Raw genomic sequence first — 54349 nt, 5'->3', positions numbered from 1 at the left:
ACCGACTCCAGCGTGAACTGCGTGATCGAGAAGCCGGCGGCGAACATCGGCATGCCGGAGCCCTGCACGATGGGATACGTCTTGATGATCAGTTCGTCGATCTCGTCGAGCAGTTGACCGGCGATCTCCGCCCCGCCGCACAGGTAGACGCCGTACGCGCCGTCCTCCGCCTTCAGCGCGCGCACCCGGCCGGGCAGGTCGTCCGCGATGATCTCGACGTCGGGGTCGGGTGACTCCCCGAGCGTGCGGGAGGCGACGTATTGGCGCAGGTGGGCGTAGGGGCTGGTGACGCCCTCCTTCAGGGCCTCGTCGTAGCTGGCCCGGCCCTGGACGATCGTGTCGAACCGCTTGTTCGGCAGGTCGTCGATGTTCATCTGCCGGCGGCCGGGGGTCGGGATCGTCTCGGGGTACTCCGCCGCGAGGAACCCGAAGAACTCCTCGTCGACGAAGGCGAACATCGCCGACGCGTCACCCTGCGGGTCGCCGATGAACCCGTCGATGGAGCAGGCGATGTAGTACGTGAGCTTGCGCAACGCGGTCTCTTTCCGTGGACTGCCCTTCCGAACAACTCCATTTGTAGTACTCCAGCTGTAGTGGTGCAAGGGGATTCATCGGTCCGGGGGCAAGTGGGTGAGAGGGTTCCGCATAGTGGTGGCCCGGTGGTCAGGGCTTGTGGTGTGCGCGGCCCGTCGTCGCACGGCGGACCACACGGATGTGCCGTACGGCGATGACCAGGAACAGGACCACGATCAGAGCCGAAACCGTGACGATCACACCGAGGACGACGGCCGCCGCCGCTGCCGCGACGGACCGGCGACGGCCAGGGCGGCGACCGCGCCGCGGGCGCGGCGGGCAGCGGGCAGCGGGCCGTGCCGCAACTGCGCCCACTGCCGGGCCGCCTCCCGCCGCTCACCCGCGCGCCGCACGGCGGCGTCGGTCCACAGGGGCGCGGCGGCCGCGCCGCCCACGGTCACCACGGCCGCCGGCATCCGGGGCGGGCCCCGAAGGTCCCTGTTCCCGTCGTTCAGCCCGCCGCTCCGGGTACGGGCAGCACCGCCCTGGTGGCCCCCGCCGGCCACACGATCTCCACGGGGACACCTCGTGCGCGGGCGTAGGTCACCAGGTGGGCGGTGGCATCGCGGCCATTGGACGGGGAACCGTCCCAGACGGCCAGGAGGAGGCGGCTGGAGGCGACCAGCCGCTCGTCCGCGCCGATGCAGGAGTCGCGGTCCATCGGGTCATAGGCCAGCAGACGCACCCGGTCGGCGAGGGTCAGCAGCTCACCGGTCGCCCTCCGGTCCCGCGGCGGCGGCATGGCGGGCATCCCGGTACGCGTGGGAATCACCAGGGCCAGCGGCCATCCCGCCGCTCGCGCGGCCCGGCCGAACGCCAGGGGTGTTCCCGCGCCGGTCCGCACCATGGCCCTGACCGGGGCGAGCCATCGCGCCAGCCGGGTCCGCAGCGCGAACTCCACCAGCGGGAGCGTGTCCGGGGCCAGATCCGCGTGCCCCACCACGGCGATGTTTCCGCCGGTCCCGCTGTCGTCGTCCTCCGCTGTCCTCATACTCACCCGCCGGCCTCGTCGTCCGACACCCGCCGGGTCCCTCGATGCGGGCGACGGGCGCTACCGCGAGCCAGTGAACTCCGGGCGAGCGCCGCCTGGCAGGGCCGAAGGTCCCTTTCGGGGTCCCGGACCTCCGGCGGCCTGCCGGCCCGTCAGCCGGTGGTGCGGGGTTCGCGCCACATGGGCCACATGTGCGGGCCGTCCGGGAGGGCCAGCGGCTCACGGGCCGGCTCGAAGCCGAGGCGCCGGTACAGCCGGACGCTGCGCTCGCTGCTCGCCTCCAGATACGCCGCCAGCCCGTCCCGGTCGCAGCGGTCGAGGACGGAGCCGATCAGCGCGGTACCGAGCCCCTCACCCTGCCGGCCAGGTGCCACGCCGATCATCCACAGGTACTCGTGGGCCCGCCCCGCGGGGTGAACTCGCGCGGTGAGCCTGCCGATCAGCTCCACGCGCTCGTTCTCCGGATCGACGGTCCGGCGCATCTGCGCGAACTCGTCGCTCTCCGGCTGTTCCCCGCCGGGCGCCGGGTCGTCCGCCGGTACGGACAGCCACAGCGCGCACGCCGAGCCGTCCTCGGCGAGGTCGACCCGCCCCTCGGCGAGCACGACGTCGGTGAACGCGGCCATGAGCCGGTGGTGTGTCGTACGGCGGTACTCGTCGCCGGGGAACACCCAGCCGCTGACCGGGTCGTCCTGGAACGCCTCGTCCAGCAACCGGACGATCAGCTCCCGGTCCCCGTCCCCAGCCGTCCGGATCGCCACACCCATGTCCGCCCCTTCGCCTCAACCGTCGTCGAACGTGCGGACGTTGAGCCTAGGGCCTGTCCGGGGCCGGCTGGGAGACGGCGGGTCCCGCACATCGTGGGGAAGTGCGGGACCCGCCGGCCGGAGCCACGGGGACCGTGCGGAGTCAGGGGCCGCACGGCACACCGTGGTTCCGGGGCCGGGGAGACGGCCGGCGGGCCGTCAGGTACTGCGCCGGGTCACGAACTCGGCCAGGGCAAGGAGGCCGCCCGCCCGCTCCGGGTCGGGCACCGCGCGGGCCACCTCCTGCATCGCCCGGGCCATCCGGTCGGCCGCCTGGGTCTGCGCCCAGTCCCTGCCGCCCGCCCGCTCCACGGCCAGGGCCATCCGGTCCAGGTCCTCCCCCTGCTGACGCGGGACCGCGTACAGGGCGGCGAGTTCCGCGGCCTGAGGGGTGCCGGAGGTGAGCGCGGCGACGACCGGCAGCGACTTCTTGCGGGCGGCCAGGTCCGCGCCGGCCGGTTTGCCGGTGCGCCGGGGGTCACCCCATATGCCGATCACGTCGTCGATGAGCTGGAACGCCAGTCCCGCCTCCCGGCCGAACGCGTCCATCGCCGTCACGTCCGCGTCGCCGGCGTCCGCGTACAGCGCCCCGATCGCGCAGGCGCAGCCCAGCAGCGCGCCGGTCTTGGCCTCGGCCATGGCAAGGGTCTCGGCGAGGGTGACCTCGCCGGGGCCCCGCTGCTCCATGGCCGTGTCGGAGTGCTGCCCCGCGCACAGTTCGATGACGCAGTCGGCGAGCCGGGCGGCCGCCGCCGAGGCCGCCGGATGGGGGTCCTCGGCGAGCAGTCGCAGGGCCAGTGCCTGGAGGGCGTCCCCGGCGAGGATCGCGTCGGCGTCCCCGAACACCGTCCACGCGGTGGGACGGTGACGGCGGGTGGTGTCCCGGTCCATCACGTCGTCGTGCAACAGCGTGAAGTTGTGGACCAGTTCCACGGCGGCCGCCGCCCGGACCGCGGCCGCGCGGGCCGCGGGCCCGCCCAGGGCGGACGCCGCGGCGAGCACCAGGCCGGGACGGATCGCCTTGCCCGAACCGCCCCCGGCCGGAGTGCCGTCGGCCTGTTCCCAGCCGAAGTGGTAGAGCGCGACGCGGCGCAGCGGGGCGGGCAGCGAACCCATGGCGGCCCGCAGCACCGGGTCGACCGCGGCCCGTGCCCGCTCCAGCAGCATCGCCGCCTCGTGCCCGTCACCGGGCCGCTGCTCCGGTACCGCCGGTGTGCCGGCCGTGCCCTGCGTCGTAAGCCCCGTCTTCGGCTCCGTGATGGACTCCGTCATCGGCTTCCCCCTGGGACCGGCTCGCTGGAGGAGCGGAGGGATGGCGCTTCCGCACCCTTCGAGCGCGTACCCCCCTGATGTACCCGCCCTGACGGGCGGGGACACGGCGTGCGGTGCGGGAGCGGGCCGGGATTCACCGCCAACGGCCGATCTCGACGTTCTCCAGGACGCCGAGCGCGTCCGGGACCAGGACCGCGGCCGAGTGGTAGGCCGTGACCAGGTATTTGATGATGGCCTGTTCGTTGATGCCCATGAACCGCACGGACAGGCCCGGCTCGATCTCGTCGGGGATGCCGGCGGCCCGCAGCCCGATGACGCCCTGGTCCTCCTCTCCGGTACGCAGGGCGATGATGGAGGTCGTACGGGCCTCGGTCACCGGGATCTTGTTGCACGGGTAGAGGGGCACGCCCCGCCAGGTGGGGATGCGGTTGCCCCCCACGTCGATGGTCTCCGGAACGAGTCCCCGCCTGTTGAGCTCACGGCCGAACGCGGCGATCGCGCGGGGGTGGGCGAGCAGCATCCTGGTCCCGCGCCGCCTGCTGAGCAGTTCGTCCAGGTCGTCGGGGCTCGGTACGCCGGCGTGCGGCTGGATCCGCTGGTCGTACTCGCAGTTGTGCAGCAGGCCGAAGTCGCGGTTGTTGACGAGTTCGTGCTCCTGGCGCTCCCTCAGCGCCTCGACGGTCAGCCTGATCTGCTGTTCCGTCTGGTTCATGGGCTGGTTGTAGAGGTCGGCCACGCGGGTGTGGATGCGCAGCACGGTCTGGGCGACGCTGAGTTCGTACTCGCGGGGCCTGGCCTCGTAGTCGACGAAGGTGTGCGGGATGTCCGGCTCGCCGCTGTGGCCGGCGGCGAGGTCGATCTCCTTCTCGCCGAACTTGTTGGTGCGCTGCCCGGGGACGGTGAGCGGCCGGCGGAGGTGGTCGCGCAGGCTCTCCGACCGCTCGGCGACCTGCTGGACGGCGTCCCGCGGCAGCACCAGCACGGTGCAGGCGGTGAGGGTGCGGGCGGTGTACTCCCAGATGGCGTCGTCGCTCAGCAGCGCATGTTCGCCGAAGTAGGCGCCGCCGGCGAGGACTCCGAGGGACTCGTCCTCGCCGTAGGGGCCGGTGCCGACGCGCTCCACCCTGCCGTGCGCCAGCAGGTACACCTCGTCGGCCGGGCTGCCGAAGGAGGCGATGACCTGGCCGGCCTCGATCTCCCGCTGCCGGCAGCGGGCGGCCAGCTCGGTCAGCACCTCCTCGTCCTCGTAGGACCGCAGCGCCGGCAGCTCGCCCAGTTCCGCCGGGATGATCTCGACGCGGTCGCCGGTCTTGACGAACGTCATCCGGCCATCCCCGACGGCGTAGGTGAGCCGCCTGTTGACACGGTATGTACCGCCCTGTACGTCGACCCAGGGCAGCATGCGCAGCAGCCAGCGGGAACTGATCTCCTGCATCTGCGGCACGGACTTGGTCGTGGTGGCCAGGTTCCGCGCCGCCGCGGTGCCGAGGCTCTGCTGCTGCCTGGCCTGCTCCGCGCTGACCTCTTCGCCTACCGACATAGAGAATCGCCCTCCCCAATGGTGATCCCACTCCCGGCCGCGCCGGGGGTGGCCTTGCGCGATCAAGCCTTCCTCACGCAGCGTGCGCGCACCATTACACGATCGAGCGGGGTTGGATCTTGGGAGAGCTGGGCAGAGATGGGCGCTTGTCCCAACGGCGGCGTAGCGGACGAAGATTGTCCGGATCGGCTCGCACAGAAGACTGACAAGTAGTTGAGCCCGCTCCATTTAGGTATACGCCGGGGTAGCAGGCGGTTGCGAACGGCGGCCGCCGCCCGGCACGAAGGAGGGCGGTCATGGCCCCACCCATGTCCGCGAGCGCGTTCCTGCGCGCTCTCAAGGCGGAAGGACTCACCGTCGTCGAGGTCGGCGACTGGCGCGACCACAACCGCAACCACAAGGGCCCCTGGGGCCCGGTCCACGGCGTCATGATCCACCACACGGTGACCAAGGGCAGCGCGCGCACGGTCGACATCTGCCGCAAGGGCTACGAGGGGCTGCCCGGGCCCCTGTGCCACGGCGTCATCACCAAGGACGGCCGGGTCCACCTCGTCGGCTACGGCAGGGCCAACCACGCGGGGCTCGGCGACGACGACGTGCTCCGCGCGGTGATCGCCGAGAAGGGGCTGCCGACGGACAACGAGGCGAACACCGACGGCAACCGGCACTTCTACGGCTTCGAGTGCGAGAACCTGGGCGACGGCGACGACCCCTGGCCGGCGGCGCAGCTGGAGGCCATCGAGAAGGCGGCGGCGGCCGTGTGCCGGTACCACGGCTGGAACGAGCGGTCGGTGATCGGGCACAGGGAGTGGCAGCCGGGGAAGGTGGACCCGCGCGGATTCACGATGGGCTCGATGAGGAAACGCATCGGCGACCGGCTGAAGTGACGGGCGGGCGCACCGGCTGAAGTGACGGGCGGGCGCACCGGCTGAAGTGACGGGCGGGCGCACCGGCTGAGGTGACAGGCGGGCGCGACGCCGCACGGCCCGGGCGGCGACAACCCGTTGAAAACTGTCGCTCGCTCCCCTGGGGCCCCGGACGGCCCGCTCCTAGCGTGGTGAACCGTCCCGTCGGTCCCAGGAAAGGGCCTGTCATGCAATACGTCGCGCCGGTCGGCATCGGTCTCCTCTACGCCGTGCTGATGTCCCTCGTCCGCGAACCGCACCGGCGGCGCCTGAACGCGATCATGGTCGCCGGTGCGGGCGGCGCCTACCTCAGCGGCGGCGGACTGGGCGGCTGGGAGTTCGCCTTCACGGCGCTGGTCACCTATGTCGCCTTCCGCGGTCTGGACTCCTGGACGTTCATCGGCGTCGGCTGGCTGCTGCACACCGCGTGGGACGTCGTCCACCACCTCAAGGGCAACCCGATCATCCCGTTCGCCCACACCTCGTCCCTGGGCTGCGCGATCTGCGACCCGGTGATCGCGCTGTGGTGCCTGCGGGGCGGCCCCTCCCTGATCGGCATGGTGCGCGGCCGCCGCCGGGGCCGCGAGGAGGCACGGGCGACAATGGTCCTGTGACCGGCTCTGCCACCCCCGACCCCCGTGGCGCCCTCGCGGGCCTGCGTCCGCGGCTGCCGTCCGCGCTGCAGGAGGTCGTGGACGAGCGGTTCGAGCGGCGCGGGATACGGCTGCTGCTGAAGCGGGACGATCTGATCCACCCCGAGCTGGTCGGCAACAAGTGGCGCAAGCTCGCGCCGAACCTCGCCGGGGCGGCCGGGCGGACCGTGCTCACCTTCGGCGGCGCGTACTCCAACCATCTGCGGGCCACCGCCGCCGCCGGCCGCCTCCTCGGCCTGCGCACGGTCGGCGTGGTGCGCGGGCAGGAACTCGCCGGCCGCCCGCTCAACCCCTCGCTGGCCCGGTGCGCGGCCGACGGTATGCGGCTGTGCTTCGTCGACCGGTCGACGTACCGCCGCAAGAACGAGCCGGAGACCCTGGCGGCCGTGCTCCGCGCGGCGGACGCCGAGGACGCGTACGTCGTACCCGAGGGCGGCAGCAACCCCGCCGCCGTACGCGGCTGCCGGGCGCTCGGGGAGGAACTGGCCGACCGCGCCGACGTGGTGACGGTGGCCTGCGGCACCGGCGGCACGCTCGCCGGACTGGCCGCCGGGCTCGGCGACGGCACCCGCGCGCTGGGCGTACCCGTGCTCAAGGGCGGTTTCCTGGGCGAGGAGATACGGGCCCTGCAGACGGCGGCGTTCGGCGGCCCGCGCGGCGACTGGAGCCTCGACGACCGCTTCCACTTCGGCGGATACGCCCGTACCACCCCGGAACTCGACGCGTTCGCCGAGGACTTCGAACGCCGTCACGGCATCCCGCTCGAACGTCTCTATGTCGCCAAGTCGCTCTACGCCCTTGTCACCCTGGCGGAGGAGAACGCGTTTGCGCGCGGGAGCACGCTCGCCGCGGTGATCACCGGGCGGCCCTTCCCGTGAGCGGCTACGTCGCCTCCCGGTAGGCCGCCGCCTCCTCCAGGTCCAGGCGGCGCAGCAGGGTGCGGAGCATCTCGTCGTCGATGTAGCGGGCGTCGCGCAGCCGGACGAAGACCTCGCGCTCCGCGCTGATCATCTCCCGGGACAGCCGCCGGTAGGTGTCGTCCACCGACTCCCCCGTGACCGGGTTGACCTGCCCGAGCCGTTCCCAGACGGCGTTGCGGCGGCGTTCCAGGACGCTGCGCAGCCGCTCGGCGAGCGGTGCGGGCAGCGCGTTGCGCTCGTCGGCCAGGAGCTCGTCCAGACGCTCCTCGGCGGTCCGGGAGGCCTGCGCCTGGGCGTTGGCCTCGGCCAGCGTCTCGGCCCGTACGTCGCGTCCCGGGAGCTTCAGGATCCGGATCAGCGGGGGCAGTGTCAGGCCCTGCACGACCAGGGTGCCGATGACGGTGGTGAAGGTCAGGAAGAGCAGCAGGTTGCGCTGCGGGAAGTTCTCGCTCTCGGCGGTGACCGGGATGGAGAAGGCGATGGCCAGCGAGACCACGCCGCGCATGCCGGCCCACGCGATGACGAACGGCGCCTTCCAGCCGGGTCTCCCCTCGCGTTCCCGGATCCTCGCCGACAGCAGCGGCGGCAGCCAGGTCGCCGGGTACACCCAGACGAACCGGATGACGACGACCACCGCGAACACGGCGACCGCGTACCAGGCGGCGTCGACGCCCTCATACTCGCCGAGCCCCTTCAGGACCACGGGGAGCTGCAGTCCGATCAGCGCGAACACCGCGGACTCCAGGACGAACGCGACCATCTTCCACACCGCGTCCTCCTGGAGACGCGTGGCGAAGTCGACCTCCCACGCGCGGTGTCCCAGGTAGAGCGCGACGACCACGACGGCGATGACACCGGAGGCGTGCACCTGCTCGGCGGCGGCGTACGCGGCGAACGGGATCAGCAGGGAGAGCGTGTTCTGCAGCAGCGCCTCCTTCACGTGCACGCGCAGCCAGTGCAGCGGCGCCATCAGCACCAGGCCGACCGCGACACCGCCGACCGCCGCGAGCAGGAACTCGCCGACTCCCCCGGCCCAGGTGGCGCCCTCGCCGACCGCGGCCGCGACGGCGACCCGGAACGCGGTGATCGCGGTGGCGTCGTTCAGGAGGGACTCGCCCTGGAGGATGGTGGTGATCCGGGACGGCAGGCCGACCCTGCGCGCCACCGCCGTCGCCGCGACGGCGTCCGGCGGGGCCACCACGGCGCCGAAGACCAGCGCCGCGGTGAGCGGCAGGCCCGGGACGATCAGATACAGCACCCCGCCGACGGCGAACGTCGCGAACAGCACGTACCCCACCGACAGCAGCGCCACCGGACGCAGCTGGGCCCGCAGGTCGAGGTAGGAGCTGTCGGTGGCGGCCGTGTGCAGCAGCGGGGGCAGGATGAGCGGCAGGACGATGTGCGGATCGAGCGTGTACTCGGGCACGCCGGGGAGGTAGCTCACCGCCAGCCCGGCGGCGACGAGCAGCAGCGGGGGCGGCACCGGGGTGCGCCGCGCGGCCGCGGCGATCGCGGCGCTGCCCGCCACCAGCAACAGCAGGGGCATCACATCCATGTCGGGCCCACCCTCGTTTTTCCGCGCGACTCTCCGCGCGGGCGTCGTAATCTGGCAATCATGAAACAGTGCACGCACGCCGACGCGCTGCCGCACCCGGAACCCGTCCCGCTCGGTGAGACGTGTCCGGAGTGCCTGCGGGACGGCACGGATCCGGTGCAGCTGCGCCTCTGCCTCACCTGCGGTCACGTCGGGTGCTGCGACTCCTCGCCGAACCGGCACGCCACGGAGCACCACAGGGAAACCGGCCATCCCGTGATGCGGACCCATGAGCCCGGCGAGGACTGGCGCTGGTGCTTCGTGGACCACGTACTGGTGTGACCCGGCGTGACTCCGGTGCCGGACGGTTCGACCGTCTGACGTCTGGGTACGTCAATGCGGCGCGCGCTCTTCCCATTTGGGAGCCGCAGACCCCTAGCCACGGAGCGTATTCATAGTTTTACTATGAGTGACAGCCCGGCTCGGGGTCCCGGGGACAGGACCGTCAAGAGCGCGATAGCGTCACCGCTGAACCACGTAGCGCGTTACCCGGGGGCGAACCAGGCCCTGAAACGCTTGTACCACCTTGGAGGTGAGGGTGTCCCAGATCGCAGGCGAGCCCGCGACCCAGGACTTCGTGGAAGTCCGGCTGCCGGCCGCGGGGGCCTACCTGTCGGTGCTGCGTACGGCCACGGCCGGCCTCGCGGCCCGTTTGGACTTCACCCTCGACGAGATCGAGGACCTGCGCATCGCGGTCGACGAGGCCTGCGCGATCCTGCTCCAGCAGGCCGTGCCGGGTTCGGTGCTCAGCTGTGTCTTCCGGCTCGTCGACGACTCGCTCGAGGTGACCGTCTCGGCGCCGACCACGGACGGTCACGCACCGTCACGGGACACCTTCGCCTGGACCGTGCTGTCCGCGCTCGCGGGCAAGGTCTCCTCCGCCGTGGACGAGGACAAGACCGTGTCGATCAGCCTCTACAAACAGCGCGGCGCGGGACCCGGGCCGGCGTGAGGAGCGAGGACGGGCCGGTGCGGGACGAAGAACGCGGCACACGGGAGCTGCCGGCCGAGCGGATGCCGGACGGCATCGACGGCATCCCCGAGCAGGCCCGGCCGCATCCGGTGGACGACTCCGCGGAGGCCGTGCCGCCGGGCGGCGGGCAGTTCGGCGGTGCCGCGCGGAGCCTGCCCGCGGCCGGGCCGGCCGGGACCGCTCCCGGCCGAGGGGGCGCTCCCGCCGAGGCCAGGCCGGCGGCGGGGGACGAGGCGAGCGCTCGGGGAAGGGCGACGGGCGGGACGATGAGCGAGCACGAGCGACACGCCGAGGACGAGGCGCCGCGGGCGCCCGCCGCGCGGGGCGCGCGGAGCACCCCCGGTGCTCCCGGCGCCCAGGGCGGGCACGCGCACCACAACCCGCAGGACCGCAGCGGGGCGCGCGCCATGTTCATCGAGCTGCGCACGCTGCAGGACACCACTCCCGAGTACGCGGAGCTGCGCAATCGGCTGGTGCGCATGCATCTGCCGCTGGTGGAGCATCTCGCGCGCCGCTTCCGTAACCGCGGTGAGCCGCTGGACGACCTCACCCAGGTCGCCACCATCGGCCTGATCAAGTCGGTCGACCGGTTCGACCCCGACCGGGGCGTGGAGTTCTCGACGTACGCGACCCCGACGGTCGTCGGCGAGATCAAGCGGCACTTCCGCGACAAGGGCTGGGCGGTGCGCGTGCCGCGCCGTCTCCAGGAGCTGCGGCTGGCGCTGACCACGGCCACGGCGGAGCTGTCCCAGCTGCACGGCCGCTCGCCCACGGTGCACGAGCTGGCCGAGAAGCTGGCCATCTCCGAGGAGGAGGTCCTGGAGGGCCTGGAGTCCGCGAACGCGTACTCCACGCTGTCCCTGGACGTCCCCGACACCGACGACGAGTCGCCGGCGGTCGCCGACACCCTGGGCGCCGAGGACGAGGCGCTGGAGGGCGTGGAGTACCGGGAGTCGCTCAAGCCGCTGCTGGAGGACCTCCCGCCGCGCGAGAAGCGCATCCTGCTGCTGCGCTTCTTCGGCAACATGACCCAGTCGCAGATCGCCCAGGAGGTCGGCATCTCGCAGATGCACGTCTCCCGGCTGCTGGCCCGCACCCTTGCCCAGCTGCGGGAGAAGCTGCTCGTGGAGGAGTGAGCGGGCCGGGGCCGCTACTTCTCGGCGCGCCCGGGTCCCCGGATGCCGAGGGCCCGGGTCGTCTCGGAGTTGATCAGCAGCACGAGCGCGGTGACGGCGACGACGGCGAGGACGATCCCGGCGGGGATGGCCACGCTGTCGGAGCGGAGCAGGTTGTAGGCCACCGGCAGTGCGATGATCTGCGTGATGACGGCGGGGCCGCGGCTCCAGCTCCGCAGTCCGAACAGCCCGCGCGCGGCGAGCAGCGGGAGCAGGGCGAGGACGATCAGCGTCACCCCGCCGGTGACGGCCTGCTGCCGGTCGTCCGGTTCACCCGTGAGGCCGAGGACCGACATCCACACGCCTCCGGCCACGAGCGCGGCCCCCTCCAGGGCGGCCAGCGCGGCGGCGTACGTCAGCCGGCGCGGGCGGGGCCCGGTGGCGTCCGGTGTGGTGGTGGGGGTCTGCTCACTGCTCACCCCTGAAGGGTAGCCCTCGCCGCGGGCGCCGTCCGTGCCGAGGTTCACGCCCCGCGCCCCGGTCCGCACGGCCTCGGTCTGGGCCCGGTACCCCTGAGTAGGTACCCTGCACGTCATGCGTGCACTTCTCGTGGTCAACCCGGCGGCAACCACCACCAGTGCGCGCACGCGCGATGTGCTGATCCACGCGCTCGCCAGCGAGATGAAGCTGGAGGCGGTCACCACCGAGTACCGCGGCCACGGGCGCGACCTGGGCCGGCAGGCCGCGGAGAGCGACGACATAGACCTCGTGGTGGCGCTCGGCGGCGACGGCACGGTCAACGAGGTCGTCAACGGTCTGCTGCACGCGGGACCCGATCCGGAGCACCTGCCCGGTCTCGCCGTGGTCCCCGGCGGCTCCACCAACGTCTTCGCCCGCGCGCTGGGTCTGCCCAACCATCCCGTGGAGGCCACCGGCGTCCTGCTGGACGCGCTGCGCGAGAGCCGTGAGCGTACGGTCGGCCTGGGGCTGACCTCGGGCACGCCGGGCTCGGACGACGAGGCCGTACCGGCCCGCTGGTTCACCTTCAACGCGGGGCTGGGCTTCGACGCCGGTGTGGTCGGCCGGGTGGAGCAGCAGCGGGAGCGCGGCAGGAAGTCGACCCACGCGCTGTACATGCGCCAGGTCGTCCGTCAGCTGCTCGGCGACCCGCACCGCCGGCGCGGGGTGATCACCCTGGAGCACCCGGGCGACGAACCGGTCACCGATCTGGCGCTGTCCATAGTCTCGAACACGTCGCCGTGGACGTTTCTCGGCAATCGCCCGATCTACGCGTCGCCTAAGGCCTCGTTCGATACCGGCCTCGACCTCTTCGGTCTCAGCCGCATGTCCACCGGCGCGGTTGCCCGGTATGGCACGCAGTTGCTCACTTCGTCCCCGGAGCGCGGACCCCATGGCAGGCATGTGGTCTCCCGGCACGATCTGACACGCTTCACCTTGCATTCGAAGGTGCCGCTGCCCCTCCAGATGGACGGTGACCACCTGGGGCTGCGAACCAGCGTGACGTTCACAGGCGTACGCCGTGCACTGCGTGTGATTGTGTGAGCAGAAAGGGCCAAAGTCCTTGCAGTCGAACGTTTAGGCCAGGATCCACCCCATGGAAGTACGGCTGTGACCTAGTCGACACCGAAGAATCAAAAAAAACTTTCCGGAAGGGGTTGTATCCGCCGCCGAGGTTTGCGAGTCTCTTCTTGGCGATCGGGACGGCCCGCAAGACCGGCCTCCACAGATCACCGGAACCCCTCTTCAAATCCAAGGACCACGCCAGCGAACCTGGCGGTCGGCCCTTCCCTTGTTGAGGGATTCGTGAAAGCGTTCACATTCACAAGCAATCGCATTACATACCTAGGAGAGGTAGCAGCCATGGACTGGCGTCACAACGCCGTTTGCCGCGAGGAAGACCCCGAGCTCTTCTTCCCCATCGGCAACACCGGTCCTGCGCTGCTGCAGATCGAGGAAGCCAAGGCCGTCTGCCGTCGCTGCCCGGTGATCGAGAGCTGCCTTCAGTGGGCGCTCGAGTCCGGTCAGGACAGCGGCGTCTGGGGTGGTCTCAGCGAGGACGAGCGTCGCGCGATGAAGCGCCGTGCCGCCCGCAACCGGGCCCGTCAGGCCTCCGCCTGACAACCCACCCCTGCTGACAGCCTGAGCTTGGCGGCGCGTACAGCGCGTACGCATCTCCCGCCCCCGAGCCGCAGCGCGCAGTTGAGCAAGAGCCCCGGCCGCATTCAGCGGTCCGGGGCTCTTTGCCGTCTGCGCCGGCCACCGATCCGGGGCCGCCCGCTACTTGTCCGACTGCACCGGGATGTCCAGGATCACCCTGGTCCCCCGCTCCGGCGCCTTCACCATGTCGAACGTGCCGCCCAACTCGCCCTCCACCAGGGTCCGTACGATCTGCAGGCCCAGGTTGCCCGCGGTGTGCGGGTCGAACCCCTCGGGCAGCCCCACGCCGTCGTCCTGCACGGTGACCAGCAGACGGGACTCCTTCGAGGTGCCGCCGCGGACCGCCGACACCTCGACGGTACCGGTCTCACTCTCCGTGAAGCCGTGCTCCAGGGCGTTCTGCAGCACCTCGGTCAGCACCATCGACAGCGGAGTGGCGACCTCGGCGTCGAGTATCCCGAAGCGGCCCGAGCGCCGGCCGGTGACCTTGCCCGGCGAGATCTCCGCGACCATCGCGAGCACCCGGTCGGCGATCTCGTCGAACTCCACGCGCTCGTCCAGGTTCTGGGACAGCGTCTCGTGCACGATGGCGATGGACCCCACCCGGCGCACCGCCTCCTCCAGCGCGGCACGGCCGCGCTCGGACCCGATGCGCCGGGCCTGCAGCCGCAACAGCGCGGCCACCGTCTGGAGGTTGTTCTTCACCCGGTGGTGGATCTCCCGGATGGTCGCGTCCTTGGTGATCAACTCGCGCTCGCGGCGGCGGAGTTCCGTGACGTCACGGAGCAGCACCAGCGAACCGATGCGCGTCCCCTTCGGCTTCAGCGGGATCGCCCGGAACTGGATCACCCCGTCGCGCGCCTCGATCTCGAACTCGCGCGGCGCCCAGCCGCTGGCCACCTTGACCATCGCCTCGTCCACCGGCCCGCGGGACGGCGCCAGTTCGGCGGTCGTCTGCCCGAGGTGATGACCCACCAGGTCGGCCGCGAGACCCATCCGGTGGTACGCGGACAGGGCGTTCGGGGAGGCGTACTGGACGATGCCGTCGGCGTCGAGCCGGATCAGCCCGTCACCGACCCGGGGCGAGGCGTCCATCTCCAGCTGCTGGTTGGCGAACGGAAAGGAGCCGGCCGCGATCATCTGCGCGAGGTCGGAGGCGCTCTGCAGATAGGTGAGCTCCAGCCGGCTCGGGGTGCGCACGGTGAGCAGGTTGGTGTTGCGCGCGATCACCCCGAGGACACGCCCCTCACGCCGTACGGGGATGGACTCGACCCGTACCGGAACCTCCTCGCGCCACTCCGGGTCGCCCTCGCGCACGATCCGGCCCTCGTCCAGGGCCGCGTCCAGCATGGGACGGCGTCCGCGCGGTACGAGATGGCCGACCATGTCGTCCTGGTAGGAGGTCGGGCCGGTGTTGGGCCGCATCTGGGCGACGGAGACATAGCGGGTGCCGTCGCGGGTGGGGACCCACAGGACGAGGTCGGCGAAGGAGAGGTCGGAGAGCAGCTGCCACTCCGAGACCAGCAGATGGAGCCACTCGAGATCGGTGTCGTCGAGGGCGGTGTGCTGGCGTACGAGTTCGTTCATGGAGGGCACGTCAGCGAGCGTACCCGGGGGTCGGTGCCGCTCCCGAGAACACCCGCGGGCCGCGGCGCCTGAGAGGGACCCTCAACCCTCCTCGGCACCGCAGCCCGGAGCAACATCGGCCGTGGGGTGTGCGGTCCCGGTCGGCCGAGGGACGAGGAGCCGGGGCAGTCAGGGCAGAGAGCTCCGGTTCCTCGGTTCCGCCTTCCTGTGCGGGGAAGGCAGGCTTGTGTTTCGCCCTGCTACGCATTGTGGACTAGACCACTGTCCCTGTAAATGCGTGGAACGCCGTTCTTTGATGTCGCCCCGCCGTCCGTCCGGACGCGGGCGTCCGCCAGGCAGCCTAACCCGTACGGCCTCCGCACGGGACGGGCCGTCGCGCAATTCGGCCGCGCGGACCCCGCACCCCCTCTGTTAGATTGAGATTGGTCTAAACCACATTGCATCACCCGGACCCGCGGACCCGGGGTCCCGTCCCAGTCGAGTCCTCCTGAAGATCGGCAGGCCCACCGTGGAAGTTGTCATCGTTGCGGACGCCAAGGCGGGCGGCGAGCTCATCGCCGAGTCCATGGCGCGGCTGCTGCGGCGCAAGCCCGACGCCCTACTGGGTGTGGCCACCGGATCGACACCGCTGCCCGTGTACCAGTCGCTGGCCGCACGGATGCGCTCCGGTGCCGTGGACGCCTCGCGGGCCCGGATCGCCCAGCTCGACGAGTACGTCGGACTGCCCGCGGAGCACCCCGAGTCCTACCGCTCGGTGCTGCGGCGCGAGGTGCTGGAGCCCCTCGGGATCGGCATGGACGCCTTCATGGGTCCCGACGGCACCGCCGACGACGTCCAGGGCGCGTGCGAGACGTACGACAGGGAGCTGGCCGAGGCCGGCGGCGTGGATCTCCAGCTGCTCGGGATCGGCACGGACGGGCACATCGGGTTCAACGAGCCGTGCTCCTCCCTCGTCTCCCGTACCCGTATCAAGACGCTGACCGAGCAGACCCGGGTGGACAACGCCCGCTTCTTCGACGGTGACATCGACCAGGTCCCGCACCACGTCATCACCCAGGGCATCGGCACCATCCTGGAGGCCCGTCACCTGGTCCTGCTGGCCACCGGCGAGGGCAAGGCGGACGCGGTCGCCGCGACCGTCGAGGGACCGGTCGCGGCGGTGTGCCCCGCGTCCGCGCTGCAGTTGCACGCGCATGCCACGGTGGTCGTCGACGAGGCCGCCGCCTCCAAGCTGAAGCTCGCCGACTACTTCCGGCACACCTACGCCAACAAGCCGGAGTGGCAGGGGATCTGACCGCCGCCCGTGGTCTGGACCAGCCCCCGCCCCAGGGGTATACAAAGGGGATCACGGAGCGTGCGGGGCACACCCCCGCCCCGAGCCGTGCCACGATGTCAGCCGCGGCCGATGGGATGTCGGCCGCTTCGGCACCCGGAGCCGGGAAGGCAGAGCATGAGCACCGACGTCAGCAGTGCGGAGAACGAGGGCGGGACCACGGTCCGTACCGCGCGCGTGCCTAAGTACTACCGGCTGAAGAAGCATCTGCTCGACATGACGGAGACGGCCCCGCCCGGGACGCCGGTTCCGCCCGAGCGCACCCTGGCGGCGGAGTTCGACACCTCGCGCACCACCGTGCGCCAGGCGCTCCAGGAGCTGGTGGTCGAGGGGCGCCTGGAGCGCATCCAGGGCAAAGGCACCTTCGTGGCCAAGCCCAAGGTCTCCCAGGCGCTCCAGCTCACCTCGTACACCGAGGACATGCGCGCCCAGGGCCTGGAGCCCACCTCGCAGCTGCTGGACCTCGGCTACATCACGGCCGACGACCGGCTCGCCGGGCTGCTCGACATCACGGCCGGCGGACGCGTGCTGCGTATCGAGCGGCTGCGCATGGCCAACGGCGAGCCCATGGCCATCGAGACCACCCATCTGAGCGCGAAGCGCTTCCCCGCGCTGCGGCGCAGCCTGACGAAGTACACGTCGCTCTACACCGCCCTCGCCGAGGTGTACGACGTCCATCTCGCGGAGGCCGAGGAGACCATCGAGACGTCCCTGGCCACCCCGCGCGAGGCCGGTCTGCTCGGCACCGACGTCGGCCTGCCGATGCTGATGCTGTCCCGGCACTCGCGGGACCGCGGCGGACTGCCGGTGGAGTGGGTGCGGTCGGTGTACCGGGGCGACCGGTACAAGTTCGTCGCGCGCCTGAAGCGCCCCCAGGACTGACCCGGACCCGTCTCGCACTCACCTTCGACGTGTCCCGCAAAAGCGGCGAAAACGGGTGGTTGACAAGGTTTTCGTTGCTGTTGCCTCTCGGTTGCGCGGCGCCTGGGTACCGCTGTGCGGACGAGGGGTTACGGCCGGACGGTGCCCTGACCTACATTTCCGCGCACTACCGCCGGTGATCAGTGAGGGGACGGGAACCGTCTGATGTCACAAGCCCCAGAAACCAGAGAAGGGCCGGTGGTGACGCCCACCCGCGTCGTCATCGCCCTCTGTCTCGTCGCACCGTTCGTGGCCATGCTGTGGGTCGGGTCCTACGCGAAGACCGACCCGGTGTTCATCGGCATCCCGTTCTTCTACTGGTACCAGATGCTGTGGGTGCTGCTCTCCACCGTCCTGACGATGACCGCGTACAAGCTGTGGCAGCGTGACCAGCGCGCCCGCTCGGCCTCGAAGGGCGGTGCGTCGCGGTGAACGACGGCGTCAACGGCGTGGCACTCGCCGTCTTCATCTTCTTCTTCCTGCTGGTCACGGCGATGGGCTTCCTGGCCGCGCGCTGGCGCAAGGCCGAGAACGAGCACAGCCTCGACGAGTGGGGCCTGGGCGGCCGGTCGTTCGGCACCTGGGTGACCTGGTTCCTGCTCGGCGGCGACCTGTACACCGCGTACACCTTCGTGGCCGTACCGGCGGCGATCTACGCGGCGGGCGCGGCCGGCTTCTTCGCGGTGCCGTACACGATCCTGGTGTACCCGCTGATCTTCACCTTCCTGCCCCGGCTGTGGTCGGTCTCGCACAAGCACGGCTATGTGACGACGTCCGACTTCGTGCGCGGCCGGTTCGGCTCGAAGGGGCTGTCGCTGGCCGTCGCGGTCACCGGCATCCTGGCGACGATGCCGTACATCGCGCTCCAGCTGGTCGGCATCCAGGCCGTGCTCGACGTGATGGGTGTCGGCGGCGGCGAGAACACCAACTGGTTCGTCAAGGACCTGCCGCTGCTGATCGCCTTCGGTGTGCTGGCGGCGTACACGTACTCGTCGGGGCTGCGGGCCCCCGCGCTGATCGCGTTCGTCAAGGACACGCTGATCTACATCGTCATCGCGGTGGCGATCATCTACATCCCGATCAAGCTGGGCGGCTTCGACGAGATCTTCGCCCGGGCGAGCGAGGCGTACAGCCAGACCAACCCGGCCACGGGTGCGCCGCGCGGCGCGCTGGTACCGGGCGAGGCGGGTCAGTGGACGTACGCCACGCTGGCACTCGGCTCCGCGCTCGCGCTGTTCATGTACCCGCACTCGATCACGGCGACGCTGTCCTCGCGCAGCCGTGAGGTGATCCGCCGCAACACCACGATCCTGCCGCTGTACTCCCTGATGCTGGGTCTGCTGGCGCTGCTCGGCTTCATGGCGATCGCGGCCGGGGTCAAGGTCAGCAACGGCCAGCTGGCGATCCCTCAGCTGTTCGAGGACATGTTCCCGGACTGGTTCGCTGGCGTGGCCTTCGCGGCGATCGGCATCGGCGCGCTGGTGCCGGCGGCGATCATGTCGATCGCGGCGGCGAACCTGTTCACCCGCAACATCTACAAGGACTTCATCAAGCCGGACGCGACGCCGAAGCAGGAGACCCAGGTCTCCAAGATCGTGTCCCTGCTGGTGAAGGTGGGCGCGCTGGTCTTCGTGCTGACCATGGACAAGACGGTCGCGATCAACTTCCAGCTGCTCGGCGGGATCTGGATCCTGCAGACCTTCCCGGCGCTGGTGGGCGGCCTGTTCACCCGCTGGTTCCACCGCTGGGCGCTGATCGGCGGCTGGGCGGTCGGCATGATCTACGGCACCGTCGCCGCGTACGGGGTGGCCTCGCCGACGCAGAAGCACTTCGGCGGATCGTCCAAGGAGATCCCGGGCATCGGCGAGATCGGCTACATCGGTCTCACCGCGTTCGTGCTCAACGTCCTGGTCACGGTCGTCCTGACGTTCGTCTTCCGGGCCGTCAAGGCGCCCGAGGGCGTCGACGAGACCCGGCCGCAGGACTACACGGCGGACGCCGGTGACGCCGGTGTCCAGGTGGAGCTTCCGCCGGCCACGGCGGGCAGTTCGCACTGACGCCGTACGTTTCGGGCAGCGGGCCGCCGGAGGAAATCCGGCGGCCCGTCGCCGTACCCGTCCGGCACACTCGGCTCATGGACATCGTCATCCGGCCGGTGGAGTCCGGCGAGTACGGGGAACTGGCCGAGATCACCGCGCGGGCCTATCTCCTGGACGGGCTGCTCGACTTCGGGGAGGACGACGCGTACCTGGATGAGCTCAGAAACGTGGCGAAGCGGGCGGCGGCCGCCGAGGTGCTCGTCGCCGTGGCGGGCGGGGTGCTGCTGGGCGGGGTGACGTTCGTGCCGGGTCCCGGTCCGATGGCCGGCATGGCGGGGCCGGGCGAGGCGGAGATCCGGATGCTCGCGGTCGCCCACGCGGGCCGGGGGCGGGGTGCCGGGGAGGCCCTGGTGCGTGCCTGCGTCGACCGGGCACGGGCCACCGAGGGGTGCGTACGGGTCGTGCTGTCGACCCAGAGCACCATGCGCGCCGCCCACCGCGTCTACGAACGGCTGGGCTTCACCCGCACCCCGGAGCGCGACTGGAACCCCCTCCCGGAGCTGGACGACATCACCCTGCTCACCTACGAGCTGACACTCTGACACCGTCGCGACACAAGATATGGGGTTGCTGGCGACACCCGGCACAAGATGTATGCTCATGCTCGCTGTCGCCGCAGGGGAATCCGGTGTGAATCCGGAACTGTCCCGCAACGGTGTACCCATGCCCGCGTGGCCATGGGGGTCAGTCCGAGGACCTGCCGACAGTGCGCCCGGCCGTCCGGTCCGGGTGCCTGACGTCCGGGCCTCGCGGAATGGGCCGGTGGACGCGACGCCCTGTGCGTTCGTGTACCGCCCCCTGCGCTCTTCGAGGCCCCGTGCCGAGCGAGGGAGAGCCACACGTGACCATCGCGCCAGCCGATCCGGTTTCAGCGATCGGCGTGACCGAGGAGAGCGACGGCCCCGGTGCCGCGCTGCTGCGGATCCTGACCGAGCTGACCGCCGACCTGCCGGACGCCGACCCCGGACGGGTCGCCGCCGCCGCGCTGCGCGGCCGGTCCGCGGCCGCCGACCTGGCGGAGCTGCGGGAGCTGGCCACCGAGGCCGCGGCCGGGCTGATCTCCGAGGACCCGGCGTACTCCCGGCTCGCCGCCCGGCTGCTCACCCTCGGTATCCGTGCCGAGGCCGCCTCGCAGGGTGTCACGTCGTTCACCGGGTCCGTCGCGACCGGCCACCGCGAGGGTCTGATCGCCGACCGGACCGCCGCGTTCGTCGGGCTGCACGCCGCCCGCCTGGACACGCTGATCGACACGGGCGCCGACGACCGCTTCGGCTACTTCGGCCTGCGCACCCTGCACAGCCGCTATCTGCTGCGGCACCCGGTCACCCGCAAGGTCGTCGAGACGCCCCAGCACTTCCTGCTGCGGGTCGCCGCCGGTCTCGCCGAGGACGACTCCGCGCGGTCGGTGGACGAGGTCGCCGCGCTGTACGCGCTGATGAGCCGCCTGGACTACCTGCCCTCCTCGCCCACCCTGTTCAACTCCGGTACCCGGCACCCCCAGATGTCGTCCTGCTACCTCCTCGACTCCCCGCTGGACGAGCTGGACTCGATCTACGACCGCTACCACCAGGTCGCCCGGCTCTCCAAGCACGCCGGCGGCATCGGCCTGTCGTACTCCCGTATCCGCGCCCGGGGTTCGCTGATCCGCGGCACCAACGGGCACTCCAACGGCATCGTGCCGTTCCTGAAGACGCTCGACGCCTCCGTCGCCGCCGTGAACCAGGGCGGGCGGCGCAAGGGGGCCGCGGCCGTCTACCTGGAGACCTGGCACTCCGACATCGAGGAGTTCCTGGAACTGCGCGACAACACCGGTGAGGACGCCCGCCGTACGCACAATCTGAACCTCGCGCACTGGGTGCCGGACGAGTTCATGCGCCGGGTGAACGCCGACGCGCCCTGGTCGCTGTTCTCCCCGGCGGACGTGCCGGAACTCGTCGACCTGTGGGGCGGGGAGTTCGACGCGGCGTACCGGGCGGCCGAGGCGAAGGGGCTGGCACGGAAGACCCTCCCGGCCCGCGAACTGTACGGCCGTATGATGCGCACCCTCGCGCAGACCGGCAACGGCTGGATGACCTTCAAGGACGCCGCCAACCGCACGGCCAACCAGACGGCGACGCCGGGCCATGTCGTCCACTCCTCCAACCTGTGCACGGAGATCCTCGAGGTCACCGACGACGGGGAGACCGCGGTCTGCAACCTGGGCTCGGTCAACCTCGGTGCCTTCGTGACCGGCGGCGACATCGACTGGGAGCGCCTGGACGAGACCGTCCGCACGGCCGTCACCTTCCTCGACCGGGTGGTGGACATCAACTACTACCCGACCGAGCAGGCGGGCCGCTCCAACGCCCGCTGGCGCCCGGTGGGCCTGGGCGCGATGGGTCTCCAGGACGTCTTCTTCCAGCTGCGGCTGCCGTTCGACTCGCCCGAGGCGAAGGCGCTGTCCACGAGGATCGCCGAGCGGATCATGCTCGCCGCGTACGAGACCTCCGCGGATCTCGCCGAGCGGAGCGGCCCGCTGCCCGCCTGGGAGCAGACCCGTACCGCGCGGGGCGTGCTGCACCCCGACCACTACGACACGGACCTCGTCTGGCCGGAGCGCTGGGCGGCGCTGCGGACGCGGATCGCCGCCGTGGGGATGCGCAACGCGCTGCTCCTGGCGATCGCGCCCACCGCCACCATCGCGTCCATCGCGGGCGTGTACGAGTGCATCGAGCCGCAGGTGTCCAACCTGTTCAAGCGCGAGACGCTGTCCGGGGAGTTCCTCCAGGTCAACTCGTATCTGGTGGACGATCTGAAGCGGCTGGGCGTGTGGGACGCGCGGACGCGTGAGGCGCTGCGCGAGGCCAACGGCTCGGTGCAGGACTTCGCCTGGATCCCCGACGACGTACGGCGGCTGTACCGCACGGCGTGGGAGATCCCGCAGCGCGGTCTGATCGACATGGCCGCCGCCCGCACCCCCTTCCTGGACCAGGCGCAGTCGCTGAACCTGTTCCTGGAGACGCCGACCATCGGCAAGCTCTCCTCGATGTACGCGTACGCGTGGAAGCAGGGCCTGAAGACCACCTACTACCTGCGCTCCCGCCCCGCCACCCGGATCGCCCGCGCGGCGGCCCGGACCACCGTCCCCGTCCCGCAGCAGGCCGGCCCCGACGCGGTCGCCTGCTCCCTGGAAAACCCCGAGTCCTGCGAGGCCTGTCAGTGATGACCACCAAGAACCTGCTCGACCCCGGCTTCGAGCTGACTCTGCGCCCCATGCGCTATCCCGACTTCTACGAGCGCTACCGGGACGCCATCAAGAACACCTGGCACGTGGAGGAGGTCGACCTCCACTCGGACGTGACCGACCTCGCGAAGCTCACCCCCGAGGAGCAGCACCTGATCGGGCGGCTGGTCGCGTTCTTCGCGACGGGCGACTCGATCGTGGCGAACAACCTGGTGCTGACCCTGTACAAGCACATCAACTCCCCCGAGGCGCGGCTGTATCTGTCCCGGCAGCTGTTCGAGGAGGCCGTGCACGTCCAGTTCTATCTGACGCTCCTCGACACCTATCTGCCCGATCCGGACGACCGGGCGGCGGCCTTCGCGGCGGTGGAGAACATCCCGTCCATCCGGGAGAAGGCCGGGTTCTGCTTCAAGTGGATGGACTCGGTGGAGAAGATGGACCGGCTGGAGAGCAGGGCCGACCGGCGCCGCTTCCTGCTGAACCTGATCTGCTTCGCCGCGTGCATCGAGGGCCTGTTCTTCTACGGCGCCTTCGCCTACGTCTACTGGTTCCGCGGCCGGGGTCTGCTGCACGGTCTGGCGACCGGCACCAACTGGGTGTTCCGGGACGAGACGATGCACATGTCGTTCGCCTTCGACGTGGTCGACACCGTGCGCAAGGAGGAGCCGGAGCTGTTCGACGAGGAACTCGGGCAGCAGGTCACCGACATGCTGCGCGAGGCGGTCGAGGCGGAGCTGCAGTTCGCCCGTGACCTGTGCGGGGACGGTCTGCCGGGTATGAACACGGAGTCGATGCGGCAGTACCTGGAGTGCGTCGCCGACCAGCGGCTGGTGCGGCTGGGCTTCGCGCCGGTGTACGGCTCGGAGAACCCGTTCTCGTTCATGGAGCTGCAGGGCGTCCAGGAGCTGACGAACTTCTTCGAGCGGCGCCCGTCCGCGTACCAGGTCGCCGTGGAGGGCACGGTCGACCTGGACGAGGACTTCTAGGGGTTGTGCCGCCCCGCGTCACGCCGCGCGTGCGGTGCGGCACGGGGCGGCGCTCTTCGCCGGGCGCGGGGCCGCCGGCGTGTCGTGGCGTGCGGCCGCGGCGCGGGCGGCCTCGGCCCGTTCGATCTGCCGGTCGATGCGCCGCTCGCGTGCGATGCCGAGCAGGGCGGGCCAGGTCATGAAGACGAACAGGCCGAGAACGGCCACCAGCGTGGTCAGTGCGTGTATCTGCGTCGTTTCCATGACACCACTGTCGCGCCGGATGCTCCTTACGGGGAGTGGCAGGACTGCCGTGCACCCTCGATTTACTGCCAATCACGAGGCACACTGGGGTCATGCTCCAGAACGTGGCCGCCGTCCTCCTCCACGGTGTGAACCCCTTCGAACTCGGTGTCGTCTGCGAGGTGTTCGGCGCCGACCGCAGTGACGACGGGCTGCCCGTGTACGACTTCGCCGTCGCCTCGGCCGACGGTCCCAGCGTGCGCACCAACACCGGATTCTCCCTCCAGGTCGAGCACGACCTGCGGCGGCTGGAGACGGCGGACCTCATCACCGTGCCCGCCGGTTCCTCCTACGTCTCCCGGGAGTTCCCGCCCGAGCTGCTGGACGTCCTGCGGCGGGCGGTGGACCGGGGCGCCCGGGTGCTCAGCGTCTGTTCCGGGGTGTTCGTGCTCGCCGCCGCCGGACTGCTCGAGGGCCGGCGCGCCGCCGTCCACTGGAAGCACGCGGAGGAGCTGACCAGGCGGTACCCCCATCTGACGGTCGAACCGGACGTACTCTACGTCGACGAGGACCCGGTGATCACCTCCGCGGGGACCGCCGCCGGCATCGACGCCTGTCTGCATCTGGTGCGCAAGGAGCAGGGCCCGGACATCGCCAACAGGATCGCCCGGCGCATGGTGGTGCCCCCGCACCGCGACGGCGGGCAGGCCCAGTACATCGAGCGCCCGCTGCCGGAGCCCGGCGGTGACACCGTCTCCGAGGTGCTGGTGTGGATGGAGCGGCACCTCGACGAGGAGACCACCGTCGAACAGCTCGCCGCCCGCGCCCATATGTCGCCGCGTACCTTCGCCCGCCGCTTCCAGCAGGAGACCGGCACCACGCCCTACCGGTGGATCCTGCGCCAGCGGGTGCTGCTGGCGCAGCGGCTGCTGGAGGCCACGGACGAGACGGTGGACGCGATCGCGGGCCGTACCGGTTTCGGCAACGCGGCGGCGCTGCGCCACCACTTCGTACGGGCCGTAGGCACGACTCCGCAGGTCTACCGGCGCACGTTCAGGGGCCCGGAGGCCGCCTGAACGTGTGTGCCGCGCGCCCGGTCAGCGGGGCAGTGCCCGCAGCATCAGCCGGCGCGGCCGGAGCGTGATGCCGATCCGGGGCCGGGGGTCGGAGCCGCCCGCGTGCTCGAAGCGGTGGGCGGAGGCGATCACCGCGGTGAGGAGCGTGAGTTCGGCCATCGAGAAGTGGTCGCTGGGACACTTCCGGTTGCCCACGCTGAACGGGCTCATCGCGTACTTGGGCACGTCCCCCGAGCGTTCCGGAAGCCAGCGGTCGGGGTCGAACTCCTCGTGCCGCTCGTACGACCGGCCGTCGCGCTGGACCGCGTACGGACTGTAGATGAGGTCGGCCCCCTCGGGAATGCGGTATCCGCCGAGTTCCGTGTCCGTCACCGCACGGCGCGTCAATATCCATACGGCCGGATACAGCCGCAGGGTCTCCGTGACGACATTCGCGGTGTACGTCAGCTTGCGCACGTCGTCGAATGCGACCGGGCGGTCACCCACGACGGTTTTCACCTCGTCGCGGATCTTGTCGCCGAGTTCCGGATGCTCGGTGAGAACCAGGAGGAGCGACATGACCGTGGCCCCGACGGTTTCGCTGCCGGGGGTGAGTATGGCGATGACCTGGTCGTGGATCTCCTGTTCCCCGATGGGGGCGCCATTCTCGTCCTTCGCCTCCAGCAAAGCCGTCAGCAAATCGTCCGGTTTTTGACCGCTCGCGCGTCGGTCGGCGACGATCTCGTCGACCAGGACGTGCAAATCGGCCAGCGCCCGGTTGAATTCCCGGTTGGCCGGGATCGGCACCTTATAAAGGGGGCCGAGGGGCACCACCATGCGCTGGTACATGCCGCTGAACAGCGTGGCGAGGTCGGTGCAGATGCGGTCCGCGTGGGCGTCCATGTAGCCGCCGCGCATCAGACAGCGGGCGGCGATCCGGACGGCCACACGGAAGGACTCCACCGTCACGTCCAGGACCTTCCCCGAGCGCCAGCGCTCCACCAGCGCGTACGCCTCCTCCGCCATGATCGGCCCGTACGCGGGGATCGCGTCGAGCTTGAAGGCGGGCTGGATGGTGCGCCGCTGGCGCCGGTGCAGCGGGCCGTTCGCGGTGGCCACGCCCTCCTTTCCGAGGAGGCTCTCCAGGGACTCCCACAGCGGCCCTGCGATGATGTAGTCGGGGCTGAGTGCCACCGCCCCGGTGAGGGCGGGGGTGGTGACGGCGTACACCGTCTTGGGTCCGAGTTCGAGGCGTACGACGTCGCCGTGGTCGCGCAGTCGGCCCAGGAAGGCCAGCGGGTCGCGGACCAGTTTCCAGCCGTGGCCGAGGAGGGGGACCCCGCCGCCGGCCACCGGCGGCTCGCGCAGTGGGGTCTCCTCGGACGGGCCGGGCTTCACGGACTCGACGGTCATGACTCACCTGCCGCTTCGTTGTTGACGTACGGGGGCGTGGACCGGTCGTCCCAGCTGTCCACCCGGTACCGGCCGGACTCGTGGTGGAACCAGTAGACGGAGCTGAACCAGTTCCGCATATTGCCGACGCAGGCGCGTACGGCGGCACTCTTCTCCTTTCCTCCCACCGTGCCGTCGTCGAGGGTGTCGGCGAGACGCAACGCACACTGTTCGGCGTCCAGGAATTCGCTGATGCATTCCTCGACGCGACGCCTCACTTCGGCGATCGCCTCTTCGAGGGTCAGTTTCTCGTGGGTGATGAGACTGATGCCGAGATTGTGCACCTCACTGCCCGCCAATTCTTTCGGCAGTGAACACAGGTCGTTGTACCAGGCGGCGAATTCCTGACTGAACAGTGCCGCCTTCCGATAGGCGTGGTTCCGCCGGATCGCGTCCGGGAGTTCACTTCCCGCGCTCGGCTCCAGGAGATCGGTCCAGATCCAGTGCGCGAAGGTGAGCCGGCGTAGTTCCAGATATTCCTCTACGGTGGGGACGATCCCCTCCGCACGGTTGTGGAATTCACGGTCGTACGCCTCGATCACCTCGTGGAAATGCCGGGCGAACCGGGCGTTCCAGCTGCCCGGCAGGAAGGCGTAGAGCCGCTGCACGCTGTCCGCGAGGCCCGCCACCACCGGATCCTTGTGCCCTCTGTGGTCACCGGGGCTGTCGAGGGCCCTGTGCAGCCGCTCCCTGAGCCGTGACCAGGCGGCGGGCCGGTCGTGCACGATGTCGCGGTCGTGCCGGTCGTCCCAGACGAAGAACCAGGCGCTGTAGTCCGCGATCGCCTGCAGGACGTCCTCGGGGGCGCCTATGTAGTACCCCGCCATAAGGTCGGTGTAGCACAGGCCGTCGGCATATTCCTCCACCTTGTCCGGCGGCATCAGCCGCATTTCGAGCAGCCACGCCCTGGTCCTCTCCTGGAGCTTCGGCCAATACGGGTGGAGTTGCCGGGGAAACGCCGTCTCGATCACCGGAAGAGACAGCGCCGGTGGAACTGCGATGGTGGTCGGTGTCGATGTGGTGCCGTGTGACAAAGCATGCACGAACAATCCCCTCTCGCCGCCAGTCGGCGTGCTCCCACCCCCGTGCCGGGCGCACGCCGTGCGTATCCCACACCTCCATTCAGCACCACAACTGACCGCTAGGGGAACGGATTTGCTTCTTTCACTACCATTGGGGCCCACAGACGAACGGCGTCCGATCGAAGAAGTACTCGATCGAACGCCGTTCGTTGAGGAGACGCGGGGCTCCGGGAAGCCCGTCAGCCGTTGGCGACCACGGGGTACCGCGGCTCGTTCTCGGCCATCTGCCGCAGCGCGTCCTTGCGTTCACGCTTGGACAGCCGGTCGATGTAGAGGTAGCCGTACAGATGGTCGGTCTCGTGCTGCAAACACCGTGCGAAATAGCCCGTGCCGCGTACCCGGACGGGGTTGCCCCGCTCGTCCTGCCCGGTCACCTCGGCGTAGTCGGGGCGGGCCAGCGGCATGTAGGCGGTGGGCACGGACAGGCAGCCCTCGTTGCTGTCGTCCAGCCGGCGCTGCTCGGCGGGCAGTTCGACCAGCTTGGGGTTGCAGATCACACCGACGTGCCGGACGCCGTCGTCGTCGGGGCAGTCGTAGACGAAGACCTTCTTGCCCACGCCGATCTGGTTGGCGGCCAGGCCCACGCCCTCGGCGGTGCGCTGGCTCGTGAACATGTCGGCCACCAGCTGCTGGAACTCGTCGCCGAAGTCCGTGACGTCCTCGCACTCCTGGTGCAGCACGGGGTTGCCGACCACGGTGATCGGGCGCGAGGTGCCGCGCTCCCGCCACGCAGCCTCGCGCTCCTCGCAGTCCTCCGTGTCGATGACATACCCCTCGCCGTCGACGGGGAGCACCCCCGCGTGCTGCTGATCGGTGTCCTGCTGAGCCATGACCGACGTACGCCTTCCTGAGTAGGACCGGGGTTGTGATCTGACAAGGGTACGGGGAACCGTGCCCCGGAAGGGGCGCGGGACTCCACGGTCTCAGCACACCTCTTCGAGGTCCCGCCAGTCGCGGGACTCCGGGCTGTCCGCGACCCATCCGTCCAGCAGCCCCCGGACGAGGGAGGCGGGCGCGGCGACGCCGCATTCGCGTTCCGGTACCCACGACTGCCCGTCCGTACGATGCCCCAGCGGCCCCGGATGCCCGGGCTCACTGTGATCGTGCGGATCCAGATGCTCGCCCTCCCCCTCGTCCGACGGCATCCGGGACTCCGAGCACATCCGGCACAGCAGCCGTACGGACGACGACCAGTCCTCGGCCGCGAAGCCGGCGTCGGAGGCCAGCTGCTCCAGCGCGTCCCGGTCGGCCTCGGTCGCGGCCTCCAGGAGCACCACCCAGGTCGGCACCGGCGAGGGCGCCCACAACTCGATCTCGTCGAACACCGGGTAGGTGTGTCCGGCGGCGGTGCTCCGCTCGCCGTGCGGCACACCGTCGTGCAGGACGACCTCGCCCCAGCGGCGCCCGGAGGACGGCAGCGGAATGGACAGCACCTCGATCCGGGCGGGGTCGAGCCGCCGCCCCCACACCACCTCGGCCTCCCCCTCCGGGGAGAGCCGTACGGCCGCGCTGCCCAGGTCCATGCCGAGGGGCTCGCCGGAGTCGGTGGGCGGGCCGGGCACCTTGAGTCCGTAGGCCTGCCAGGCCCGCCGGGCCAGCGGCCAGTCCTGGAGGGCGGTGGCGGAGATGCCGACGTTCCACCAGTCGGGAGCCCCGGTGTCACGGTCGAGCAGGGCGACGGCGCGCAGTCCGGCCGCGCGCGCCTGCTCCCAGTCGTGCCGGAACTTGTGCAGCAGCGCCAGGTTGAACCAGGACTCCGACAGCCAGGGTTCCAGATCGGCGGCACGTGTCAGGAGCGCGCCCGCGTCCTCGTACCGGCCGTCGCCGATGAGCGTGAACGCGCGGTCCGTGGCCTGCCGCCAGGAGGCGGAGGGCCGGTGCCGTCCCTTGCCGAAGATCCTCACGATTCCCGCCTGCCGGTTCCGTCGGTGGGCTGGCTGTATCTGTCCGCGCCCCCGGACTCCCTCTCCTTCGCATCCAACCACGTACGGCCACAAGGGCGCTCATTACCCATGGGTTACCCAGCCCCGGCCGGGGTCAGACAGTCCCGTACGTGGTCCTCGCCACGCTCGGCCCTGGTGTTCACGCGTCCCCTCCGTGTTCCGTGACAACACCCGGGCCAGTGCCTCCACCACCTCCGGCGCGTACGCGCCGGAGGTGCCCAGGCGCAGTTCCTCCAGCGCGCTGAGCGGCCCGCCGGGCCCTCCTTCCCGCGACTTCTCCTCGTACGCGTTGACCACCCGGACGATCCGCGCGGCGAGCGGCTGCTCCCGGTGCGGGTCGGCCTGCCGTTCGACGATGGCGGCCACGCGCGGGTCCACGCCGGTCTGGCGTACGACGGCGCCGCCGAGGAGGGCGATCCGCCGCTGCTCCTCGGCGGGCAGGCCGGCGGTGGCGCCCGCGGGGACCGGGTCGACGAGGCTGAGCTGGCCGATGTCGTGCATCAGGGCGGCGTACTCCAGCACGGTCAGTTCGGGTTCGCTCAGCCCGAGGTCCCGGCCCACCGCCTGGCCGAGTGCGGCGACCCGGCGGGCGTGTCCGGCCGGGGTGCAGCCGGCGATCTCGGTGGCCCGCGCGAGGGAGGTGATGGTCTGCCGGTAGGTGGCGCGCACGGCGGCGTACCGCCGGTAGGACAGCTGGGCGAGCAGCAGCGGTACGGAGAAGACGGGCAGTGCCCACAGCCCTACGACCGCGACGCCGAGCGCCATCACCGCGCCCGTGGCGATGACGGCGGCCCCGATGCCGGGCAGGGCCCGCAGTTCGTCCCGCAGGGTCGGCAGGAAGGGCCATCCGGTGCGGGAGTGGGCGAGCGCGGCGGCGAGGACGGCGTCGCACAGGGCGGTGAGGGACAGCAGGGCGAGCAGCAGTACCGCGTGGGCGGGGCCGCCCCAGCCGTCGATGGTGCCCCGGTTGTACAGCGGCTGGAAGCACAGGGCGACGAACCCGACGCTCAGCACCCTGCGCGCCGACGGGTCGAGGGCGGGGCCGTCCCCGCGTCCGACGTACGGCACGCTGCCGAGCAGGGAGGCCGCGAGCACCACGGTGACGACCTGGGCCGCGCCGTGATGGGTGGGCCGCCCCGCGATCTCGCCGAGCAGCGCGTACGACAGTGAGCCGGCGGCGGCGAGCGGCGCGGCCTCCCGGATGCCGGTCCCGGTGCGCCGGCTGAGCTCGCCCACGGCGATGAGCACCCCGAAGGCGAGCGCGGCACCGCGCCCCTCGACTCCGTCGTACAGGGTCGCGCCGAGGGAGCCGACGGCGAGGACGGCGGCGCACACGTGCACGACGGTATGGAGCCGCGGCCTCATCGCCGGGCCCCGGGTGCGGCGGGCCCGGGCACGGAGGGCGTACCGCCGTCGGCCGGCCGCATGTCACCGTCGGCGCATCGGGTGCCGCCCGTGGTGGACCGTGTGCCTCCACCGGTCCACCCTGCGCCGTCGGCCGGGCCGGTGCCGCCCGCGGCGGTCGGGGGGTCGTCGGCGGTCACCGCCGGGTGCCAGCCGGAGTCGGTGACCGCCCGGACCAGTGCGGCCACCATCCGGGGGTCGAAGTGGGCGCCCGCGCAACGGCGCAGTTCGTCGAGTGCCACCTGCACGGGCCGGGCCCTGCTGTACGAGCGGTTGGAGGTCATCGCGTCGAAGGCGTCGGCGACGGCGACCACCCGTGCGGACTCCGGGATCTGACCGCCCGCCAGCCCGTAGGGGTAGCCGCTGCCGTCCAGCCGTTCGTGGTGGTGGAGTACCGCCGCGCGGGCCTCGCCGAGGAAGGAGATACCCCGCACCATCTCGTGCCCGTACTCGGGGTGCAGTTCGATCACCCGGCGCTCCTCGGGGGTCAGCGGGCCGTTCTTGGTGAGCAGCCGGGTGGGCACGCCGAGCTTGCCGACGTCGTGCAGGATGCCCGCGAAGCGGAGCAGTTCGACACGTTCGTCGTCCATGCCGAGCTCACGCGCGATCATCATGGACGCCCGTCCGACGCGTTCGCTGTGCCCGCGCGTGTAGCCGTCCTTGATGTCGACGGCCTGGACGAGGGCGCGGATCGTGGCCTGGTGGGCGGCCCGTTCCCGGTGGTACTGGGCGAACGCCCACCACGAGACGCCCATCGGCAGCAGCACGAGCAGCGCGGCGACGGGGCCGTAGGTGCTGCGCCACAGCAACGCCATCATGAGCCCGGCGAGGCCGTGCACGGTGAGGGGTGCCAGCGAGCCGAGAAACAGCCGCCACCAGGCGGCCGGCGCCGAAAGGCGCCTCCCGCGCGGGAGGGCGCCGGAGGTGAGGGCCAGGATGCCTCCCTCGAGCAGGGTGAGCACCAGGCAGAAGACCAGCACCGCCGCCCCGGCCGTGCCGAGCGCGCCCGGCACCGCGCAGTCCGCCACCGCGTCCCGGCCGCCGACGGCCAGATGGACGCGGCTCGCGGCCCATACGGCGAGCACCAGCCGTCCGGCCCGCCAGAGTCTGCGCGCCAGATACGGCCGTTGTTCCACGGGAAGCAGCAGCGCGCCGGGGAGCGCGATCAGCGCCGCGGCGGACGGTGGCAGCAGGAACGCCGCGGCGAGCAGGACGGGGTGGAAGATGCCGCCCGGGTGCGGGGCGGCGACCGTACGCGACCGGGCGAGGCGCTCGCAGCCGGCGTACAGCGCGGCGAGCAGGGCGACCGCCCACCACGAGATGTGGACACTGTCCGGCAGTGACACGGGGGCAGCGGGGATCAGGGGCAGCAGACAGAGCAGGGCCGCGACGGTGACGCAGACGACGTACGCGCGGGCCCGTGCCGGTAACGCCTCCATGGAGTCCCCTCCCCCGACCGTGCCCGCCGGCACTCGACCCCGCCACCATGCCTGGCTCCGGAGCCTAGGACGGCAAGGGGTGCCTCCACGGGCCGATAACCCGCGGATTAGCACGTTCGAGTGACATGGGGGCCGGGGGACGGCCCGGTGTCAGGACTCCTGGGGGGTCGCCGGGGAGGCGGCGACGTCCTGGTCGGGGACGGTCTGGCCGGAGCGAATCAGATCGATCCGCCCCATCACCTTGGAGCGGAGATCGCCCGGCACGTCGTCCTGCCCGCAGCAGCGTTTGACGAGCTTCTTCACGGCCTGCTCGAGCCCGTACTTCTCCAGGCAGGGCGAGCATTCCTCGAAGTGGTGCTCGAACTTCACACAGTCGGAATCCGGCATCTCACGGTCGAGGAACTCGTAGAGATGATCGAGGATTTCGCTGCAATCCGTCTCGTGCGGCTCTCCGCAGCTCATGACCCCGAGCCTTTCGCTTCGTTCGACTCTCCGGCGCCGGCCGGGACCAGTCCGCGCTCACGCGCGTAGTCCTCCAGCATGCCGCGCAGCTGACGGCGACCGCGGTGCAGCCGGGACATCACCGTACCGATGGGTGTCCCCATGATGTCCGCGATCTCCTTGTAGGCAAAGCCCTCTACATCGGCGAGATACACCGCGATGCGGAACTCCTCGGGAATCGCCTGCAGCGCTTCCTTGACGTCCGAGTCGGGCAGGTGGTCCAGCGCCTGCGACTCCGCGGAGCGCAGACCCGTGGACATGTGCGACTCGGCGCGCGCGAGCTGCCAGTCCTCGATCTCCTCGGCCGCGCTGCGCTGGGGTTCGCGCTGCTTCTTGCGGTACGAGTTGATGAAGGTGTTGGTGAGGATCCGGTACAGCCACGCCTTGAGGTTGGTGCCCTCACGGAACTGGTGGAAGGACGCGTACGCCTTGGCGTACGTCTCCTGGACCAGGTCCTCCGCGTCGGCCGGGTTGCGCGTCATGCGCAGGGCGGCCGAGTACATCTGGTCGAGGAACTCGAGCGCGTCCCGCTCGAAGCGCGCGCTGCGCTCCGTGGTCGACTCCGCGCCCGTGCTGCCCTGGCCCTCGGGCTGCTCCGCCTGGCCGTGTTCGGTCCCTGCGTCGGTACCGGGAACCTGACCCACCTCCTCCAGAGTTTTGATGAGACCGAGACCGGTCTCACCCGAATCGGAGGATAGACGACGATCCGGTCCGCCCGCCGCCCGAACAGGGACGGTCTTGGCCGCGTGCAGCACCGTCCAGTCCAAGGTGGCGCGGGCACTGCGACTCGGGCAGAAGGTCGAACCCATGCGGCGGACTTCCTCTCCTACGACGGTGATGCCGTTGACCGGCACATACGTCCGCCACAACAGCGGGAGCCGGTCCGGCATTCCCGGCGCCTCAGCCGAGTGGGCCGGCCCACCCCACGACCGCGTCCGTGACCAGCGCCACGGCCTCGTCCTGGGTGAGGCCGGCCCGTCTGGGGACGGCGAGGCCGTGGTCCGCGTGGGGCACCTCGACCAGTTCGTAGGGCCCCTCGGGGAATTCCCGCGGCCTGCCGAAGGGGTCGTTGCCGCCCTGGACGACGAGCGTGGGCACGCCGGCGCCGAGCAGTTCGCCCGCGCGGGACTTCTCCGGCCTGCCCGGCGGGTGCAGGGGGAAGCTGAGGGCGAGGACGGCACGGGCGCCGAGTTCCGTGGCGGTGCGGCAGGCGACGCGGGCACCGGCGCTGCGTCCTCCCGCGATCACCGGGAGGCCCGGCTTCGCCAGTGCCGGCCACACGCCCCGCCAGCCGACGTCGAGGGTCCTGGGCGCGGGGGCCACCTTCCTGCCGGCCACCCGCCAGGGCTGTTCGACCAGCGCGACGGTGACTCCGTGGGCGGGCAGCGTGGCGGCGAGCGCCCTCAGGTCCCGGGCGTCGATGCCGCCGCCCGCGCCGTGGCTCACCGCGAGGACGAGCCGGGCCCGGCCGGGTGCGCGGTGCCAGGTGACACGGGCGGGGCCCGCGTCCGTCTCGACGGTCTCGGTGGCGGCTGTCACGGCCGGGGTGTCGGGGGTCACGTCAGAAGAGTGTGCCCTCTTCGGGCCCTTCCAGCTCCTTCAGCAGCTCCGGTCCGTTGTTGCGGACGTTGCTGACGGCCGTGGCGACCGGGTAGGCGCGCATCAGGCCGGTGGGCGGCGGGGCGAGCAGTTCGCGCAGCTCGTCGACGTCGGTGCGGGCGGGGTCCAGCCAGGCGTCCCAGCGGTCCGGGGTGAGCATCAGCGGCATCCGCGGGTGGATCTCGGCGAGGGCGTGCGGGCCGTCCGCCGGGGACACGGCGAGGGGGCCGGTCTCGGCCTCGGTGGTGATGACGGAGCAGGTCACCCACCAGGCGCGGGGGTGGTCGTCCGGCAGCGTCTTGTCCCGCCAGAACTCGTACAGTCCCGCCATCGCGAACACCGAGCCGTCGGCGGGCGTGACGAAGTACGGCTGCTTGCGGGGCCGCTTCTTCTTCCCCTCGACCTCCAGGTCCCGCTCCTGCTGCCCGGTGACCCACTCGTAGTAGCCGTCGGCGGGCAGGATGCAGCGCCGGGAGGAGAAGGCACGGCGGTACGACGGCTTCTCGTGGACGGTCTCCGCGCGGGCGTTGATCATCCGGGCGGCGCCCTCGGGGGTCTTGGACCAGGAGGGGACCAGGCCCCACTTCAGCTTCCGCAGCTGCCGAACCGGACGCGGTTCCGTCACGTCTTTGAGGGCACGGTCGAGTACGGCGAAGACCTCCTTGGTCGGCGCCACGTTGTAGTCGGGCTCCAGGGTCTCCTCCGGCTCCCACTTCTCGATCTCAAAGATTCCCGCGAGATCCTCGGGCCTTCGACTCGCCGCATACCGTCCGCACATACGTGCAACACTGCCAGACTCCGTACGCGCAGAGGGAGCACCCGCACACAGATGGAAAGCATGGCCAGTACCGCGTCCGCCTCACTCGCCTCCCTCTGGGACGAGGTCTCCGGCACCCAGCCCGACCCGGACATGTGGGTGGTCGTCGCCACCCTGGTCGCCGCGGCCGCCGTCGTCGTACCGCAGGGGCCCTGGCGGCTGTCCCGGAACGCGATCACGATCGCCCACGAGGGCGGGCACGGACTGGTGGCGCTGCTCACCGGGCGCACGCTGACGGGGATACGTCTGCACTCCGACACCAGCGGCCTGACCGTCAGCCGCGGCAAACCGCACGGCATCGGCATGATCCTCACGGCCGCGTCCGGCTACACCGCTCCCCCGCTGCTGGGTCTGGGCGGCGCCGCGCTGCTCGGCGCCGGGCGCATCACCCTGCTGCTGTGGCTGGCGACGGGGCTGCTGGTGGCGATGCTGGTGATGATCCGCAACGCGTACGGGGCGATGTCGGTGCTGGTCACGGGCGCCACGTTCGTCCTGGTGTCCTGGCTGACCGGCCCCCAGGTGCAGGCGGCGTTCGCGTACGCCGTGGTGTGGTTCCTGCTGCTCGGCGGCGTACGCCCGGCCTTCGAACTCCAGGCCAAACGCTCCAGCGGCGGCGCCGGCGACTCGGACGCGGACCAGCTCTCCCGCCTGACCCACGTCCCACCGGGCCTGTGGCTGTTCCTGTTCCACGCGGTGTCGCTGTGCTCGCTGCTGGGTGGCGGCAGGTGGCTCCTGGGCCTGTAGCGGTCCACGACGCCCTTGTCTGTTCGTCGCACGTCGTGTCCCCGTGCTCGGCTCACGGGGCCGCAGGGGGTACACGGACTCTGTCAACGAGGGCAGCCCTCCAGGGTCGCTGGGCTGTGTCGCTGTGCGGCTCCGCCGCGCGGGCGCGACCAGCCACGACGAACCCGCGGCCGACAAGCGGGGCCCGCACACCCCCCTCCTTATAGAGTGGGCCCCATGGCCCGAAACCCCGCAGACACCGCCCTCTGGCCCGCCCCGCACGCGAGCGGAGCCGTCGATGCGACGGTCCACGTGCCCGGGTCGAAGTCCGTCACCAACCGCGCTCTCGTCCTCGCCGCGCTCGCCTCCGAGCCGGGCTGGCTGCGCCGCCCGCTGCGCTCGCGCGACACGCTGCTGATGGCCGGCGCACTGCGTGCGATGGGTGTGGAGATCGAGGAGGGCGTGGGCCCCGACGGCACCGGCGAGGCCTGGCGGGTGCTCCCCACGGGCCTGCGTGGCCAGGCCACCGTCGACGTCGGCAACGCCGGCACGGTGATGCGGTTCCTGCCCCCGGTCGCCACGCTGGCCGACGGCCCCGTCCGCTTCGACGGTGACCCGCGGTCGTACGAGCGTCCCCTGAACGGCGTCATCGACGCGCTGCGGGACCTGGGTGCCCGGATCGACGACGAGGACCGCGGCGCGCTGCCGATGACGGTGCACGGCGGCGGCGCCCTGGACGGCGGCACCGTGGAGGTCGACGCGTCGTCGTCCTCCCAGTTCGTCAGCGCCCTGCTGCTGTCCGCGCCGCGCTTCAACCAGGGCGTCGAGGTACGGCACACGGGCACGACGCTGCCGTCGCTGCCGCACATCCGGATGACCGTCGACATGCTCCGCGCGGTGGGCGCCCAGGTGGACACACCCGAGTCGGGCGGCGAGCCGAACGTCTGGCGGGTCACGCCGGGCGCCCTGCTGGGCCGGGACCTGACCATCGAGCCGGATCTGTCGAACGCCCAGCCGTTCCTGGCCGCGGCGCTGGTGACCGGCGGCAAGGTCGTGATCCCGGACTGGCCGGCCCGTACGACCCAGCCCGGTGACCGGTTGCGGGAGATCTTCACCGAGATGGGCGGCTCCTGCGAGCTGACCGAGTTCGGTCTGGTGTTCACCGGCTCCGGCTCGGTCCACGGCGTCGACGTGGACCTCGGCGAGGTCGGCGAGCTGACGCCCGGCATCGCGGCCGTGGCGGCGCTCGCGGACTCCCCGTCCACCCTGCGCGGCGTGGCCCATCTGCGGCTGCACGAGACGGACCGGCTGGCCGCGCTGACCAAGGAGATCAACGAGCTCGGCGGCGACGTCACCGAGACCGCCGACGGTCTGCACATCCGCCCGCGCCGGCTGCACGGCGGGGTGTTCCACACCTACGAGGACCACCGGATGGCCACCGCGGGCGCGCTCCTCGGCCTCGCGGTCGAGGGCGTGCAGATCGAGAACGTGGCGACGACGGCGAAGACCCTGCCGGACTTCCCCGACCTGTGGACCGGGATGCTCGGGGCATAGGGGTTCACCATGCGCCGCTACGGCAAGCACACCGACGAGGACGACATCCGCTCCCGCCCCAACCGCAAGGGCAACCGGCCGCGCACCCACATCCGGCCCAAGCACGAGGACGCCGCCGAGGGCCTGGTCCTCACCGTCGACCGGGGCCGGCTGACCTGCCTCGTCGACGACCGGACCGTGATGGCGATGAAGGCCCGTGAGCTGGGCCGCAAGGCGGCGGTGGTCGGTGACCGGGTGGCGATCGTGGGCGACCTGTCCGGGAAGAAGGACACGCTCGCGCGGATCGTGCGGATCGGGGAGCGCGCGTCGGTCCTGCGCCGTACCGCGGACGACGACGACCCCTACGAGCGGATCGTCGTCGCCAACGCCGACCAGCTCGCCGTCGTCACCGCCCTCGCCGATCCCGAACCCCGTCCGCGGCTGATCGACCGCTGTCTGGTCGCGGCGTACGACGGCGGCCTCGAACCGCTGCTGGTGCTGACCAAGTCGGACCTCGCGCCACCGGACAAGATGCTGGAGCTGTACGGCGACCTCGACATCCCGTACGTCGTGACCAGCCGTGCCGAGCTGGAGAGCGGCGAGGCGGCGGACCGGGTGCGGGAGCAGCTGGACGGCCGGATCACGGCGTTCGTGGGGCACTCCGGGGTCGGCAAGACGACACTGGTCAACGCGCTGGTGCCGGAGGAACGACGCCGTACGACCGGCCATGTCAACGCGGTGACGGGCCGGGGCCGGCACACCACGACGTCGGCGCTGGCGCTGCCCCTCGCGGGGGCGGAGGGCTGGGTGATCGACACCCCGGGGGTGCGGTCGTTCGGGCTCGCCCATGTCGATCCGTCCCGGGTGATCCACGCCTTTCCCGATCTGGAGCCGGGCACGGAAGGCTGTCCGCGCGCGTGCAGTCACGACGAGCCGGACTGCGCGCTGGACGCGTGGGTGGCCGAAGGCCACGCGGACCAGGCGCGGCTGTACTCGCTGCGGCGACTGCTGGCGACGCGGGAGCGCACGGAGGGCGACTGACCTTCGGGTTGTTTGTCATGGCCCGCGGACGGTAAGTGCATAATCGCACCGAGCCGGACCCGAACGTGGCGAAGCGGTCACCGAACTGGGCGATGCGGGAGGACGACACATGGCGTGGCTGCTGGTCGTGGTGGCCGGGGTTCTCGAGACCGGTTTCGCCGTGTGTCTGAAGCTGTCGCACGGCTTCACCCGGCTGTGGCCGACCGTTGCGTTCTGCGCGTTCGCGCTGGGCAGCTTCGGGCTGCTGACCATGTCGCTGAAGAAGCTCGACGTGGGGCCCGCGTACGCGGTGTGGACCGGTATCGGCGCGGCGGGGACGGCGATCTACGGGATGGTGTTCCTCGGGGACCTGGTGTCGACGCTGAAGATCGTGTCGATCACGTTCGTGATCGTCGGCGTGGTCGGACTGCAACTGTCGGGGTCCGCGCACTGAGGGAGTGCTACGGGACGGCGGTGTGCCGGTGCAGGGCGCCGCGCACCAGGTCGGTGACGCCGTCGCCGGGCGGGGGCGCGGCGACGCAGGACAGGGCGAGGCGGACCACGAGTTCACAGGACCGGGCCAGTTCGGCGGTCGCCTGCCCGGGGATGCCGGTGCCTGCCAGGACGGTGACGGCACGGTCCCGGACGAGGGCGACGAAGTCGGCGGGTGAGGGCAGCGGGCCGTCGGCGCGGCGCTGTGCCGGCACGGCGGAGCCCGACACCACGGCCGCGAGACCGGGGGCGGGCAGGTGCTCGCTCCAGAAGCCGGTGAGCAGGGCGCGCACCAGGGCGTTGCCGCGGGCGCTGGCGGTGATCCACTCGGCGGCCGCGGTCAGCCGCTCACGCGGGTCGGAGTGACTCGTGAGGGCGCGGTCGACGCCGGCGAGATAGCCGTCGGCCTCCCGGCGTACGAGGGCCCGGGCGAGCCCGTCCTTGCTGCCGAACTCGTTGTACAGCGTCTGGCGGGAGACACCGGCCGCGGCGGCCACGTCCACCATCCGCACCGCGGCCCACGGGCGGCGTGCCAGTGCCGTGCAGGCGGCGTCCAGCAGAGATTCCCTCGCTGCAGGCATCTTCGCCTCCCTCGGGGCGAGCGGCCGACCCTGCGGTTAGATTTGACGCGCCGCCGGGCACTGTCAAGGGTTCTCGGGCCCCGCCCCCGCTGGCCCCGCACCGACCTCGGCAGATACCGTTCGTCACATGCCCGACTACCTCGACGACCTGCGTCTCGCCCATGTCCTCGCGGACGCCGCCGACGCCGCGACGATGGAACGGTTCAAGGCTCTCGACCTCAAGGTGGAGACCAAACCGGACATGACGCCGGTGAGTGAGGCGGACAAGGCCGCCGAGGAGCTGATCCGCAATCATCTCAAGCGTGCCCGCCCGAGGGACGCGGTCCTGGGCGAGGAGTACGGCGTCGAGGGCACGGGGCCGCGGCGCTGGGTGATCGACCCGATCGACGGCACCAAGAACTATGTGCGGGGCGTCCCCGTGTGGGCGACGCTGATCTCCCTCATGGAGGCCGGTGAGGGCGGCTTCCAGCCGGTCGTCGGCGTGGTCTCGGCGCCCGCCCTCAGCCGCCGCTGGTGGGCCGCGCGGGGACACGGCGCCTTCGCCGGCCGCAGTCTGTCCTCGGCCTCCCGGCTGCACGTCTCGCGCGTCTCCAAGCTGTCCGACGCCTCCTTCACGTACTCCTCGCTCAGCGGCTGGGAGGAGCAGGGGCGTCTCGACGGCTTCCTCGACCTCACGCGCGAGGTGTGGCGCACCCGCGCGTACGGCGACTTCTGGCCGTACATGATGGTCGCCGAGGGGTCGGCCGACATGTGCGCCGAGCCCGAACTGTCGCTGTGGGACATGGCGGCCACCGCGATCGTCGTCACGGAGGCCGGGGGCGCCTTCACCGGGCTCGACGGCCGTCCCGGACCGCACAGCGGCAACGCGGCGGCGTCGAACGGGCTGCTGCACGACGAGCTGCTGGGGTACCTGAACCAGCGTTACTGAGCGGCACGGGGTGAGCGTGCGCGCCCCCGATCGGCCGCACGCGCCCCCTTGTTGACCCCCGCTTTGCCTGCCACTCTGGGAGTCCCCCCACTTGTGAATTTGTGAAACCGTGAACGAGCGGGCTTCCGCGCCCGTGACCACGCGGTTTCCGGTAGGAGGTGGCTCCATCCATGCTCGTCCGTGACGCCATGAGCACCGTGGTCCTCACCATCGGCCCCGCCCACTCTCTCCGCCAGGCCGCCGCCCTCATGTCCACCCGCCGGGTGGGCGCGGCCGTGGTCCTCGATCCCGACGGGACCGGCATCGGCATCCTCACCGAACGGGACGTCCTCAACTCCCTGGGGCTCGGCCAGGACCCCGACGCCGAGCGCGCCCACGCCCACACCACCACCGACGTCGTGTTCGCCGCCCCGTCCTGGACCCTGGAGGAGGCCGCCGCGGCCATGACCCACGGCGGTTTCCGCCATCTGATCGTCCTGGACCGGGGCGAGCCCGCGGGCATCGTCTCGGTCCGCGACATCATCCGCTGCTGGGCGCCCCAGCGGGCCCAGCAGGTACCGGCCTGACGCGAAACGGGCCGGACCCCCCAGGGGGTCCGGCCCGTTCACCGGCAAGCGGTCCAGCGCTGGGGTCAGCCTCGCAGAGCCTGGACGGCGGCCTCCAGCCGCTTGCCGAAGTCCTCGTCCGCCTGACGGAAGTTGTTGATCGCGCGGGCGGCGATCTCCTCACGCGTGACCCCGGAGATGGCGCCCGCCAGGTTGTTCACCAGGCGCTCCTTCTCCTCCTCCGTCATCAGCCGGTAGAGGTTGCCGGCCTGCACGAAGTCGTTGTCCTCGGCGTGCACGGGAGTGACCGTCTCGCCGGTGACCCCGGTGACCGCGACGGGCTGCCACGGCGAACGGTCCGTCTGGAACGGGCCGCCGAAGCTGTTCGGTTCGTAGTTCTTCGCGCCCTTGTGGCGGCCGTCGTACAGGTAGCCGTCACGGGAGTGGGTGCGCGCCTCGGTGGCGTGCGGGCGGTTCACCGGCAGGTGGTCGGCGTTGATGCCGACGCGGTAGCGGTGGGCGTCGCCGTACGCGAAGAGGCGGCCCTGGAGCATCTTGTCCGGGGAGGGACCGATGCCCGGCACGAAGTGGGCGGGGCTGAAGATGGACTGCTCGACCTCGGCGAAGATGTTCTCCGGGTTGCGGTTGAGCTCCAGCTTGCCGAACTCGATCAGCGGGTAGTCCGCGTGCGGCCAGACCTTGGTCAGGTCGAACGGGTTGAACCGGTACGTCGCCGCCTCGGCCGCCGGCATCACCTGGACGGAGACGGTCCAGGACGGGAAGTCGCCGCGCTCGATGGCCTCGCGCAGGTCCCGCTGGTGGGAGTCGGGGTCCTTGCCCGCGAGGACCTCGGCCTCCTCGGCGGTCAGGGTCTTGATGCCCTGGTCCGTCTTGAAGTGGTACTTGACCCAGAAGGCCTCGCCCGCCTCGTTGTTCCACTGGTAGGTGTGCGAGCCGAAACCGTCCATGTGGCGGTACGACGCCGGAATGCCGCGGTCGCCGAACAGCCAGGTCACCTGGTGCGTGGACTCGGGCGACAGACCCCAGAAGTCGAAGACGTTGTCCGCCTCCTGCGAGCCGGTGTACGGGTCGCGCTTCTGGGTGTGGATGAAGTCGGGGAACTTGATGGCGTCCCGGATGAAGAACACCGGGGTGTTGTTGCCGACGAGGTCGTAGTTGCCCTCCTCGGTGTAGAACTTCAGCGCGAAACCGCGCGGGTCGCGCACGGCGTCCGGGGCTCCCAGGTTGCCGGCCACCGTCGAGAAGCGCAGGAAGGTCTCCGTCTGCTTGCCGACCTCGGAGAGGAACTTGGCCCGTGTGTACTTCGTGACATCGGCGGTCACCGTGAAGGTTCCGTAGGCGCCGGCGCCGCGGGCGTGCACCACGCGCTCCGGGATGCGCTCACGGTTGAAATGGGCCAGCTTCTCCAGGAGGAGCTGGTCCTGGACGAGGACCGGGCCACCGACGCCCGCGGTCTCGCTGTTCTGGTTGTCGGCAACCGGAGCCCCGGCCTCCGTCGTAAGCGGTCCCTGCGTCACGTACGCCTCCTGCGTCATTTCCGACCAACCCTGTTCCTTGGCCAAAGCCGATCCCGATCCTACAATGGACAATGTCTAAGTCAAGTAAGGCTCCAAAGTCACACCCGTTCGGGACTCCGATCCCCCTGCTGTTAGGCTGGTTCCTATGAGTGACCTTCTGGAACGGCTCCGTGGACGTGGATGGCGGATGACCGCGCAGCGCCGTGTCGTGGCCGAGGTCCTCGACGGCGACCATGTCCACCTGACGGCCGACGAGGTACACGCCAGGGCCGTCGTCAAGCTGCCCGAGATCTCCCGGGCGACCGTCTACAACACCCTGGGCGAGCTGGTCTCGCTGGGTGAGGTGCTCGAGGTCGCCACGGACAAGCGGGCCAAGCGGTACGACCCGAACGCCCACCGTCCGCACCACCACCTGGTGTGTGCGCGCTGCGGCGCGATCCGCGATGTCCATCCGACCGGCAATCCGCTGGCGGACCTGCCCGACACGGAGCGTTTCGGTTTCGCGGTCTCCGACGTCGAGGTGACGTACCGCGGGGTCTGCCCGAACTGCGCGTCCGCGTAGCCGAAAGCCCCGGCGCCTCTGAGTGCCGGGATCGCAGATACGACCGAGGGCCGGAATCCATTCGGATTCCGGCCCTCGGCCTTCAGTAGCGGGGACAGGATTTGAACCTGCGACCTCTGGGTTATGAGCCCAGCGAGCTACCGAGCTGCTCCACCCCGCGTCGATGAATGAAACACTACGTCAACCCATCCGACAGAAGCAAATCCATGAACCGCGGGCACACCCGCCCCGTCAGTGCGGCTACCCGCGCCGCGCCACTGCGGGTGCCCGCGCCTCGTAACTGCGGGTGCCCGCGCCGCTCAACTGCGGCTGCCCGCGCCGCGTAACTGCGGGCAATCGTGCCGCTGGGGCGGCACGGGTGGGCGCAGCGGCACCCCGCAATCGCCGGGCTGCGCAACACCCCCGCCCAGCCGTCGCAACCTCACCCCGCACCACCCGGCGCAGCCTCACGATCCCGCACCACCCCGCGCAGCCTCACGCGGACAGCTCCTCCCGCAACGCGTCCCGCAGCCGCGTGGCCCGCTCGGCCACAGCCACCGGCCCCAGCCCCACCGCCCGCTCGGCCCACCGCTGCCCCTCCGCCAACTCCCCCCGCCGCGCATACACCAGCGCAAGCCGCAACGCCGCCCGCCCATGCCCCGCATCGGCCGCCCGCGTCCACCACACCGCCGCCTCCGGCTCACTCCCCTCCCGAGCCAACAGCAGCCCCAGATTGAACGCCCCGTTCCGCGACCCCGCCTCCGCCGCCTCCCGGTACCACCGCGCCGCCTCGACCACGTCCCCCCGCGCCGCCGCGAGCATCCCCACCCGCACCTGCGCCCGGCGATGCCCCTGCGAGGCGGCCCGCTCGTACCACTCCTCGCACTCGCTGCGCCGGTTCACCGGCTCCCCCAGCTCATGCTCGGGCTCCGGCGGCCGACGCGCGTCCAGCAGCGTCGCCAGCCGGTAGGCGGCCTCCGCGCTGCCACCCCCCGCCGCGCACCTCAGGAACCGCTCCGCCTCGCTCTCCTCACCCTCCCGCAGCCGCGCCATGCCGACCTGCAGCGCCGCCTCCATGTGCCCGGCGGCCGCCGCCCGCTCGTACCAGCGCAGCGCGGACCGCTCCTCCCCCCGGCCCGCGTGCAGGATGCCGAGGTTGAAGGCGGCGTCCACGCTGCCGGTCTCCGCCGCCTTGGAGAACCACGGCTCCGCGCCGGTCTCGTCGCCGGCCCGCAGGAGCAGGATCGCCAGCGCGTTCGCCGCCTCCCGGTGGCCGGCGTACGCGGCCCGGCGGTACCACTGCTCGGCCTGGCCGGTCCGGCCCTGGTCGGCGCAGAGCAGCCCGAGGTTGTACGCGCCGTTGATGTCACCCGCGTCCATCGCGGCCCGGTACCAGCGCTCGGCGGTCTGGGTCTCGCCGCGCTCGGCGTGCAGCGCGCCCAGCGCGTTGGCGGCGTTGCCGTCGCCGTCCTGGGCGGCCCGCAGCCACCACACGGCGGCGCTCTCGCTGTCCCCGGCGTCGCGCAGCAGGAAGCCGAGGGCGCAGGCGGCACGGGCCTCGCCGTCCTTGGCGGAGGTCAGATACCAGCGGCCGGCCTCCTTGAGGTCGCCGCGTCTTTCCAGGATCGTCCCGAGGTGCAGCGCGGCCCGGCGGTGTCCGCGCGCGGCGGCCTGCCGGTACCACTGCTCGGCCTCCCCGACCAGCGCCGTACCGTCGTCGTGGCTCTCCCGTACGGCCCTGCCCTCCAGCGCGCGGGCCAGCCGGTACGCCCCTTCCCGGTGCCCCCGTTCGGCGGCGGCCCGCATCCAGCGCTCGGCCCCCGCCGTGTCCCCGCGGTGTTCCAGCAGGTCGGCGAGGGCGTACGCGCCCAGGGTGTGGCCCTGCTCGGCGGACTGGCGCAGCCAGTACTCGGCGGCCGGTTCGTCCCCGCGCTCCCGGTGGTGGCGGCCCAGCGCGTGGGCGGCCGCGGTGGAGCCGGCGACGGCGGCGATGCGCCACCAGCCGGCGGCCTCGTCGGCGTAGCCCCGCTGGAGCAGCAGGACGCCCAGGTTGTTGGCGGCGGCGCGGTCGCCCGCGGCGGTGGCGGCGCGCAGATGGGGTTCGGCTCCGTCGAGATCACCGCGGCGCAGCATCATGGCGCCGAGGACACTCATCGCTTCCACATCGCCGGTCTCGGCGGCGAGCCGCCGGCGCAGCTCCTCCGCCGCCTCGTCGGCGGCCTCCCCCGCGTCGCGGGGTTCCTCCTGAACGGAGGACTTCACAGAACGCCCTGTCTCGAACAGAGTTGCCTTGTCCCCCATACCATCCATCGTCGCACCACCTGCAACCTGGGTACACCTGGCATACCGCGGTCAGTGAGGTCACTACAGCGTTTTGTCGACATGCCCACAGAGAGACAAGTCAAACACAGATCTGCCAACTCCCGTCGGCGGCACGGCCGTAGCCCGGCCAGGTACATGCGTTCGCCCATCACAAAGGCCCGGATTCCTTGAGGAATCCGGGCCTTTGAAGTCACCTGCCGGTGACGTGAGTAGCGGGGACAGGATTTGAACCTGCGACCTCTGGGTTATGAGCCCAGCGAGCTACCGAGCTGCTCCACCCCGCGCCGTTGTGCTGCAACCCTAGCACGGCGCGGGAGGGGCATTTGACCAGGCCGGTCGCTAACTGCTCGGGCTCGCGTCGGGACTGGGCTCGCTCTCCCCGCCCCCGGCTCCGCCACCCCCTTCGGAGGACTGGGCCGCCTCGGCCTTGCGCAGCGCGTCCTCCAGGTCCTTCTGTGCCTTGCCGTAGGCCTCCCAGTCGTTCTTCTTCAGGGCTTCCTGGCCGGCGTCGAAGGCCTTCTGGGCGTCGTTCAGCGCCTCCTGGACCGTCGGGTTGTCGGAAGCCGGCGGTGGCGTCGTGCCCTCGTCCTCACCGGCGCCCTCGTCCTCGCCCGGTGGTGGCTCGGTGGGCGTGCCCTCACCGGCGAAGACCTTGTTCAGGGCCTCGTCGAGGGTGTCCTCGAAGGCCGTCTGGCCTCCGTAGGTCACCAGCACCTTCCGCAGCAGCGGATACTTCAGCCCGCCACCGCGCACATAGACCGGCTCCACATAGAGCAGTCCCCCGTCGAGCGGGACGGCGAGCAGGTTGCCGTACTCGACCTCCGAGTCGCCGCCTCTCAGCAGCCTGATGGACTCGGCGATGTTCTGTTCGGAGTTGAACTGGCTCTGGACCTGTTTGGGTCCGGCGGCCGTGGTGCTGGTCGGCAGCTTCAGGACTCTGATCTTGCCGTAGTCGTCGGTGCCCGGATCGGCGTTCACCGCCATGAAGGCACTGAGGTTGTCACGGCCGTTCGGTGTGAACGTCGTGGTGAGCGAGAAGGTCTGCTCCGACTGGTCGGGCATCTTCATGCTCAGGTAGTACGGCGGAACCGCGTCGCCCGTCTTGTTGGTCGGGTCGTCCGGCACCTGCCACACCTCGCTGCCCGAGAGGAACGTGGTGGCGTCCTTCACGTGGTAGCGGGTCAGCAGTTCGCGCTGCACCTTGAACAGGTCCTGCGGATACCGCAGATGGGCCATCAGATCGCCGGAGATCTCGGTCTTCGGCTGCACCGTGTCCGGGAAGGCCTTCATCCAGGTCTTCAGGACCGGGTCCTGGGTGTCCCACTGGTAGAGCTTGACCTCGCCGCTGTACGCGTCGACGGTCGCCTTCACCGAGTTGCGGATGTAGTTGACCTGGTTCTGCTGGGCCACCACCGCGCGCTGGTCGTTGGTGGCGGTCAGCGAGTCGGCCGTGGTGTCACCCAGGGTCGTCCGCGACGCGTACGGATAGCCGTTGGTGGTCGTGTAGGCGTCGACGATCCACTGGATACGGCCGTCCACGACCGCCGGATAGGCGTCGCCGTCGATGGTCAGCCAGGGGGCGATCGCCTCGACGCGCTCCTTGGGCGTGCGGTTGTAGAGGATCCGTGAACCCTCGCCGATCGCACCCGAGTAAAGGATCTGCGGCTCGCTGAACGCCACCGCGTAGGCGGCCCGGTTGACCGGGTTGGCGAGGTTGACCCCGCTGTCGCCCTTGTAGCTGTACGTCTTCTCGCCGTTGTCGTCGGAGTAGTCGATCTCCTTCTGCGGACCGCCGACGATCGAGTACGTCGTCGTGCGCTCGCCGTAGTAGACGCGCTGCTCGTACGACCCCAGGTCGCCCTTGGAGGGCAGGTCGGACTCGGTGAACTCGGGACGGCCGCCGGCGTCGGCGCTGGTGCCCTCGGCGGCGACGACCCCGTATCCGTGCGTGTACCGGAAGTGGTCGTTGATCCAGTTCCGCTTCGGGATGCCGCTGAGGTTCAGCTCGCGCAGACCGATGACGGTGTCCTGGTCCTTGCCGTCCTTGCTGTAGCGGTCGACGTCCAGGTTGGTCGGGAACGCGTAGTAGTTCCTGATCTGCTGGAGCTGCTGGAACGTCGGCGAGACGATGTTCGGGTCCATGATCCGAATGCTCGCCGTGTCACCGACGTCGTCCCGCAGCCGCGTCTTGTCCTGGGTCTGACTGGTGCCCGGGTACTCGGTCACCTGGGAGTCGTCGATGCCGTAGGCCTCACGCGTGGCCTTGAGGTTCTTCTCGACGTACGGCGCTTCCTTGGCCTGCTCGTTCGGCTGGACCTGGAACTTCTGCACGATCGCCGGGTACAGGCCGCCGATGAGGATCGCCGACAGCACCATCAGACCGAAGCCGATCACGGGCAGCTGCCAGGTGCGCCGCCACAGGGTGGCGAAGAACAGCAACGCGCAGATCACGGCGATGCAGAACAGGATCGTCTTGGCCGGCAGATAGGCGTTGGCGTCGACGTACCTCAGGCCCGTCCAGCTGTCGGTGGCCTTGAAGTCGCTGGACTTCACCGCCAGTCCGTACCGGTCGAGCCAGTAGGCGACCGCCTTCAGGGCGACGAAGATGCCGAGGAGCACCGAGAGGTGTCCGGTGGCAGCGGCCGTGGCACGCGCGCCGGGGCTGGTGATGCGCAGCCCGCCGTACAGGTAGTGGGTGAGCGCGGCGGCGATCAGCGCCAGGATGGTGGCGGCGAAGCCGAAGCCGAGCAGGAACCGGTACCAGGGCAGGTCGAAGGCGTAGAAGGAGACGTCGAGCTTGAACTGCGGGTCCTTCTGGCCGAACGGCACGCCGTTGACCCACATCAGCCAGGTCCGCCACTGGCTCGACGCCGAGGCGCCGGCGATCAGGCCGACCAGCGCGGTGATGCCGAGCAGCAGCCACTTCTTGTAGGGGGCGATGCCCATCCGGTACCGGTCGAGGTTCTGCTGCTCCATCGACATGGCGCTCAGCGGCGGCCGCATGCGGTGGGCCAGCCAGACGTTGAAGCCGACCGCGAGGGCCATCAGCAGACCGAAGACGAAGAACAGTCCGATCTTGGTCGACAGGGTCGTGGTGAACACCGACGAGTAGTCGACCGAGCGGTACCACAGCCAGTCGGTCCAGAAGCCCGCGAACATGGTGAAGACCATGCCGAGGACGGCCAGGACGCCCAGTGTCATGAGCAGGGTCCGGACCCGCCGGGACGGGCGGCCCACTCTGATCCGTGGCCCCGTCGGGCCTCCGCCGCGGTCCGGCATCTGGAAAGCCAAGGTAGGCACCTCGAAGTTCGCTGTTGATTCGTCAGGCCCGCGTCTTCACGGACCGTGTACGGGCCCCTGTGATCGGGGCCCACACCTATGCAACTTACTCACGCTTTACTCGGTTCCCGATTCCGGTGAGGAACGAGAGAGGATTGTGACCATGTCCAACACACCCATGGCGGCCAACCCGCTCACCCGCGCCGTGCTCGAGATCGACGAGTACGTCTCCGGCCTCGGCTGGGACCAGCCCGCCCGCCTCTTCGCCCTCGTCGACACCGCCCGGCTGCGGGCAGAACAGCCCTCGCTCGCGGACCGGCTCGGTCTGGGCGACGAACAGGAGACAACCGCTCTCACCCCGATCGAGCAGGACGAGGTTCCAACGGGCAAGCCGCTCGACGAGTTCCTGGGCACCATCGCCTGGCCCGGCTCGGTGACCGGCTGCGCCCTTGCCGTGGAGCGGCTGATGCTGCCTCCGTCGGCCGAGGCCCAGGTTCCCAAGGACCTGGACGAGGCCGCGCTGACGAACTGGGTGGCACAGCACCCTGAGCGTCAGGAGGTCCGGATGACGGTCGCGGTGCTGCGCGACGGGACCCGCGAGTCGGCACTGCGGCTCCGTGAGAAGGACTCCCCCACGGAGGTCCTCACCGGCTCCGACCTGGTGCCGGGTCTGGCCCAGGCGCTCACCGCGACGTTCGAGGAGTAACGCGGCCGGTCAGGACACCGCGCACTTCGGCAGGTCCGCGGTGTCCCCGGAGCGGATGTCCTCCAGGGCGCCCAGGGCGTCGTCGATGGTGTCCACCTTCACCAGGGTCAGCCCGTCGGGGGTGTCCTGGGCGGCGGACGCGCAGTTGTCGGCGGGCGTGAGGAAGTACTGGGCGCCCTTGCTGCGCGCGCCGACGGTCTTCATCTCGATCCCGCCGATCGGCCCGACCTTGCCGTCGTCGTCGATGGTGCCGGTGCCGGCGACGAACTTGCCGCCGGTGAGGCTGCCGGGGGTGAGCTTGTCGTAGATGCCGAGCGCGAACATCAGGCCCGCGCTCGGCCCGCCGACGTCCGCCAGCTTGATGTCGATGCTGAACGGGAAGGTGTGGTCGGTCCCGGCGGAGATGCCGACGATCGCGCGCTGCTCGCCGCCGTCGTCGGAGTCCGTGGTGGTGATCGTGACCTTCTCGGTCTTCGTCGCCGCCCGGTTCGCCTTCTCGGCTGCGGCCTGCTCCTTGGCCGGCACGATCGTGAAGACGACGTCCTCGCCCGGCTTGTGCTCGGTGACCAGCTCGGCGACGTCGGCCGGCTCCTTCACCGTCTTGCCGTCGACGGTCTTGATCACGTCGCCCGCGTGCAGCCTGCCCTCGGACGGGGACCCCTTGACGACCGTGGAGACGATCACCCAGGACTTCACCGGGACGTCGAGCTGCTTCAGCGCCGCGACCTTGGCACTCTCCTGCGACTGGCTGAACTCCTCGGCGTTCTCCTGGGTGGACTCCTCCTCCGTCTTGCCGTCGGGGTAGAGGGTCTCGTGCGGCACGACCTTGTTGTCGTGCGCAAGCCAGCCGTAGACGGCCTCGACGAGGTTCATCCGGTAGTCGGCGCTGGTGACCCGCACCGTGGTCATGTTGAGATGGCCGTCCGTCGGATACGTCTTGCGTCCGTCGATCTGCAGCACCGGCTCGCCGTCGTGCTCGCCCAGCGTGTTCACCGTCGGCCCCGGCGACATCTCCGAGTAGGGCACAGGGAAGAACACTCCCGCACACAGGAGCGCGATCAGCATCAAGGTGGAGGCGAGCATCGTCGCGGTGCGGCGTGGCATGCCTCGACAGTACGGGACAGACCTGTCAGCACACCGTCAGGGCCGCCCGGACGGGCGGCCCTGCTCGCTCTGTACGCCGTGACCTGCTGTTCTACGGCTTTCAGCTACCTGAGCGCGGCTTTTCCATGGCCTCGCGGAAGCGGGCGTAACCGATGACCTCCGGGCCGTCGCCGCGCACCTTGCGCGTGCGATTGGCCCAACTGCCCCACAGCCCCGCTCCGATCGCGGCCACAAGCGGAATCAGCAACCAGGCAAGCGCTGCCATGCCGACCTCCCAACCCCATGAGCGTCCGCAACTGACTGATCAGCAGATTAACCATCCGCAGTGACAACGCTCACGCCCGGGGTGGGGTTACGCAACCGGAGCCCTGGGCGCGCCTCAGCAGGCGCCGCCCTCGCCCTCCCCGGACGACGGCGCTACGCGCCGACCCGCCCTCCCGTCGCCCGACCACCACCCCCGAACGACGGCGCTACGCGCCGACCCGCCCTCCCGTCGCCCGACCACCACCCCCGAACGACGGCGCTACGCGCCGACCCACTCCTCTGTGCCGTCCGAGAACCTCTGGTGCTTCCAGATCGGCACCTCGTGCTTGAGGTCGTCGATCAGCTTCCGGCAGGCCTCGAAGGCCTCCCCCCGGTGCGGACACGACACGCCGACGACGACCGCAAGGTCCCCGACCCTGAGGTCGCCCACACGGTGCACGGCGGCCAGCGCACGGACGGGGTGATCGGCGGCGACCTTCTCGGCGATCCGCCGCATCCGGTCCTCGGCGCTCGGGTGGCACGAATAGCCGAGCTCGTCGACGTCGGCGCCCCCGTCGTGGTTGCGCACGGTCCCTACGAACAGCGCCGTCCCGCCCGCCGCGTCGTCGCCGACCGCGCGGAGGACCTCGTCCACGGACAGTGGTGTGTCGCGGATCGCGATCAGCTTGATCGGGTCCTGCGCGGCCTGCTCACCGGGGTGATCGTGCGTGGATGCCATGCCCCCATCGTGCCCCACCCCGACGGCGACCCGGAACAGACCCGGCACACACGCGTGCACGGCCGCCGGACCTCGCGGGCGGTACGGCGTCCCCGCCCCGACCGGCACACACGCGTGGTGCCGCTGTGGCGCCTCAGATGCGGCGGCGCGCCTTCCGGGCCCGGCGTACCACCGCCGCCGCGCCCAGCAGGGCGACCGTCGCTCCCGCGGCGCCCGCCGCCGTCGCGTCCTTGCGTCCCAGCCGCCGTCCGGCGACCGTGTGCCGGCCGGACACCTCCTCGAGGAGCTGGGCGAGCACCTCCTCGTTGGTGTGCGCGGGCCGCCACCCGGCGTCGTGCAGCCTGCTGCCGCTCACCACCCAGGGGTACATCGTGTACGCCAGGTCCCCGGCGGGGGACGGGGTGAGCCCGATCCGGTGCAGGCGGGCCGCCGCGCCGAGCGCGACCGCCGACGGCAGCTCCATCCGCCGGATGCCGGTGAGCTCCTCGACCTCCTCCTGCTCGAGCCAGCCGTCGCAGCCGACTGCCAGCTCGCCGTCGGCCTTCTCCAGCACGGTGTACTCGAGGGCGCTGCACAGGTCGTCGACGTGGCAGAACTGCCAGGCGGGCCGCGACCCGGCCACCACGAGCAGCCGGGGAGACTCGAAATACCTGGTCAGCGCCGTGTCGGTGCCGCCGACCAGCAGGGCGGGGCGTACGACGGTGACATTGAGGCCGGGGTGTGCCCGGGGTGCCCGGCGCGCGAGGCGCTCGATCTCCAGGAGGTCCCCGACGCCCGTGGCCTCCGCCGTGGCCCGCAGTTCCGCGTCCTCGGACAGCGGCAGCTCGTTGTCCGGCAGGGCCCCGTAGACCATCGTCGAGGTGCACAGCACCACGCGGTGCACCCCGACGGCCGCGGCGGCGGTCAGCACCGTCTGGGTGCCCCGTACGTTGTAGGCCGTCCGGGCGGCCGCGTCGGTCTCCAGGTCGAGGTCGAGCGCGAGGTGGACCACGACGTCGGCCCCGCGCAGCTTGTCCGCGATCGCCGGATCCCGTACGTCCAGGATGTGCCAGCGCGCGTCGTCGCACTCGCCTCGCCGCTCGTCGATGGCGATGACCTGCTTGATCTCCTCCGAGGCGGCGAGCCGCGCGGTGAGCAGGGCACCGACGCCGGACGCGGCTCCGGTGACCGCGACGACGGGCCCGCGCGGGGCGGCACTGGTTGAGTTGTTTCGCGCTGCGCGAACCTGTGGATCTGGGGAACTCACCGGGCGTCTCCAGTGGTTGTCTTCAGTACGGGCGCAAGCGACGCGTACGTACCAGGTGGCATCCATCCTGCCGCAGGCGTTCTGTCGGCGAAGCACCGAGGCCCGAACCGCTTCAGGTGTCTACGCTGGGTGGTGTTGTCGGGCAGCCGTGCCGCCGGAAAGAACCGGTGGCCCTACCAGCCGAGGAAACCCGTGAGTGACACCCCATTCGGATTCGGCCTTCCGCCGGAGGAGCCGGACGACGGCGACGAGGGCAAGAAGAAGGACCCGCAGAGCGGTGGTGGTCAGGGCCCGGCCAACCCGTTCGGCTTCGGCATGTCCGGAGCAGGAGGATTTGGCGGCCCGGGCGCGGACAATCCGTTCGCGGCGATGTTCGGGTCGCTGAACCCCACCGACCTGGGCGCGGCGTTCCAGCAGCTCGGCCAGATGCTCTCGTACGAGGGCGGGCCGGTGAACTGGGACATGGCCAAGCAGATCGCGCGGCAGACCGTCGCGCAGGGCACCGCGGACGGGTCGAAGGACGCGAGCGTCGGGGCCTCCGACCGCAAGGCCGTGGAGGAAGCGGTCCGTCTGGCCGATCTGTGGCTGGACGACGCGACCTCGCTGCCGTCGGGCGCCCACTCCTCCGTGGCCTGGAGCCGCGCGGAGTGGGTCGAGGCGACCCTGCCCGCGTGGCGCGAGCTGGTCGACCCGGTCGCCGAGCGCGTCGGTAACGCGATGGGCGATGTCCTGCCGGAGGAGATGCAGGCCATGGCCGGCCCGCTGATCGGCATGATGCGCTCCATGGGCGGCGCCATGTTCGGCACGCAGATCGGGCAGGCCGTAGGCGTGCTCGCCGGTGAGGTCGTCGGCTCGTCCGACATCGGCCTTCCGCTCGGTCCGGCCGGCAAGGCCGCGCTGCTGCCGCTGAACATCGAGACGTTCGGCAAGGACCTGGGCGTCCCCCAGGAGGAGGTGCGGCTGTATCTCGCCTTGCGCGAGGCCGCCCACCAGCGTCTTTTCGCCCATGTGCCGTGGCTGCGCTCGCATCTGTTCGGCGCCGTGGACGGCTATGCGCGCGGGATCAAGGTCGACACCGGCAAGCTCGAGGACGTCGTCGGGCAGTTCGACCCGCAGAACCCCGAGCAGCTGCAGGAGGCCCTTCAGCAGGGCATGTTCCAGCCGGAGGACACGCCCGAGCAGAAGGCTGCCCTGGCCCGTCTGGAGACGGCGCTGGCGCTCGTCGAGGGCTGGGTGGACGCGGTGGTGCACGCCGCCGCCAAGCCGCGGCTGTCGTCGGCGGACGCCCTGCGCGAGACGCTGCGCCGCCGCCGCGCCTCGGGCGGTCCGGCGGAGCAGACGTTCGCCACGCTGATCGGTCTGGAGCTGCGCCCGCGTCGGCTGCGCGACGCCTCGCGGCTGTGGGCGTCGCTCACCGACGCGCGCGGGGTCGACGGCCGGGACGCGCTGTGGGCACACCCGGACATGCTGCCGACGGCGACCGACCTGGACGACCCGGACGGTTTCGTGCACCGAGAGCAGATCGACTTCTCCGAGCTGGACAAGATGCTCGGCGAAGCCGCCGGTGGCACGCCCGACCTCAGGAAGAAGGACGACGGCGAGGACAAGAACAAGGGCGACGACACC

53 protein-coding genes, 2 tRNA genes and 1 riboswitch (2 of these 56 only partly in view) are annotated in these 54349 nt (G+C 70.9%); of the genes, 25 read left to right on the top strand and 30 right to left on the bottom strand.

Features of this window, described 5'->3' with window-relative positions; genetic code table 11:
• From ACGFR9_RS07180 to ACGFR9_RS07155, 6 genes are all read right to left on the bottom strand, one after another.
• A protein-coding gene (locus ACGFR9_RS07180; protein WP_393203735.1) for a dihydrofolate reductase family protein crosses the window boundary here: on the bottom strand, window positions 1-533 show its 5' portion. Its footprint begins 52 nt before the window's first position; 533 of the gene's 585 nt are visible here — the first part of the coding sequence; it begins with the start codon at window positions 531-533; its stop codon lies beyond the left edge, outside the window.
• A 237-nt stretch (window positions 534-770) separates the two neighbouring features.
• Window positions 771-977, bottom strand: coding sequence for a hypothetical protein (locus ACGFR9_RS07175; protein ID WP_393203733.1), 207 nt, complete (start codon window positions 975-977; stop codon window positions 771-773).
• Between the two features lie 47 nt (window positions 978-1024).
• A complete protein-coding gene (locus tag ACGFR9_RS07170) occupies window positions 1025-1564 on the bottom strand; it encodes a hypothetical protein (protein WP_393204020.1) in 540 nt (179 codons plus the stop codon).
• A 152-nt stretch (window positions 1565-1716) separates the two neighbouring features.
• Window positions 1717-2331, bottom strand: coding sequence for a GNAT family N-acetyltransferase (locus ACGFR9_RS07165; protein ID WP_393203731.1), 615 nt, complete (start codon window positions 2329-2331; stop codon window positions 1717-1719).
• A 198-nt stretch (window positions 2332-2529) separates the two neighbouring features.
• Window positions 2530-3642, bottom strand: a complete 1113-nt coding sequence (locus ACGFR9_RS07160) for a family 2 encapsulin nanocompartment cargo protein polyprenyl transferase (RefSeq protein WP_393203729.1) — start codon at window positions 3640-3642, stop codon at window positions 2530-2532.
• Between the two features lie 133 nt (window positions 3643-3775).
• The gene (locus ACGFR9_RS07155) at window positions 3776-5182 is read right to left on the bottom strand and encodes a family 2B encapsulin nanocompartment shell protein (protein WP_393203727.1); all 1407 of its coding nucleotides are present in this window, start codon (window positions 5180-5182) and stop codon (window positions 3776-3778) included.
• Window positions 5183-5478: 296 nt separating this feature from the next.
• Between ACGFR9_RS07155 and ACGFR9_RS07150 the strand changes: the two genes are divergently transcribed.
• From ACGFR9_RS07150 to ACGFR9_RS07140, 3 genes are all read left to right on the top strand, one after another.
• A complete protein-coding gene (locus tag ACGFR9_RS07150) occupies window positions 5479-6069 on the top strand; it encodes an N-acetylmuramoyl-L-alanine amidase (protein ID WP_030219862.1) in 591 nt (196 codons plus the stop codon).
• A gap of 206 nt (window positions 6070-6275) precedes the next feature.
• Window positions 6276-6701 (top strand): DUF6010 family protein, encoded by a 426-nt coding sequence (locus tag ACGFR9_RS07145; protein WP_393203725.1) that lies wholly within the window; start codon window positions 6276-6278, stop codon window positions 6699-6701.
• Window positions 6698-7618: a 1-aminocyclopropane-1-carboxylate deaminase/D-cysteine desulfhydrase gene (locus tag ACGFR9_RS07140; RefSeq protein ID WP_393203723.1), complete on the top strand. Its 921-nt coding sequence runs from the start codon at window positions 6698-6700 to the stop codon at window positions 7616-7618. Before ACGFR9_RS07145 ends, ACGFR9_RS07140 begins: the two co-directional genes overlap by 4 nt.
• Before the next feature lie 4 nt (window positions 7619-7622).
• Here ACGFR9_RS07140 and ACGFR9_RS07135 read toward each other — a convergent pair whose 3' ends face one another.
• Window positions 7623-9215, bottom strand: coding sequence for a Na+/H+ antiporter (locus ACGFR9_RS07135; RefSeq protein ID WP_393203721.1), 1593 nt, complete (start codon window positions 9213-9215; stop codon window positions 7623-7625).
• 60 nt (window positions 9216-9275) lie between these two features.
• Between ACGFR9_RS07135 and ACGFR9_RS07130 the strand changes: the two genes are divergently transcribed.
• The 3 genes from ACGFR9_RS07130 (at window position 9276) to ACGFR9_RS07120 (ending at window position 11363) form a co-directional block, all read left to right on the top strand.
• Window positions 9276-9536, top strand: coding sequence for a UBP-type zinc finger domain-containing protein (locus tag ACGFR9_RS07130; protein ID WP_030219872.1), 261 nt, complete (start codon window positions 9276-9278; stop codon window positions 9534-9536).
• A gap of 256 nt (window positions 9537-9792) precedes the next feature.
• A complete protein-coding gene (locus tag ACGFR9_RS07125) occupies window positions 9793-10206 on the top strand; it encodes an anti-sigma regulatory factor (RefSeq protein WP_004925829.1) in 414 nt (137 codons plus the stop codon).
• Between the two features lie 17 nt (window positions 10207-10223).
• Window positions 10224-11363, top strand: coding sequence for an RNA polymerase sigma factor SigF (locus ACGFR9_RS07120; RefSeq protein WP_393203718.1), 1140 nt, complete (start codon window positions 10224-10226; stop codon window positions 11361-11363).
• 14 nt (window positions 11364-11377) lie between these two features.
• Here ACGFR9_RS07120 and ACGFR9_RS07115 read toward each other — a convergent pair whose 3' ends face one another.
• Window positions 11378-11821, bottom strand: a complete 444-nt coding sequence (locus tag ACGFR9_RS07115) for a hypothetical protein (RefSeq protein ID WP_393203716.1) — start codon at window positions 11819-11821, stop codon at window positions 11378-11380.
• 115 nt (window positions 11822-11936) lie between these two features.
• On the opposite strand from ACGFR9_RS07115, the gene ACGFR9_RS07110 reads away from it, so the two are divergent.
• Complete coding sequence (locus ACGFR9_RS07110) at window positions 11937-12905, top strand: diacylglycerol/lipid kinase family protein (protein WP_393203714.1); 969 nt, start codon at window positions 11937-11939, stop codon at window positions 12903-12905.
• A 318-nt stretch (window positions 12906-13223) separates the two neighbouring features.
• Window positions 13224-13481, top strand: coding sequence for a WhiB family transcriptional regulator (locus ACGFR9_RS07105; RefSeq protein WP_030219886.1), 258 nt, complete (start codon window positions 13224-13226; stop codon window positions 13479-13481).
• A gap of 159 nt (window positions 13482-13640) precedes the next feature.
• Here the strand turns inward: ACGFR9_RS07105 and ACGFR9_RS07100 are convergent, their stop codons facing one another.
• Window positions 13641-15116 (bottom strand): sensor histidine kinase, encoded by a 1476-nt coding sequence (locus ACGFR9_RS07100; protein WP_393203711.1) that lies wholly within the window; start codon window positions 15114-15116, stop codon window positions 13641-13643.
• A gap of 499 nt (window positions 15117-15615) precedes the next feature.
• Between ACGFR9_RS07100 and nagB the strand changes: the two genes are divergently transcribed.
• The 7 genes from nagB (at window position 15616) to ACGFR9_RS07065 (ending at window position 23669) form a co-directional block, all read left to right on the top strand.
• Entirely contained in the window at window positions 15616-16401 is a 786-nt protein-coding gene (gene nagB, locus ACGFR9_RS07095) for a glucosamine-6-phosphate deaminase (RefSeq protein WP_393203709.1), read from the top strand.
• A gap of 156 nt (window positions 16402-16557) precedes the next feature.
• The gene (locus ACGFR9_RS07090) at window positions 16558-17322 is read left to right on the top strand and encodes a GntR family transcriptional regulator (protein ID WP_393203707.1); all 765 of its coding nucleotides are present in this window, start codon (window positions 16558-16560) and stop codon (window positions 17320-17322) included.
• A gap of 204 nt (window positions 17323-17526) precedes the next feature.
• The gene (locus ACGFR9_RS07085) at window positions 17527-17793 is read left to right on the top strand and encodes a DUF3311 domain-containing protein (RefSeq protein WP_393203705.1); all 267 of its coding nucleotides are present in this window, start codon (window positions 17527-17529) and stop codon (window positions 17791-17793) included.
• On the top strand, window positions 17790-19418 hold the full coding sequence (gene mctP / locus ACGFR9_RS07080; protein ID WP_311642034.1) for a monocarboxylate uptake permease MctP: 1629 nt from the start codon (window positions 17790-17792) through the stop codon (window positions 19416-19418). The genes ACGFR9_RS07085 and mctP overlap by 4 nt, the downstream gene beginning before the upstream one ends.
• A 77-nt stretch (window positions 19419-19495) precedes the next feature.
• Complete coding sequence (locus ACGFR9_RS07075) at window positions 19496-20002, top strand: GNAT family N-acetyltransferase (protein WP_393203703.1); 507 nt, start codon at window positions 19496-19498, stop codon at window positions 20000-20002.
• Window positions 20003-20014: 12 nt separating this feature from the next.
• A riboswitch (cobalamin riboswitch) is annotated at window positions 20015-20180 on the top strand.
• A gap of 121 nt (window positions 20181-20301) precedes the next feature.
• Window positions 20302-22662 carry a ribonucleoside-diphosphate reductase subunit alpha gene (locus tag ACGFR9_RS07070; protein ID WP_393203701.1) on the top strand — a complete coding sequence of 787 codons (2361 nt, stop codon included), beginning with the start codon at window positions 20302-20304 and terminating at the stop codon, window positions 22660-22662.
• Window positions 22662-23669, top strand: a complete 1008-nt coding sequence (locus ACGFR9_RS07065; protein WP_393203699.1) for a ribonucleotide-diphosphate reductase subunit beta — start codon at window positions 22662-22664, stop codon at window positions 23667-23669. Before ACGFR9_RS07070 ends, ACGFR9_RS07065 begins: the two co-directional genes overlap by 1 nt.
• Before the next feature lie 18 nt (window positions 23670-23687).
• Here ACGFR9_RS07065 and ACGFR9_RS07060 read toward each other — a convergent pair whose 3' ends face one another.
• Window positions 23688-23912 (bottom strand): hypothetical protein, encoded by a 225-nt coding sequence (locus tag ACGFR9_RS07060; RefSeq protein WP_393203697.1) that lies wholly within the window; start codon window positions 23910-23912, stop codon window positions 23688-23690.
• Between the two features lie 92 nt (window positions 23913-24004).
• Between ACGFR9_RS07060 and ACGFR9_RS07055 the strand changes: the two genes are divergently transcribed.
• Window positions 24005-24967, top strand: a complete 963-nt coding sequence (locus tag ACGFR9_RS07055) for a GlxA family transcriptional regulator (RefSeq protein WP_393203695.1) — start codon at window positions 24005-24007, stop codon at window positions 24965-24967.
• Window positions 24968-24988: 21 nt separating this feature from the next.
• On the opposite strand, the gene ACGFR9_RS07050 is transcribed toward ACGFR9_RS07055, so the two are convergent.
• The 10 genes from ACGFR9_RS07050 to ACGFR9_RS07005 all read right to left on the bottom strand — a co-directional run bounded on the left by ACGFR9_RS07050 (window position 24989) and on the right by ACGFR9_RS07005 (window position 35144).
• Window positions 24989-26359, bottom strand: a complete 1371-nt coding sequence (locus tag ACGFR9_RS07050) for a cytochrome P450 (RefSeq protein WP_393203693.1) — start codon at window positions 26357-26359, stop codon at window positions 24989-24991.
• Window positions 26356-27441 (bottom strand): epi-isozizaene synthase, encoded by a 1086-nt coding sequence (gene cyc1 / locus ACGFR9_RS07045; RefSeq protein WP_393203691.1) that lies wholly within the window; start codon window positions 27439-27441, stop codon window positions 26356-26358. The genes ACGFR9_RS07050 and cyc1 overlap by 4 nt, the downstream gene beginning before the upstream one ends.
• A gap of 218 nt (window positions 27442-27659) precedes the next feature.
• Window positions 27660-28310, bottom strand: a complete 651-nt coding sequence (def, locus tag ACGFR9_RS07040; protein ID WP_393203689.1) for a peptide deformylase — start codon at window positions 28308-28310, stop codon at window positions 27660-27662.
• A gap of 93 nt (window positions 28311-28403) precedes the next feature.
• A complete protein-coding gene (locus tag ACGFR9_RS07035) occupies window positions 28404-29384 on the bottom strand; it encodes a tetratricopeptide repeat protein (RefSeq protein WP_393203687.1) in 981 nt (326 codons plus the stop codon).
• Window positions 29385-29486: 102 nt separating this feature from the next.
• Complete coding sequence (locus ACGFR9_RS07030; RefSeq protein ID WP_393203685.1) at window positions 29487-30788, bottom strand: HD-GYP domain-containing protein; 1302 nt, start codon at window positions 30786-30788, stop codon at window positions 29487-29489.
• On the bottom strand, window positions 30785-32266 hold the full coding sequence (locus tag ACGFR9_RS07025) for an HD-GYP domain-containing protein (RefSeq protein WP_393203683.1): 1482 nt from the start codon (window positions 32264-32266) through the stop codon (window positions 30785-30787). Before ACGFR9_RS07025 ends, ACGFR9_RS07030 begins: the two co-directional genes overlap by 4 nt.
• Before the next feature lie 150 nt (window positions 32267-32416).
• Window positions 32417-32728 carry a mycothiol system anti-sigma-R factor gene (gene rsrA / locus ACGFR9_RS07020; RefSeq protein ID WP_030219942.1) on the bottom strand — a complete coding sequence of 104 codons (312 nt, stop codon included), beginning with the start codon at window positions 32726-32728 and terminating at the stop codon, window positions 32417-32419.
• On the bottom strand, window positions 32725-33411 hold the full coding sequence (gene sigR / locus ACGFR9_RS07015) for an RNA polymerase sigma factor SigR (RefSeq protein ID WP_311642013.1): 687 nt from the start codon (window positions 33409-33411) through the stop codon (window positions 32725-32727). Before sigR ends, rsrA begins: the two co-directional genes overlap by 4 nt.
• Before the next feature lie 256 nt (window positions 33412-33667).
• Window positions 33668-34327, bottom strand: coding sequence for an alpha/beta family hydrolase (locus tag ACGFR9_RS07010; protein ID WP_393203681.1), 660 nt, complete (start codon window positions 34325-34327; stop codon window positions 33668-33670).
• A gap of 1 nt (window position 34328) precedes the next feature.
• Window positions 34329-35144, bottom strand: coding sequence for an SOS response-associated peptidase (locus ACGFR9_RS07005; RefSeq protein ID WP_393203679.1), 816 nt, complete (start codon window positions 35142-35144; stop codon window positions 34329-34331).
• 60 nt (window positions 35145-35204) lie between these two features.
• On the opposite strand from ACGFR9_RS07005, the gene ACGFR9_RS07000 reads away from it, so the two are divergent.
• The 4 genes from ACGFR9_RS07000 (at window position 35205) to ACGFR9_RS06985 (ending at window position 38913) form a co-directional block, all read left to right on the top strand.
• Window positions 35205-35927: a M50 family metallopeptidase gene (locus ACGFR9_RS07000; protein WP_393203677.1), complete on the top strand. Its 723-nt coding sequence runs from the start codon at window positions 35205-35207 to the stop codon at window positions 35925-35927.
• A 216-nt stretch (window positions 35928-36143) separates the two neighbouring features.
• Window positions 36144-37460, top strand: a complete 1317-nt coding sequence (aroA, locus tag ACGFR9_RS06995) for a 3-phosphoshikimate 1-carboxyvinyltransferase (RefSeq protein ID WP_393203675.1) — start codon at window positions 36144-36146, stop codon at window positions 37458-37460.
• A 9-nt stretch (window positions 37461-37469) separates the two neighbouring features.
• On the top strand, window positions 37470-38480 hold the full coding sequence (rsgA, locus tag ACGFR9_RS06990) for a ribosome small subunit-dependent GTPase A (RefSeq protein WP_393203673.1): 1011 nt from the start codon (window positions 37470-37472) through the stop codon (window positions 38478-38480).
• 109 nt (window positions 38481-38589) lie between these two features.
• Window positions 38590-38913 (top strand): DMT family transporter, encoded by a 324-nt coding sequence (locus ACGFR9_RS06985; RefSeq protein ID WP_393203671.1) that lies wholly within the window; start codon window positions 38590-38592, stop codon window positions 38911-38913.
• Between the two features lie 7 nt (window positions 38914-38920).
• On the opposite strand, the gene ACGFR9_RS06980 is transcribed toward ACGFR9_RS06985, so the two are convergent.
• Window positions 38921-39532 (bottom strand): TetR/AcrR family transcriptional regulator, encoded by a 612-nt coding sequence (locus tag ACGFR9_RS06980; protein ID WP_393203669.1) that lies wholly within the window; start codon window positions 39530-39532, stop codon window positions 38921-38923.
• A 127-nt stretch (window positions 39533-39659) separates the two neighbouring features.
• On the opposite strand from ACGFR9_RS06980, the gene hisN reads away from it, so the two are divergent.
• Both hisN and ACGFR9_RS06970 read left to right on the top strand, forming a co-directional pair.
• On the top strand, window positions 39660-40460 hold the full coding sequence (gene hisN / locus ACGFR9_RS06975; protein ID WP_393203667.1) for a histidinol-phosphatase: 801 nt from the start codon (window positions 39660-39662) through the stop codon (window positions 40458-40460).
• 170 nt (window positions 40461-40630) lie between these two features.
• On the top strand, window positions 40631-41026 hold the full coding sequence (locus ACGFR9_RS06970) for a cyclic nucleotide-binding/CBS domain-containing protein (protein WP_393203665.1): 396 nt from the start codon (window positions 40631-40633) through the stop codon (window positions 41024-41026).
• Between the two features lie 65 nt (window positions 41027-41091).
• Here ACGFR9_RS06970 and ACGFR9_RS06965 read toward each other — a convergent pair whose 3' ends face one another.
• Window positions 41092-42543 carry a catalase gene (locus tag ACGFR9_RS06965; protein ID WP_393203663.1) on the bottom strand — a complete coding sequence of 484 codons (1452 nt, stop codon included), beginning with the start codon at window positions 42541-42543 and terminating at the stop codon, window positions 41092-41094.
• Window positions 42544-42688: 145 nt separating this feature from the next.
• Between ACGFR9_RS06965 and ACGFR9_RS06960 the strand changes: the two genes are divergently transcribed.
• Window positions 42689-43105: a Fur family transcriptional regulator gene (locus tag ACGFR9_RS06960; RefSeq protein WP_393203661.1), complete on the top strand. Its 417-nt coding sequence runs from the start codon at window positions 42689-42691 to the stop codon at window positions 43103-43105.
• An 86-nt stretch (window positions 43106-43191) separates the two neighbouring features.
• Here ACGFR9_RS06960 and ACGFR9_RS06955 read toward each other — a convergent pair.
• The 4 genes from ACGFR9_RS06955 to ACGFR9_RS06940 all read right to left on the bottom strand — a co-directional run bounded on the left by ACGFR9_RS06955 (window position 43192) and on the right by ACGFR9_RS06940 (window position 48685).
• Window positions 43192-43265, bottom strand: a tRNA-Met gene (locus tag ACGFR9_RS06955).
• A gap of 314 nt (window positions 43266-43579) precedes the next feature.
• A complete protein-coding gene (locus ACGFR9_RS06950) occupies window positions 43580-45394 on the bottom strand; it encodes a tetratricopeptide repeat protein (RefSeq protein WP_393203659.1) in 1815 nt (604 codons plus the stop codon).
• 222 nt (window positions 45395-45616) lie between these two features.
• Window positions 45617-45690 (bottom strand) — tRNA-Met (locus tag ACGFR9_RS06945).
• A gap of 55 nt (window positions 45691-45745) precedes the next feature.
• Window positions 45746-48685: a UPF0182 family protein gene (locus tag ACGFR9_RS06940; RefSeq protein WP_311641992.1), complete on the bottom strand. Its 2940-nt coding sequence runs from the start codon at window positions 48683-48685 to the stop codon at window positions 45746-45748.
• A gap of 163 nt (window positions 48686-48848) precedes the next feature.
• Here ACGFR9_RS06940 and ACGFR9_RS06935 point away from each other — a divergent pair, with 163 nt between their 5' ends.
• Window positions 48849-49391 (top strand): PPA1309 family protein, encoded by a 543-nt coding sequence (locus ACGFR9_RS06935; protein ID WP_393203657.1) that lies wholly within the window; start codon window positions 48849-48851, stop codon window positions 49389-49391.
• Window positions 49392-49400: 9 nt separating this feature from the next.
• On the opposite strand, the gene ACGFR9_RS06930 is transcribed toward ACGFR9_RS06935, so the two are convergent.
• The 4 genes from ACGFR9_RS06930 to ACGFR9_RS06915 form a co-directional block, all read right to left on the bottom strand.
• On the bottom strand, window positions 49401-50495 hold the full coding sequence (locus tag ACGFR9_RS06930) for a PDZ domain-containing protein (RefSeq protein ID WP_393203655.1): 1095 nt from the start codon (window positions 50493-50495) through the stop codon (window positions 49401-49403).
• A 100-nt stretch (window positions 50496-50595) separates the two neighbouring features.
• On the bottom strand, window positions 50596-50760 hold the full coding sequence (locus ACGFR9_RS06925) for a hypothetical protein (RefSeq protein ID WP_199808999.1): 165 nt from the start codon (window positions 50758-50760) through the stop codon (window positions 50596-50598).
• 258 nt (window positions 50761-51018) lie between these two features.
• A complete protein-coding gene (locus ACGFR9_RS06920) occupies window positions 51019-51477 on the bottom strand; it encodes a molybdenum cofactor biosynthesis protein MoaE (RefSeq protein WP_030219985.1) in 459 nt (152 codons plus the stop codon).
• 133 nt (window positions 51478-51610) lie between these two features.
• Entirely contained in the window at window positions 51611-52723 is a 1113-nt protein-coding gene (locus ACGFR9_RS06915; protein ID WP_393203652.1) for an SDR family oxidoreductase, read from the bottom strand.
• 192 nt (window positions 52724-52915) lie between these two features.
• Between ACGFR9_RS06915 and ACGFR9_RS06910 the strand changes: the two genes are divergently transcribed.
• A protein-coding gene (locus tag ACGFR9_RS06910; protein ID WP_393203650.1) for a zinc-dependent metalloprotease crosses the window boundary here: on the top strand, window positions 52916-54349 show its 5' portion. The gene runs 6 nt beyond the window's last position; 1434 of the gene's 1440 nt are visible here — the first part of the coding sequence; its start codon is at window positions 52916-52918; its stop codon lies off the right edge, out of view.

Source organism: Streptomyces sp. NPDC048584, assembly GCF_043199595.1.
In the GTDB taxonomy this organism is placed as follows: Bacteria; Actinomycetota; Actinomycetes; order Streptomycetales; family Streptomycetaceae; genus Streptomyces; species Streptomyces edwardsiae.
The sequence above is the reverse complement of the archived record's forward strand: the minus strand, read 5'-3'. Positions and strand labels throughout refer to the sequence as shown.

What these genes read in the sequence shown, in the direction of transcription:
- ACGFR9_RS07170 (WP_393204020.1), bottom strand. Translation starts at nt 1,564, where the DNA reads ATGAGGACAGCGGAGGACGACGACAGCGGGACCGGCGGAAACATCGCC.
- ACGFR9_RS07165 (WP_393203731.1), bottom strand. Translation starts at nt 2,331, where the DNA reads ATGGGTGTGGCGATCCGGACGGCTGGGGACGGGGACCGGGAGCTGATC.
- ACGFR9_RS07160 (WP_393203729.1), bottom strand. Translation starts at nt 3,642, where the DNA reads ATGACGGAGTCCATCACGGAGCCGAAGACGGGGCTTACGACGCAGGGC.
- ACGFR9_RS07155 (WP_393203727.1), bottom strand. Translation starts at nt 5,182, where the DNA reads ATGTCGGTAGGCGAAGAGGTCAGCGCGGAGCAGGCCAGGCAGCAGCAG.
- ACGFR9_RS07150 (WP_030219862.1), top strand. Translation starts at nt 5,479, where the DNA reads ATGGCCCCACCCATGTCCGCGAGCGCGTTCCTGCGCGCTCTCAAGGCG.
- ACGFR9_RS07145 (WP_393203725.1), top strand. Translation starts at nt 6,276, where the DNA reads ATGCAATACGTCGCGCCGGTCGGCATCGGTCTCCTCTACGCCGTGCTG.
- ACGFR9_RS07135 (WP_393203721.1), bottom strand. Translation starts at nt 9,215, where the DNA reads ATGGATGTGATGCCCCTGCTGTTGCTGGTGGCGGGCAGCGCCGCGATC.
- ACGFR9_RS07130 (WP_030219872.1), top strand. Translation starts at nt 9,276, where the DNA reads ATGAAACAGTGCACGCACGCCGACGCGCTGCCGCACCCGGAACCCGTC.
- ACGFR9_RS07110 (WP_393203714.1), top strand. Translation starts at nt 11,937, where the DNA reads ATGCGTGCACTTCTCGTGGTCAACCCGGCGGCAACCACCACCAGTGCG.
- ACGFR9_RS07105 (WP_030219886.1), top strand. Translation starts at nt 13,224, where the DNA reads ATGGACTGGCGTCACAACGCCGTTTGCCGCGAGGAAGACCCCGAGCTC.
- ACGFR9_RS07090 (WP_393203707.1), top strand. Translation starts at nt 16,558, where the DNA reads ATGAGCACCGACGTCAGCAGTGCGGAGAACGAGGGCGGGACCACGGTC.
- ACGFR9_RS07085 (WP_393203705.1), top strand. Translation starts at nt 17,527, where the DNA reads ATGTCACAAGCCCCAGAAACCAGAGAAGGGCCGGTGGTGACGCCCACC.
- ACGFR9_RS07075 (WP_393203703.1), top strand. Translation starts at nt 19,496, where the DNA reads ATGGACATCGTCATCCGGCCGGTGGAGTCCGGCGAGTACGGGGAACTG.
- ACGFR9_RS07065 (WP_393203699.1), top strand. Translation starts at nt 22,662, where the DNA reads ATGACCACCAAGAACCTGCTCGACCCCGGCTTCGAGCTGACTCTGCGC.
- ACGFR9_RS07060 (WP_393203697.1), bottom strand. Translation starts at nt 23,912, where the DNA reads ATGGAAACGACGCAGATACACGCACTGACCACGCTGGTGGCCGTTCTC.
- ACGFR9_RS07055 (WP_393203695.1), top strand. Translation starts at nt 24,005, where the DNA reads ATGCTCCAGAACGTGGCCGCCGTCCTCCTCCACGGTGTGAACCCCTTC.
- ACGFR9_RS07050 (WP_393203693.1), bottom strand. Translation starts at nt 26,359, where the DNA reads ATGACCGTCGAGTCCGTGAAGCCCGGCCCGTCCGAGGAGACCCCACTG.
- def (WP_393203689.1), bottom strand. Translation starts at nt 28,310, where the DNA reads ATGGCTCAGCAGGACACCGATCAGCAGCACGCGGGGGTGCTCCCCGTC.
- ACGFR9_RS07030 (WP_393203685.1), bottom strand. Translation starts at nt 30,788, where the DNA reads ATGAGGCCGCGGCTCCATACCGTCGTGCACGTGTGCGCCGCCGTCCTC.
- ACGFR9_RS07025 (WP_393203683.1), bottom strand. Translation starts at nt 32,266, where the DNA reads ATGGAGGCGTTACCGGCACGGGCCCGCGCGTACGTCGTCTGCGTCACC.
- rsrA (WP_030219942.1), bottom strand. Translation starts at nt 32,728, where the DNA reads ATGAGCTGCGGAGAGCCGCACGAGACGGATTGCAGCGAAATCCTCGAT.
- ACGFR9_RS07005 (WP_393203679.1), bottom strand. Translation starts at nt 35,144, where the DNA reads ATGTGCGGACGGTATGCGGCGAGTCGAAGGCCCGAGGATCTCGCGGGA.
- ACGFR9_RS07000 (WP_393203677.1), top strand. Translation starts at nt 35,205, where the DNA reads ATGGCCAGTACCGCGTCCGCCTCACTCGCCTCCCTCTGGGACGAGGTC.
- aroA (WP_393203675.1), top strand. Translation starts at nt 36,144, where the DNA reads ATGGCCCGAAACCCCGCAGACACCGCCCTCTGGCCCGCCCCGCACGCG.
- rsgA (WP_393203673.1), top strand. Translation starts at nt 37,470, where the DNA reads ATGCGCCGCTACGGCAAGCACACCGACGAGGACGACATCCGCTCCCGC.
- ACGFR9_RS06985 (WP_393203671.1), top strand. Translation starts at nt 38,590, where the DNA reads ATGGCGTGGCTGCTGGTCGTGGTGGCCGGGGTTCTCGAGACCGGTTTC.
- ACGFR9_RS06980 (WP_393203669.1), bottom strand. Translation starts at nt 39,532, where the DNA reads ATGCCTGCAGCGAGGGAATCTCTGCTGGACGCCGCCTGCACGGCACTG.
- hisN (WP_393203667.1), top strand. Translation starts at nt 39,660, where the DNA reads ATGCCCGACTACCTCGACGACCTGCGTCTCGCCCATGTCCTCGCGGAC.
- ACGFR9_RS06970 (WP_393203665.1), top strand. Translation starts at nt 40,631, where the DNA reads ATGCTCGTCCGTGACGCCATGAGCACCGTGGTCCTCACCATCGGCCCC.
- ACGFR9_RS06960 (WP_393203661.1), top strand. Translation starts at nt 42,689, where the DNA reads ATGAGTGACCTTCTGGAACGGCTCCGTGGACGTGGATGGCGGATGACC.
- ACGFR9_RS06950 (WP_393203659.1), bottom strand. Translation starts at nt 45,394, where the DNA reads ATGGATGGTATGGGGGACAAGGCAACTCTGTTCGAGACAGGGCGTTCT.
- ACGFR9_RS06940 (WP_311641992.1), bottom strand. Translation starts at nt 48,685, where the DNA reads ATGCCGGACCGCGGCGGAGGCCCGACGGGGCCACGGATCAGAGTGGGC.
- ACGFR9_RS06935 (WP_393203657.1), top strand. Translation starts at nt 48,849, where the DNA reads ATGTCCAACACACCCATGGCGGCCAACCCGCTCACCCGCGCCGTGCTC.
- ACGFR9_RS06930 (WP_393203655.1), bottom strand. Translation starts at nt 50,495, where the DNA reads ATGCCACGCCGCACCGCGACGATGCTCGCCTCCACCTTGATGCTGATC.
- ACGFR9_RS06925 (WP_199808999.1), bottom strand. Translation starts at nt 50,760, where the DNA reads ATGGCAGCGCTTGCCTGGTTGCTGATTCCGCTTGTGGCCGCGATCGGA.
- ACGFR9_RS06920 (WP_030219985.1), bottom strand. Translation starts at nt 51,477, where the DNA reads ATGGCATCCACGCACGATCACCCCGGTGAGCAGGCCGCGCAGGACCCG.